This is a genomic window from Arthrobacter sp. SW1 (assembly GCF_001766675.1).
In the GTDB taxonomy this organism is placed as follows: domain Bacteria; phylum Actinomycetota; class Actinomycetes; order Actinomycetales; family Micrococcaceae; genus Arthrobacter.
Genome location: NZ_MJLT01000004.1, coordinates 57,429 through 115,099 on the forward strand (window position 1 = coordinate 57,429; position 57,671 = coordinate 115,099).

General features: G+C 66.3%; 52 protein-coding genes, 1 tRNA gene and 1 riboswitch (2 of these 54 cut by a window edge). Of the genes, 21 read left to right on the plus strand and 32 right to left on the minus strand.

Translation table 11 applies throughout. From position 1 onward, the window contains the following. The 6 genes from BIU82_RS04630 to BIU82_RS04655 form a co-directional block, all read right to left on the minus strand. Positions 1-68 carry the 5' portion of a ribonuclease HI family protein gene (locus tag BIU82_RS04630; RefSeq protein WP_070348301.1) on the minus strand. 931 nt of this gene lie to the left of the window's left edge, so the window shows 68 of its 999 coding nt (coding positions 1-68); the start codon lies at positions 66-68; its stop codon lies off the left edge, out of view. 178 nt (positions 69-246) lie between these two features. Further along, positions 247-1,875: a chaperonin GroEL gene (gene groL / locus BIU82_RS04635; RefSeq protein ID WP_070348302.1), complete on the minus strand. Its 1,629-nt coding sequence runs from the start codon at positions 1,873-1,875 to the stop codon at positions 247-249. A gap of 308 nt (positions 1,876-2,183) precedes the next feature. Further along, positions 2,184-3,497 carry an ABC transporter substrate-binding protein gene (locus BIU82_RS04640; protein WP_070348303.1) on the minus strand — a complete coding sequence of 438 codons (1,314 nt, stop codon included), beginning with the start codon at positions 3,495-3,497 and terminating at the stop codon, positions 2,184-2,186. Positions 3,498-3,505: 8 nt separating this feature from the next. Further along, positions 3,506-3,709 (minus strand): cold-shock protein, encoded by a 204-nt coding sequence (locus tag BIU82_RS04645; RefSeq protein ID WP_070348304.1) that lies wholly within the window; start codon positions 3,707-3,709, stop codon positions 3,506-3,508. A 159-nt stretch (positions 3,710-3,868) separates the two neighbouring features. Further along, a complete protein-coding gene (locus BIU82_RS04650; protein ID WP_070348305.1) occupies positions 3,869-4,483 on the minus strand; it encodes a LytR C-terminal domain-containing protein in 615 nt (204 codons plus the stop codon). A gap of 61 nt (positions 4,484-4,544) precedes the next feature. Beyond that, the gene (locus BIU82_RS04655; RefSeq protein WP_070348306.1) at positions 4,545-4,856 is read right to left on the minus strand and encodes a DUF3263 domain-containing protein; all 312 of its coding nucleotides are present in this window, start codon (positions 4,854-4,856) and stop codon (positions 4,545-4,547) included. Between the two features lie 223 nt (positions 4,857-5,079). Here BIU82_RS04655 and BIU82_RS04660 point away from each other — a divergent pair, with 223 nt between their 5' ends. Together BIU82_RS04660 and BIU82_RS04665 are read left to right on the plus strand one after the other, a co-directional pair. Continuing rightward, positions 5,080-5,775, plus strand: a complete 696-nt coding sequence (locus BIU82_RS04660; RefSeq protein ID WP_253182689.1) for a uracil-DNA glycosylase — start codon at positions 5,080-5,082, stop codon at positions 5,773-5,775. A gap of 44 nt (positions 5,776-5,819) precedes the next feature. Continuing rightward, positions 5,820-6,662, plus strand: coding sequence for a siderophore-interacting protein (locus BIU82_RS04665; RefSeq protein WP_070348308.1), 843 nt, complete (start codon positions 5,820-5,822; stop codon positions 6,660-6,662). A 42-nt stretch (positions 6,663-6,704) separates the two neighbouring features. On the opposite strand, the gene BIU82_RS04670 is transcribed toward BIU82_RS04665, so the two are convergent. The 10 genes from BIU82_RS04670 to BIU82_RS04715 form a co-directional block, all read right to left on the minus strand. Next, complete coding sequence (locus BIU82_RS04670; RefSeq protein WP_070348309.1) at positions 6,705-8,222, minus strand: threonine/serine exporter family protein; 1,518 nt, start codon at positions 8,220-8,222, stop codon at positions 6,705-6,707. Positions 8,223-8,283: 61 nt separating this feature from the next. After that, positions 8,284-9,357 carry a peptidoglycan bridge formation glycyltransferase FemA/FemB family protein gene (locus BIU82_RS04675; protein ID WP_070348310.1) on the minus strand — a complete coding sequence of 358 codons (1,074 nt, stop codon included), beginning with the start codon at positions 9,355-9,357 and terminating at the stop codon, positions 8,284-8,286. A gap of 59 nt (positions 9,358-9,416) precedes the next feature. After that, complete coding sequence (locus BIU82_RS04680) at positions 9,417-10,238, minus strand: DNA/RNA non-specific endonuclease (RefSeq protein ID WP_070348356.1); 822 nt, start codon at positions 10,236-10,238, stop codon at positions 9,417-9,419. A gap of 71 nt (positions 10,239-10,309) precedes the next feature. Continuing rightward, positions 10,310-11,725, minus strand: coding sequence for an L-serine ammonia-lyase (locus BIU82_RS04685; RefSeq protein ID WP_070348311.1), 1,416 nt, complete (start codon positions 11,723-11,725; stop codon positions 10,310-10,312). Between the two features lie 210 nt (positions 11,726-11,935). After that, positions 11,936-13,255, minus strand: a complete 1,320-nt coding sequence (glyA, locus tag BIU82_RS04690) for a serine hydroxymethyltransferase (RefSeq protein WP_070348312.1) — start codon at positions 13,253-13,255, stop codon at positions 11,936-11,938. Then, positions 13,252-13,635 (minus strand): glycine cleavage system protein GcvH, encoded by a 384-nt coding sequence (gene gcvH, locus BIU82_RS04695; RefSeq protein WP_070348313.1) that lies wholly within the window; start codon positions 13,633-13,635, stop codon positions 13,252-13,254. The genes glyA and gcvH overlap by 4 nt, the downstream gene beginning before the upstream one ends. A 197-nt stretch (positions 13,636-13,832) precedes the next feature. Then, positions 13,833-14,969: a glycine cleavage system aminomethyltransferase GcvT gene (gene gcvT, locus BIU82_RS04700; RefSeq protein ID WP_070348314.1), complete on the minus strand. Its 1,137-nt coding sequence runs from the start codon at positions 14,967-14,969 to the stop codon at positions 13,833-13,835. A gap of 4 nt (positions 14,970-14,973) precedes the next feature. Next, a complete protein-coding gene (gene gcvP, locus BIU82_RS04705) occupies positions 14,974-17,880 on the minus strand; it encodes an aminomethyl-transferring glycine dehydrogenase (protein WP_070348315.1) in 2,907 nt (968 codons plus the stop codon). Between the two features lie 158 nt (positions 17,881-18,038). Continuing rightward, positions 18,039-18,136, minus strand: a riboswitch (glycine riboswitch). A 163-nt stretch (positions 18,137-18,299) separates the two neighbouring features. After that, on the minus strand, positions 18,300-18,842 hold the full coding sequence (locus BIU82_RS04710; RefSeq protein ID WP_070348357.1) for a TetR/AcrR family transcriptional regulator: 543 nt from the start codon (positions 18,840-18,842) through the stop codon (positions 18,300-18,302). Between the two features lie 66 nt (positions 18,843-18,908). Beyond that, positions 18,909-19,658 carry an MIP/aquaporin family protein gene (locus BIU82_RS04715; RefSeq protein WP_070348316.1) on the minus strand — a complete coding sequence of 250 codons (750 nt, stop codon included), beginning with the start codon at positions 19,656-19,658 and terminating at the stop codon, positions 18,909-18,911. A 60-nt stretch (positions 19,659-19,718) separates the two neighbouring features. Here BIU82_RS04715 and BIU82_RS04720 point away from each other — a divergent pair, with 60 nt between their 5' ends. The 8 genes from BIU82_RS04720 to BIU82_RS04755 all read left to right on the plus strand — a co-directional run bounded on the left by BIU82_RS04720 (position 19,719) and on the right by BIU82_RS04755 (position 27,980). After that, the gene (locus BIU82_RS04720; protein WP_253182684.1) at positions 19,719-20,378 is read left to right on the plus strand and encodes a helix-turn-helix domain-containing protein; all 660 of its coding nucleotides are present in this window, start codon (positions 19,719-19,721) and stop codon (positions 20,376-20,378) included. A 36-nt stretch (positions 20,379-20,414) separates the two neighbouring features. After that, the gene (locus BIU82_RS04725; RefSeq protein WP_070348318.1) at positions 20,415-20,837 is read left to right on the plus strand and encodes an arsenate reductase ArsC; all 423 of its coding nucleotides are present in this window, start codon (positions 20,415-20,417) and stop codon (positions 20,835-20,837) included. 36 nt (positions 20,838-20,873) lie between these two features. After that, positions 20,874-21,851, plus strand: coding sequence for a thioredoxin-disulfide reductase (gene trxB, locus BIU82_RS04730; protein WP_070348319.1), 978 nt, complete (start codon positions 20,874-20,876; stop codon positions 21,849-21,851). Positions 21,852-21,872: 21 nt separating this feature from the next. Further along, positions 21,873-22,292, plus strand: coding sequence for a low molecular weight phosphatase family protein (locus BIU82_RS04735; RefSeq protein ID WP_070348320.1), 420 nt, complete (start codon positions 21,873-21,875; stop codon positions 22,290-22,292). Positions 22,293-22,463: 171 nt separating this feature from the next. After that, on the plus strand, positions 22,464-23,504 hold the full coding sequence (locus BIU82_RS04740; RefSeq protein ID WP_070348321.1) for an iron ABC transporter substrate-binding protein: 1,041 nt from the start codon (positions 22,464-22,466) through the stop codon (positions 23,502-23,504). A 109-nt stretch (positions 23,505-23,613) separates the two neighbouring features. Then, positions 23,614-25,113, plus strand: a complete 1,500-nt coding sequence (locus tag BIU82_RS04745) for an iron ABC transporter permease (protein ID WP_070348358.1) — start codon at positions 23,614-23,616, stop codon at positions 25,111-25,113. Next, complete coding sequence (locus tag BIU82_RS04750) at positions 25,110-26,282, plus strand: ABC transporter ATP-binding protein (protein WP_171906496.1); 1,173 nt, start codon at positions 25,110-25,112, stop codon at positions 26,280-26,282. Before BIU82_RS04745 ends, BIU82_RS04750 begins: the two co-directional genes overlap by 4 nt. 159 nt (positions 26,283-26,441) lie before the next feature. Beyond that, entirely contained in the window at positions 26,442-27,980 is a 1,539-nt protein-coding gene (locus tag BIU82_RS04755; protein WP_070348322.1) for an APC family permease, read from the plus strand. A gap of 148 nt (positions 27,981-28,128) precedes the next feature. Here the strand turns inward: BIU82_RS04755 and BIU82_RS04760 are convergent, their stop codons facing one another. From BIU82_RS04760 to BIU82_RS04795, 8 genes are all read right to left on the minus strand, one after another. Then, positions 28,129-28,674: a hypothetical protein gene (locus BIU82_RS04760; RefSeq protein WP_070348323.1), complete on the minus strand. Its 546-nt coding sequence runs from the start codon at positions 28,672-28,674 to the stop codon at positions 28,129-28,131. A gap of 352 nt (positions 28,675-29,026) precedes the next feature. Continuing rightward, positions 29,027-29,329 carry a DUF4193 domain-containing protein gene (locus BIU82_RS04765; protein ID WP_070348324.1) on the minus strand — a complete coding sequence of 101 codons (303 nt, stop codon included), beginning with the start codon at positions 29,327-29,329 and terminating at the stop codon, positions 29,027-29,029. Positions 29,330-29,560: 231 nt separating this feature from the next. Then, on the minus strand, positions 29,561-29,896 hold the full coding sequence (locus BIU82_RS04770) for a hypothetical protein (protein ID WP_070348325.1): 336 nt from the start codon (positions 29,894-29,896) through the stop codon (positions 29,561-29,563). A gap of 340 nt (positions 29,897-30,236) precedes the next feature. Next, a complete protein-coding gene (locus BIU82_RS04775; RefSeq protein WP_070348326.1) occupies positions 30,237-31,433 on the minus strand; it encodes an amidohydrolase family protein in 1,197 nt (398 codons plus the stop codon). A gap of 3 nt (positions 31,434-31,436) precedes the next feature. Beyond that, a complete protein-coding gene (locus tag BIU82_RS04780) occupies positions 31,437-32,843 on the minus strand; it encodes an MFS transporter (RefSeq protein ID WP_253182685.1) in 1,407 nt (468 codons plus the stop codon). Positions 32,844-33,171: 328 nt separating this feature from the next. Then, the gene (locus tag BIU82_RS20125; protein ID WP_253182686.1) at positions 33,172-33,552 is read right to left on the minus strand and encodes an aldehyde dehydrogenase family protein; all 381 of its coding nucleotides are present in this window, start codon (positions 33,550-33,552) and stop codon (positions 33,172-33,174) included. Between the two features lie 198 nt (positions 33,553-33,750). Continuing rightward, positions 33,751-34,248 carry a hypothetical protein gene (locus tag BIU82_RS04790; RefSeq protein ID WP_070348329.1) on the minus strand — a complete coding sequence of 166 codons (498 nt, stop codon included), beginning with the start codon at positions 34,246-34,248 and terminating at the stop codon, positions 33,751-33,753. A gap of 749 nt (positions 34,249-34,997) precedes the next feature. After that, positions 34,998-35,663: a TetR family transcriptional regulator gene (locus BIU82_RS04795; protein ID WP_070348330.1), complete on the minus strand. Its 666-nt coding sequence runs from the start codon at positions 35,661-35,663 to the stop codon at positions 34,998-35,000. 113 nt (positions 35,664-35,776) lie between these two features. Here BIU82_RS04795 and BIU82_RS04800 point away from each other — a divergent pair, with 113 nt between their 5' ends. Next, positions 35,777-36,634, plus strand: coding sequence for an oxidoreductase (locus BIU82_RS04800; RefSeq protein WP_070348360.1), 858 nt, complete (start codon positions 35,777-35,779; stop codon positions 36,632-36,634). A gap of 85 nt (positions 36,635-36,719) precedes the next feature. Here BIU82_RS04800 and BIU82_RS04805 read toward each other — a convergent pair. Together BIU82_RS04805 and BIU82_RS04810 are read right to left on the minus strand one after the other, a co-directional pair. After that, positions 36,720-36,796: transfer RNA gene (locus BIU82_RS04805), tRNA-Thr, on the minus strand. A 164-nt stretch (positions 36,797-36,960) separates the two neighbouring features. Then, positions 36,961-37,845, minus strand: a complete 885-nt coding sequence (locus BIU82_RS04810; RefSeq protein WP_070348331.1) for a DsbA family protein — start codon at positions 37,843-37,845, stop codon at positions 36,961-36,963. A 174-nt stretch (positions 37,846-38,019) separates the two neighbouring features. Here BIU82_RS04810 and BIU82_RS04815 point away from each other — a divergent pair, with 174 nt between their 5' ends. The 4 genes from BIU82_RS04815 (at position 38,020) to BIU82_RS04830 (ending at position 43,125) form a co-directional block, all read left to right on the plus strand. Continuing rightward, entirely contained in the window at positions 38,020-39,510 is a 1,491-nt protein-coding gene (locus BIU82_RS04815) for a trehalose-6-phosphate synthase (protein WP_070348332.1), read from the plus strand. After that, positions 39,500-40,306, plus strand: coding sequence for a trehalose-phosphatase (gene otsB / locus BIU82_RS04820; protein WP_070348333.1), 807 nt, complete (start codon positions 39,500-39,502; stop codon positions 40,304-40,306). The genes BIU82_RS04815 and otsB overlap by 11 nt, the downstream gene beginning before the upstream one ends. 228 nt (positions 40,307-40,534) lie before the next feature. Beyond that, positions 40,535-41,617: a sn-glycerol-3-phosphate ABC transporter ATP-binding protein UgpC gene (gene ugpC, locus BIU82_RS04825; protein WP_070348334.1), complete on the plus strand. Its 1,083-nt coding sequence runs from the start codon at positions 40,535-40,537 to the stop codon at positions 41,615-41,617. Between the two features lie 95 nt (positions 41,618-41,712). After that, entirely contained in the window at positions 41,713-43,125 is a 1,413-nt protein-coding gene (locus tag BIU82_RS04830; RefSeq protein ID WP_070348335.1) for a DUF4032 domain-containing protein, read from the plus strand. 67 nt (positions 43,126-43,192) lie between these two features. On the opposite strand, the gene BIU82_RS04835 is transcribed toward BIU82_RS04830, so the two are convergent. Further along, complete coding sequence (locus BIU82_RS04835) at positions 43,193-43,876, minus strand: GntR family transcriptional regulator (RefSeq protein WP_253182687.1); 684 nt, start codon at positions 43,874-43,876, stop codon at positions 43,193-43,195. 281 nt (positions 43,877-44,157) lie between these two features. On the opposite strand from BIU82_RS04835, the gene BIU82_RS04840 reads away from it, so the two are divergent. From BIU82_RS04840 to BIU82_RS04865, 6 genes are all read left to right on the plus strand, one after another. Next, on the plus strand, positions 44,158-45,174 hold the full coding sequence (locus BIU82_RS04840) for an ABC transporter permease (RefSeq protein ID WP_070348337.1): 1,017 nt from the start codon (positions 44,158-44,160) through the stop codon (positions 45,172-45,174). 78 nt (positions 45,175-45,252) lie between these two features. Beyond that, positions 45,253-46,977 carry an ABC transporter substrate-binding protein gene (locus tag BIU82_RS04845; RefSeq protein WP_070348338.1) on the plus strand — a complete coding sequence of 575 codons (1,725 nt, stop codon included), beginning with the start codon at positions 45,253-45,255 and terminating at the stop codon, positions 46,975-46,977. Positions 46,978-47,041: 64 nt separating this feature from the next. Then, positions 47,042-48,043, plus strand: coding sequence for an ABC transporter permease (locus tag BIU82_RS04850; RefSeq protein ID WP_070348339.1), 1,002 nt, complete (start codon positions 47,042-47,044; stop codon positions 48,041-48,043). Further along, positions 48,040-49,086, plus strand: coding sequence for an ABC transporter ATP-binding protein (locus BIU82_RS04855; RefSeq protein ID WP_070348340.1), 1,047 nt, complete (start codon positions 48,040-48,042; stop codon positions 49,084-49,086). The genes BIU82_RS04850 and BIU82_RS04855 overlap by 4 nt, the downstream gene beginning before the upstream one ends. Before the next feature lie 7 nt (positions 49,087-49,093). After that, entirely contained in the window at positions 49,094-50,116 is a 1,023-nt protein-coding gene (locus BIU82_RS04860) for an oligopeptide/dipeptide ABC transporter ATP-binding protein (protein WP_070348341.1), read from the plus strand. 27 nt (positions 50,117-50,143) lie between these two features. Next, entirely contained in the window at positions 50,144-51,367 is a 1,224-nt protein-coding gene (locus BIU82_RS04865; RefSeq protein WP_070348342.1) for an amidohydrolase family protein, read from the plus strand. 86 nt (positions 51,368-51,453) lie between these two features. Here the strand turns inward: BIU82_RS04865 and BIU82_RS04870 are convergent, their stop codons facing one another. The 5 genes from BIU82_RS04870 to BIU82_RS04890 all read right to left on the minus strand — a co-directional run. After that, positions 51,454-52,698, minus strand: a complete 1,245-nt coding sequence (locus tag BIU82_RS04870; RefSeq protein ID WP_083292196.1) for an MFS transporter — start codon at positions 52,696-52,698, stop codon at positions 51,454-51,456. Between the two features lie 141 nt (positions 52,699-52,839). Then, positions 52,840-54,198 (minus strand): FAD-linked oxidase C-terminal domain-containing protein, encoded by a 1,359-nt coding sequence (locus tag BIU82_RS04875; protein ID WP_070348362.1) that lies wholly within the window; start codon positions 54,196-54,198, stop codon positions 52,840-52,842. 193 nt (positions 54,199-54,391) lie between these two features. Beyond that, a complete protein-coding gene (locus BIU82_RS04880) occupies positions 54,392-56,284 on the minus strand; it encodes a glycoside hydrolase family 13 protein (protein ID WP_070348343.1) in 1,893 nt (630 codons plus the stop codon). A 2-nt stretch (positions 56,285-56,286) separates the two neighbouring features. Beyond that, entirely contained in the window at positions 56,287-57,066 is a 780-nt protein-coding gene (locus BIU82_RS04885) for a hypothetical protein (protein ID WP_070348344.1), read from the minus strand. Next, on the minus strand, positions 57,066-57,671 hold the 3' portion of the coding sequence (locus BIU82_RS04890) for a sugar ABC transporter permease (protein WP_070348345.1). The gene runs 309 nt beyond the window's last position; only the last 606 of its 915 coding nucleotides appear in the window; its start codon lies beyond the right edge, outside the window; its stop codon occupies positions 57,066-57,068. The genes BIU82_RS04885 and BIU82_RS04890 overlap by 1 nt, the downstream gene beginning before the upstream one ends.

Consider the following 57,671-nt stretch of genomic DNA (forward strand, 5'->3'; position numbering starts at 1 on the left):
TACCAGGCCCAGCCCGCGGGGCCGGGATTGCCGAGGGCGGAGCCGTCGGCGGCAGCAATAATCGTCATGCTTTCAATCCTGCCAGAGAGCCCTGACAACGCAGGCCACTGACCGCGGCCCGGGCGGGCGAGCCGAAGAAGCAAAGCCCGGAAAGACTCAGCCGGGGAAACGCCGACGGCGGCCCCCACCAAAGTGGAGACCGCCGTCGTCGTTAGCTATCCGCGGATGAGCCGGGAGGAATGGGGCTTAGAAGCCGCCCATGCCGCCCATCTCGTCGGCGCCGGGGCCGGCCGGGGCAGCCTTCTCAGGCTTGTCGGCAACGACGGCCTCGGTGGTCAGGAACAGACCGGCGATGGAGGCAGCGTTCTGCAGGGCAGAGCGGGTCACCTTGACCGGGTCGTTCACGCCGGCAGCCAGCAGGTCTTCGTAGACCGAGGTGGCGGCGTTCAGGCCGTGGCCGGAAGGCAGGCCGCGGACCTTGTCCACCACAACGCCCGGCTCGAGGCCTGCGTTGAAGGCGATCTGCTTCAGCGGGGCGTCGATGGCAACGCGGACGATGTTCGCACCGGTTGCTTCGTCGCCTTCGAGCTGCAGGTTGGCGAATGCCTTCGCACCGGCCTGGATGAGGGCAACGCCACCACCGGCGACGATGCCTTCTTCAACGGCAGCCTTCGCGTTGCGGACGGCGTCCTCGATGCGGTGCTTGCGTTCCTTGAGCTCAACCTCGGTTGCGGCACCGGCCTTGATGACTGCAACACCGCCGGCCAGCTTGGCCAGGCGCTCCTGCAGCTTCTCGCGGTCGTAGTCGGAATCGGAGTTCTCGATCTCGGCACGGATCTGGGCCACGCGGCCGGCGATCTGCTCGGCGTCGCCTGCACCTTCGACGATGGTGGTCTCGTCCTTGGTGACGACAACCTTGCGGGCCTGGCCCAGCAGTTCGAGGCTGGCGTTCTCCAGGGAGAGGCCGACCTCGGAGGAGATGACCTGGCCACCGGTGAGGATGGCGATGTCGGCGAGCTGGGCCTTGCGGCGGTCACCGAAGCCCGGAGCCTTGACGGCAACGGACTTGAAGGTGCCACGGATCTTGTTGACGATCAGGGTGGCCAGGGCCTCGCCCTCGATGTCTTCGGCGATGATCAGCAGCGGCTTGTTGGACTGCATGACCTTCTCCAGGACCGTGACGAGTTCCTTCACGTTGGAGATCTTGGAGTTGACGATCAGGATGTACGGGTCTTCGAGGACCGTTTCCTGGCGCTCTGCGTCGGTGACGAAGTAAGCGGAGATGTAACCCTTGTCGAAGCGCATGCCCTCGGTGAGCTCAAGCTCCAGGCCGAAGGTGTTGGACTCCTCGACGGTGATGACACCTTCCTTGCCGACCTTGTCCAAGGCTTCGGCGATGAGGCTGCCGATTTCGGAGTCGCCGGCGGAGATCGACGCGGTGGCGGCGATTTCTTCCTTGGTCTCGATCTCCTTGGCGGAGTTCAGCAGTTCGGCGATGACGGCGTCAACGGCCTTCTCGATGCCGCGCTTGAGGGACAGCGGGTCGGCACCGGCGGCAACGTTGCGCAGGCCTTCCTTGACCAGGGCCTGGGCCAGCACGGTAGCCGTGGTGGTGCCGTCGCCTGCGACGTCGTCAGTCTTCTTGGCAACTTCCTTGACGAGCTCGGCGCCGATCTTCTCGTACGGGTCGTCGAGTTCGATCTCCTTGGCGATGGAAACGCCGTCGTTGGTGATCGTAGGGGCGCCCCACTTCTTTTCCAGGACAACGTTGCGGCCACGCGGGCCGAGGGTGACCTTGACGGCGTCGGCGAGGGTGTTCAGACCCCGCTCGAGACCGCGGCGTGCCTCTTCATCAAATGCAATGATCTTGGCCATAACGGCGGTAGTCCTTTCGGGACAGTCGTTAAGAAGGAGCCCTGCTGCGGTGCCCGCGACGGACGGCCGTTTCCTTGCGGCCTCTGTATGCCGCGCAGTCCCGGCCTCACCCCGGCAGGGTTTTCTTGATCTCCTGGCGACCACGCCTCCCCCGATGGCCGGAGCCGTCAGAGGATTAGCAGTCGATGCCAGTGAGTGCTAAGTCAATAATTAGCACTCACCCGTGGAGAGTGCAAGCAGAAGGCCAACGCTGAAGCGCTGCACCGGCCTGTGTTCGCCAGCGGTGAAGCAGCGGGCCGGAGATCGGCTCAGGCGGCCGAGCGCTCGGGCAGCGAACGCGTGGCGGTTTCCTTGCCGTCCACCGTCGCGGTGTTGTCCGGTCCGTAGCTGAACACCATGTAGTTCGCCGAGGTGACATCGCCGTTGGCGTCGAACGCGATCGTCCCCGATTCCCCGTCATAGTCCGGAGCCTTGCCCGCTTTCAGGAGCTCCGTGCATTCCCCGTAGCTGCCGCATGGCGTCCGTTCCTCCACGGAGGAATCCTGGGGCAGCACCCCGCCGGAGACCGTGGTGAGCCATGCCGCGATGGAGGCTCCGGCGTCGTCCTCCGCTGCGGCGGCCGCGACCGCCGCGAGGTTCACGGCGTCGAAAGTTTCGGCGGCGAACGTCATGTCCTTCAGCTCAGGGTCGATGCCCACCAGTTCGCTCTGGAAGTCGGTCCCGGGGAAGACGCCGGGCAGCACGCCGCGCGCGCCGTCAAGTCCACCGGCGCCCAACTCGCTGCCGTACTGGCGGATGGCACCGTCGGCGAGGATCAGTTTCTTGCCGGAGATGCCCGCGTTGAGCAGTTCCGCGAGGGCGCCTTGGGCGCCTTTCCTGGCCAGGACAACGACGGCGTCAGGCGCCGCTTCTTTGAGCTTCGCCACCGCGTCCCCCGCCTTGCCCTCGGCGAAGCCCGCCGCGGGAACGACTTCCATGCCCATCCGCGTGGCGGCATCCGCCACGGCGCCGGACACCTGCGCGCCGTAGTCGCTGTTTTCGTGCAGGACGGCAAGGCGCTTGGCGCCGCCGTCCTGCGCCAGCTTGGCCAGCACGCTGCCTTGTGCGGAGTCGGCTGCCGCGGTGCGGAAGTAGTAGCCGCCGCTCTTGTAGCTGCTCAGGGCCGTAGCCGTGTTGGCCGGCGAGATCACCGGAACCTTCGCGCGGGACAGGACATCGATCGCGGCCGGCGCGTGGCTGGAATCGCTCGGTCCGATCACGACGTCGGCACCCGCCTCGAGCAGCGAACGCGCCTGCGCACCGGTGTCGCGGCCGAACTCCGCCGCATCCGCGGCCGCCCCTTCGGGCAGAAGCTCCACGGTGCGGCCTTTGTGCCCGCCCGCGGCATTGATCTGTTCAACCGCCAGCTTGGCGGCAGCCAGCTGCGATGCATTCAGGAAGGCGGAGTCGCCCGCGTTGTCCAGGATCAGGCCGATCCTGAGCGCTCCGTCCCCGCTGGCTTCCACGGAATCCAGCCGGGCGTTCCCGGACGGAGCGGCGCACGCCTGGACGCCAAGCAGAAGTGCCGGCACGAGGGCCGCGGCCCACACGCCGCGGCGGGCTGCCGGAAGCCGGCGGAACATTGAGCGCACTAGACCAGCCGGACGCTCTCTGCCTGCGGCCCCTTCTGGCCTTCGCCAAGTTCGAATTCCACCCGCTGGCCCTCTTCCAGGGCGCGGAAACCGTCCATCTGGATAGCGGACCAGTGGACGAAGACGTCGTCGCCGGATTCATCGACGGTGATGAAGCCGTATCCCTTTTCGGCGTTGAACCATTTGACGGTTCCCAGAGCCATGTTCCCCACTCTTTTCAGTCTGTGCGTGCCGTCGCCGGGATCTCCGGGCGGCTTCAAACTACTGTAACGAAGGTCACCGTCACCCGGAGGCGCCGGGACGGCGTGGGGAAGCAATGTTATTCAGGCGTAACCGGGGAGCCGGCCGCCCTATGGCTGCGGTCAGTTGTAGCCGGGGCCCAGGACGACGACGAGCGGCACTGTGTAATCGGCGGACTCGCGGATCTCGGTAATTCCGAGGAGCTGACCGAGGGCCTCGGCGTTGCCTTCCTGCGCGGCGCCGTTGTAGAAGATGACGGACGTCTGCTGCGGGGCGCCCTGCCAGTTGCCGACCTCGGACGGCACCCAGCCGTCATTCTGGACCGTGGTGGACACCCGTGCCGCCAGGCCGGCGACGCCGGCACCGTTGTAGACGGCCACCGGGGAAGCTTTGTCCACGGCGGCGGTGCTCGGCGTGGGGGTTGGAGTCGGCGTCGGCGTCGGAGTGGCGCTCGGGGAAGCGCTCGGGCTGGTGCTCGGAGTGGTCTTCGCGGATGGCGAAGGCGCCTGGCTCTCCTGCGTGACGTTCTGCTGGCTGGCGTTCTTGCCGTCCAAGGCGGAGGGCGCGGGCTTGGGCAGGAAGAGGAAGGCCGCCAGGCCCACCACCAGTGCCACGGCGCCCAGGACGAGGACGGGCCACAACACCGGACGGGAGGCTGTGGTCACTACACGGTGGACGCCCTGCCGCGAGGGGTTCTGCGGCACACGGTCGAATTCGTCGCGGGCGAATTTGGTCATGATGAAGCGGTGTCCTTGCTGCTTGCTGCGGGAATCAGCCCTGTACCCAAGCGGCGGTGGCTCAGGCGTCGGATCCGAGGCGGCGGGCCGTGCGGGCCCGCTGACGTGACGTACGTAGTCTACGCAATCTCTTCACGAGCATGGGATCGTGGGCCAGCGCATCCTCGGAGTCGATGAGCGCGTTGAGCAACTGGTAGTAGTGCGTCGCCGAGAGGTCGAAAAGTTCCCGGATGGCTTGTTCCTTGGCGCCGGCGTACTTCCACCATTGGCGTTCCAGGGCGAGCATCTGCTGCTCGCGGGCGCCGAGCGGGGAATCGCTGCGCACTTCCGCAGCCAGTTCCTCCGGGGCCCATCCGCCAGGTCCGGGCGCCATGGGTTCCTGCGCGGGCTCTGCCACGACACACTCTCCTTCACCAGTACCGGCTTTCGCCTGGACAATCCTCCCCTATGGTATCGGGCAAATAACAGCAGTGTCATTTGTCTTGCCGTTTCGCCTGCGGAGCTGTCCCGGGAAGAATGGAGCCGTGGAAAGCGAAGGAACGCTCTTTGACCTCGAGACCGGGGGCGGTGCGGCGGAGTACGAAGAACTCTGCGGCCTGCCTTTGGACAGCCTGCTCGCCCCGGACTGGGCTGCGGCACTGGCGGGCGTGGAGGCGGAACTGCGCTCAGTCCTGGAATTCGTCGCGGCGGAATGCTCCCGCGGCGTCCAGGTACTGCCGGCCGCCGCGGACCTGCTCCGGGCATTCCGGCAGCCACTGGCCGACGTCAAAGTCCTCATCGTGGGCCAGGATCCGTACCCCACGCCTGGACATCCCATCGGCCTCTCCTTCGCCGTCTCGGGACACACCCGCCCCATTCCGCGCAGCCTCGCGAACATCTACCGCGAGTTGGAGTCCGACCTCGGCCTGCCCCCGCGGACCCACGGAGACCTCGGAGCCTGGAGCCGCGAAGGCGTCCTGCTGCTGAACCGCGTGCTGAGCGTCGCCGCCGGGGCTGCGGGGTCCCACCGCGGGAAAGGCTGGGAGGCCATCACGACGGCAGCAGTCACCGCCGTCGTCGGCCGCCGGACAGCGGACGGGAAGCGGAAGCCGCTCGTCGCCATTCTCTGGGGCAAGGACGCCGAGGCGATGCGCCCGCTGCTCGACGGCACGCCGTCGATCTCGTCCGCGCACCCCAGCCCGCTGTCCGCGTCCCGCGGCTTCTTTGGTTCGCGGCCCTTCAGCCGGGCGAACGAGCTGCTCGTGGAACAAGGGGCGTCGCCCGTGAACTGGGAACTGCCGCCGACCGTCTAAGGCCGCCCCAAGCCCGCGGGCCCGGGACAGCTTAGGCTTGCCTTATGAGCATCCTGCCGGCAACCTCCTCCGCCAACCGCACCAGCCGTCCCCAGGTACACCTCGACGTGCTCCGCACGGAACAGCTGTCCCCGCACATGGTCCGCGTGGTCGCCGGCGGCCCCGGCTTTGCCGCGTACTCGAACAACGCATTCGTGGATCGCTACGTGAAGATCGTCTTCCCGCAGCCGGGCGTGGACTACCCCGAGCCCCTGGACCTCTGGGCCATCCGCGAGACCATGCCCCGCGAGCTGTGGCCCTACACCCGCACCTACACGGTGCGCTGGGTGGACGAGGCGGCACAGGAACTCGCCATCGACTTCGTGGTCCACGGCGACGAGGGCCTGGCCGGTCCGTGGGCCCTGCGCGCCCGCCCCGGCGACAGCCTGGTGTTCACCGGGCCCGGCGGCGCCTACAACCCTGATCCCGACGCTGGCTGGCACCTGTTCGCCGGCGACGACGCCGCGCTGCCGGCCATCGCGGCCTCGATCGAATCCCTTCCGGCGGACGCCCGCGGGCTGGCGTTCCTGGAAGTGGACAGCGCCAGGGATGTCCTGGAGATCCAGGCTCCGGCCGGCGTCGAAGTGTCCTGGCTCTTCCGCGACGGCGCTCCTGCCGGCTCCGGCACCCTGCTGGTGGACGCCGTGCGCGATGCCGCCTGGCCGCCGGGCCGGGTGCACGTCTTCGCCCACGGAGAGCGCGGCTACATGAAGGGGCTGCGCGACATATTCTTCCGCGAGCATGGACTGGAACGCAGCCAGGTCTCGCTGTCCGGGTATTGGGCGCAAGGCCGGGTGGAGGACCAGTTCCAGGCCGAGAAGAAACTGCCGATCGGCCAGATCCTCTAGCCGTTCCGGCACGCACGGAGGCGGCGGGCAGCTGCCTTCGGCCTAGCGGCGACGGCGGATGCGGCGGCGTTCGTTGCTGGCGAGGTTCTTGGTCATGGGGCGTGCGAGGTTGTCGCCCAGGACGATGCCGGCCGCCGTCGCGAGGACTATCGCGCCGGCGTTGAGCATGCCGCCGAAACCGGCCAGGATGTCCGCTTCCTCGATCGTCAAAACATACATGGAGCGGAATATGGTGAGGCCCGGCAGCAGGATCAGGGCCGCGGGAACGGCCACCACCAGCTGGGGAGCTCCCAGCCGCAAAGCCACGATCCGTGCCAACAGGCCGATCACCACAGCGGAAAGGGCCGGCGAAAGCCTGCTGCCAAAGCCGAGCGTCGTGGCACCCCACAGGACGAAAAATCCCACCAGGCCGACGGCCGCCGTCGGGAACAGCAGCTTGAGCTGTGTCTGTTCGGTGACGCCGATCGCCAGTACCGCGACGCCGATGAGGATCGCCTGCGCCCACAGCGGATAGGCGTCCGGGAAGGTTTGGGTGACGTTGATGGCTTCGCTGCCGAGGCGGTCTCCCAGCACCAGGGCGATGGCGATGCCGGCCACGATGGCGCCGAAGGTCAGGATGGTGGACAGGAAGCGGCCGGCCGCCGTCACAGGGAAGCCGTTGATGGCGTCCTGCACCGAGGAGACCAGGCGCCCGGTGGGCAGGAGAAGGAGGATGCCACCGGCCACCACGATCGCCGGAGCGATGTCCGCGCCGGCCCAGCGCAGCATCAGCGCGATGAACGTCACCAGGAAGGCGCAGGCCATGGTCACGTAGAAGTCCGGGGTGCGCCAGCGGCCCAGTTGCCGGGCCAGGAGGCTGACCAGGAGGTTCGAAACGAAAGCCAGCGCTGAAGCGCCCGGACCGCCGCCCAGCACGCCGACAAAAGCCGCGGCAAACACCCCGAAGGCCACCGTGACCATCCACCGCGGGAAGGGCTTGCTGCGCCGGATGATCTCGTTGAGGCGGCGGACTGCCTCATCACGGCCCACGCCGCCGGCCACGATGTCGGTGACCAACTGGTGCACCTGGGCCAGGCCGGCGTAGTTGTTCGTCCAGGAGCGGACGACCCGGATGAGGGTGACCGGGGTCTGTTCCTTGGGCGAATAGTTGATGGCCACCGACTGGTTGGTGATGTCCACCTCGATGTGCTTGAGGCCGAGGGAAGCGGTGACGGCAATGATGCTCGTCTCCACCTCAAGGGCTCCTGCTCCGTAACGGAACATGGTTTCGGCCAGGTGCAGGGCGAAGTCGACGGTCTTCCGGGCGGACTCGTCCACCCCGCCCACCTGGATGGTGGGATTCGCATAAGGGCTGCCGGCCAGGCGGTCGACAATGCTGAGTGGAGCCGTGGGCGGGTTCTCGCCCTGGACAAGGCGCCGGAGCATCCGCCGCGCATTGATGTTCTGTTGGACCTGCGAAGGACGGATCGGCTGGGTCTTCGGCAGCCCGTCCGTGTGCGGCCGGCTGCTTCCGTCCGGCTGCTTCCCAGTTTCCGGGTGGTGTCCGGGGCGGTCGGTCACGCGGGTTTTCCTCCAGTCCGTGCGGCCGTCAGGCGGGTTCACAGCAGCTGCTGCTGCGATTCTAGTAGAACTGCTGCCCGGTCCGGCGCGTGTAGAGCTGCCGGGCGATCCGCTCCCCCGCCACGGTCCAGAGCTTGTACTTCAGCGGGCTGAGCACCTGGTCATAGCAGCCCACGAAGTCCGTGACGGTTTTGCTGAAACTGGTCTTGAACAAGCCCAGGCCATGGAAGGGGTGGCTGGTGTCCTTGACCTTGTCCGCGGGCGGGGTGCCGCAGAAATCGTATTCAGTGCAGCCGAGCTCCTTGACTTGGTTGATGGCGGTCCACTGGACCAGGTGCGAGTCGCCGTACTGACCGCGCTTCTGAAGGGATCCGCCGTCCTTGTAAGTGCCCTTGCGGCCGTAGTTGATCACGAAGGCGCCCACGGACGGGACGCCGTTTTCGTAGACGAACAGCAGCCGGCCTTGGCCGCGCTTGATGAAGGCCGTCCAGAACTGGCGGTAGTAGTCGAATTCGCGGACCCGCACCTGGGACTTCGCTTCAACGGTGTTGGTCATCAGCCCGTACATGGCGCGGAAGTTTTCCTCCGTGGGGTCCATGTTCAGGACCTCCACGCCTTCGCGGATGGCCCGGCGCACCGCATTGCGGCCACGGGAATGGAGGGTGCGCAGCAACGGCTGTTCGTCCGGGGAAATGTCCAGGAGCGCGGTGGAGTCGTTCGGCTGCAGGTTGGGAGTCTTCACCAGTCCCGTGGCCTCGATGGCTGCCCGGCTCTCATCGCTGAGCACAATGTCCGGTTCGATCTTGATGGCGAACACGCCCGCCTTGCTGCGCTTCACGAACTCGGCGTTGGCCTTGACGATGCCCGCAATGTCCGAAACCTCTGCGACGTCCGGGCCCTTGATCAGGTACCAGAGCTTGCCCAGCACCGGGAAGGACTTTTCGAGGACCAGGTTGTAGCTGGTGTAGTCCGGTCCTTCGTAGACCAGGTGCAGGGGCTTCCAGCCGTAGTGCTGCTTCACCTCGGCGAAGGCCTCGGACTGCAGGAGGTTTCCGCCGTTCGGATTGGCGGTGACCAGGGCGTCCCAGTTGGCAATTTCCTCGGCGGTGGCGAAGCGGGCGGTAAATTCACGCAAGGGGGCCGTATCCAATCAGTCGCGTACAGGAGAAGCGCAGCCACAAGTCTATCGGCTGGTTAGTACCTGATCTGCGTGGCACTCTCCAGGAACACCGCTGCCGGTTTCTCCCCCAGGGCGCGCTGGCCGCGGACCAGGCGGTCGGCGTCGGCCAGGCCGTCAAGCGACAGGCCCGTCAGCTCCGCGATGTCCTGGATGGGAACCTGGAAGGTCCGGAACGGGCCCAGCGGCGGCGGCTCATCCTCCAGCAACCGCTTCCGGGTGAGCTTCTCCAGCTCCACCTTGTCCAGGAGCGGGGTCTGGTCCACCAGGAAACCCACGGCGCCGAGTTCGGAATCATTGGTCCAGGCGGCGATCTTCCAGAACTTCCGCGGTACCTGCACGCCGCGGTAGGGAGGATCGTCGTCGCGGAACACCGGACCGGTGAAAACGCTCAGCCGGGCATCGAAAGTATCCGCGTGTCCCAGGACATGGTCCTCCAGCCCGACCCAGAGTTCCTTGCCCTGATTGAAGTCATCGATCTGCGGCGCCGCGTTGGTGAAGGCGAAGGTGTCCTGGTTGGCTTTCTTGGCGGTGACGGGATCGCCCCATACCGGATCCAGCCGGCGCACCAGGTGGCCGCGGTCGAAGGCGTTGTTCTTGTACACCTCCGGGCCCGCCTGCTGTTCCTTGGGCACCCGGGGGTCAAAATGCCAGGTGCCTTCCCGCGCCAGCGGGTCCAGTTCCCTGCCGTTGATGTTCACCCCGACAATGGCGGCGAGCTTCCGGTCCGGGCGCAGCCGCACCGAGAAATGTGTGTAGTCCAGAAGAATCGTCTCTACCGACGGACCGGGCAGTTCAAGGCCTGCCCGCAGGAACCCGCTGTCATATCCCCCGCTCATGGGAAAAAGCATGGCACCCGCCCCTGACAATAAACAGGGGGCAGGTACCAAAGCTTAGGCGACGAAGAGAATCAGCATTCCACCACGTTGACGGCCAGGCCGCCCATGGCGGTTTCCTTGTACTTGTGGGACATGTCCTTGCCGGTTTCGCGCATGGTCACGATCACCTCGTCCAGGGAGACCCGGTGCGAGCCGTCACCCCACAGTGCCATCTTGGCGGCGTTGATGGCCTTGGCCGCGGCGATCGCGTTGCGCTCGATGCACGGGATCTGCACCAGGCCGCCGATGGGATCGCACGTCAGGCCGAGGTTGTGTTCCATGGCGATTTCCGCGGCATTTTCCACCTGTGCCGGGGTGCCGCCCATGACCTCCGCCAAACCGGCCGCGGCCATGGACGACGCCGAGCCGACCTCGCCCTGGCAGCCCACCTCGGCGCCGGAAATGGATGCCTGTTCCTTGTAGAGAACACCGACGGCACCGGCCGCGAGCAGGAACTTCACGACGACGTCGTCGCGGTCCTCCTGGGTGGCCTTGTCCATGCCCGGGGCGAAATGCAGCGCGTAATAGAGCACGGCGGGGATGATGCCGGCCGCTCCGTTGGTGGGTGCCGTGACCACGCGGCCGCCGGAGGCGTTCTCCTCGTTCACGGCCAGGGCGATCAGGTTCACCCATTCCTGCCAGTACTTGGGATCGTTGTCCTTGTCCTCCTTGAGGAGGCGTTCGTGCCAGTCGGGAGCCCGACGGCGGACCTTCAGTCCGCCGGGAAGCACGCCTTCGCGCTTGATCGACTTTTCGACGCAGCCTTCCATAACGGACCAGATGTGCAGCAAGCCCTCACGGATCTCCTCCTCGGAGCGGGAGGCGAGCTCATTGATGAGCATGATTTCGGAAATGCTCAGGCCCTTGGAAGCGCAGCGGCCCAGCAGCTCGGCGGCGGTGCGGAACGGCAGCGGGAGTTCCTTCTTGGACTCATCCAGTTCCTTCTGGGCGTTCTCCTCTTCGCCCTCGCGCACGATGAAGCCGCCGCCCACGGAGAAGAAGGTAGCGGTGCTCAGCACCTCGCCGTCGGCGTCACTGACCGTGAACGTCATGCCGTTCGTGTGGCGCGGCAGCACAGTCAAGGGGCGCAGCACCATATCGGACACGCCGTACGGCAGGGCGACGCCGCCGTCGGGATCCAGGGAACCGGCCAGGTGCAGCGTGCCGGTGTCCGCAATGGCGGCCAAGCGCTCTTCCACTTCCTCCGGCAGGATCACCTCCGGGTAATACCCCTCAAGGCCCAGCAGGATGGCCGTCATGGTGCCGTGCCCATGGCCGGTGGCGGCAAGCGAGCCGTACAGGTCCACGCGCAGGGACGCGACGCGCGGAAGCACACCGCTCTCCTTCAGCTCGCCCGCGAACACCGCGGCGGCACGCATCGGCCCCACGGTGTGGGAGCTCGAGGGTCCAAGGCCAACGGTAAAGAGGTCAAAGACGCCAACAGCCATGTCGGTTCCTAACTAGGTGTGTTACATCTGGGGTGCCGTTGAAACCGGCATCCTCTGCGGGCGAAATGGGCCCACACCGTCCGGGTTCCCTGGCTGAGCTTGCGAAGCCAGGGGGACGGTGGGGACGCCCGCTGCCGGATGCCGGCCCCAACGGTTTGCCAGCAAGCACGTCGTTTGGAACGGCATGCTGTTGGCTTTGAAGGGGTGGTGTCAGCCGAGGTTGCTGACAGCCGGGTACAACGGGTGTGCTTCGGCGAGGACCTCGACGCGGTGACGCAGGCCCGAAAGGTCCGCGTCGGCGTCGGCGATCAATGCCTCAGCGATGATATCGGCAACTTCGCGGAAAGCCGCCTCGCCGAAACCACGGGTGGCCAGCGCCGGGGTGCCGATACGCAGGCCGGAGGTGACCATCGGCGGGCGCGGGTCGAAAGGTACCGCGTTGCGGTTGACGGTGATGTCAATCGCGGCGAGGCGGTCTTCGGCCTGCTGGCCGTCCAGCTCGCAGTTGCGCAGGTCAACAAGGACCAGGTGCACATCGGTGCCGCCGGACACCACGGAGATGCCCTTGGCTGCGACGTCCGGCTGGACCAGGCGTTCGGCCAGGATCCGGGAACCGGCCAGAACACGTTCCTGGCGCTCCTTGAACTCCTCCGAGGCGGCGATCTTGAAGGCCACGGCCTTGCCGGCGATCACGTGCTCCAGCGGCCCACCCTGCTGGCCCGGGAAAACGGCGCTGTTGATCTTCTTGGCGATCTCGGCGTCGTTCGTCAGGATGATGCCGCCACGCGGACCGGCGAGGGTCTTGTGCGTGGTGGAGCTGACAACGTGCGCGTGCGGCACCGGGCTCGGGTGCAGCCCGGCTGCCACCAGGCCGGCGAAATGCGCCATGTCCACCATCAGGTACGCGCCAACGAGGTCCGCGATGCGGCGGAACTCGGCGAAGTCCAGCTGGCGGGCGTACGCCGACCAGCCCGCGACGATCAAGGCCGGCTTGTGTTCCAAGGCCAGGGCCTCGACCTCGGCCATGTCCACGGTGTGGGTGTCTTCGCGAACGCCGTAGGGCACCACGTTGTACAGCTTGCCGGAGAAGTTGATCCGCATGCCGTGGGTCAGGTGGCCGCCGTGGGCCAGGTTCAGGCCCATGATGGTGTCACCCGGCTTGATCAGCGCGTGCATCACCGAAGCGTTGGCCTGCGCACCGGAGTGCGGCTGCACGTTCGCGTACTCGGCCCCGAAGAGCGCCTTGACGCGGTCGATGGCCAGTTGCTCGATGACGTCCACGTGCTCACAGCCACCGTAGTAGCGCTTGCCCGGGTAGCCCTCGGCGTACTTGTTGGTCAGCACCGAACCCTGTGCCTGCATGACGGCCACGGCGGTGTGGTTCTCCGAGGCGATCATTTCCAGGCCGCCGCGCTGGCGGCCCAGTTCGTCGTCGATCTTCGCCGCGATTTCCGGGTCCAGTTCGGCCAGCACTGTGTCGAGCGCCGGAGACACTACCTGTTCGAAGGTGGTTCCTGCTGCGGTGCTCACAGTTCGCCACCGTTCTTGGCGGCGTATTCCTCGGCGGACAGCAGGGGGCCGTCAGACACGGCAGCGACCTTGAAGAGCCAGCCGGCGCCGTACGGGTCGGCGTTGATGACGGCCGGGTCATCGATGGCGGCGGAGTTCAGTTCCGTGACCTCGCCGGTCACCGGGGAGTACAGATCGGAGACGGACTTGGTGGATTCGACTTCGCCGCAGGTCTCGCCTGCGGTGACGGTGGAGCCGACCTCGGGCAGGTCAACGTAGACGATGTCGCCGAGGGCGTCGGTGGCCACGGCGGAGATGCCTACGGAGACCAGGTTGCCGTCTTCGCGGGCCACCCACTCGTGTTCTTCGGAGTACTGGAGTCCTGCTTCGACCTTTGCCATGTTTCTTGTTCCTTCTGTTATCGATGATCGAGCTGTATCGGTGATCGAGCTGTGTCGGTGATCGAGCCTGTCGAGATCCAAAGGTTTCGACGGGCTCAACCACCAGGGTCTGTTACCGGTGATCGGGCCTGTCGAGATCCAAGGGTTTCGACAGGCTCAACCACCGGATCGACAGGCTCAACCACCAGGGTCGGTTATTACTTGGCGCGCTTATAGAACGGCAACGCGACAACCTCGAACGGTTCCGCCTTGCCACGCAGGTCCGCTTCCAGCGCGGTGCCGGTTTCGGAGTGCTCGACGTCGACATACGCCAGGGCCACCGGGTAGCCGAGCGTCGGGGACGGCTGCCCGGAGGTCACCTCACCGATCACGGCGCCGTCCTTCAGCACCGGGTAGTGGCTGCGGGCGGCACGGCGGCCGAGGCCCTTCAGGCCCACCAGGCGGCGGCCGGAGGTGGTGCCTGCACCGGCTGCCTTGAGTGCCGCGAGGGCCTCCTTGCCGACGAAGTCGCCTTCCTTGGACAGCGCCACGACGGCCCCGAAACCGGCCTCGAAAGGGTTGCCTTCGAGGGAGAGCTCGTTGCCGTAAAGGGGCATGCCCGCTTCCAGGCGCAGCGAGTCGCGGCAGGCCAGGCCGCACGGGATGAGGCCCAGGCCCGCTCCGGCTTCGCTGATCGCGGCCCACAGGGCGGCTGCGTCCTCGTTCGGCAGGAACAGTTCGAAGCCGTCCTCACCGGTGTAGCCGGTACGGGCCAGGATGACGTCGTGGCCGGCCACCGTGACCTCGGTGAAGGCGTAGTACTTCAGGGCGGTGACCAGTTCGTGCTGGGAGTCGTCCGTGAGCTTCAGCAGGATGGATTCGGCGTTCGGACCCTGGACGGCGATCAGGGAGGTGGCGTCGGAGGCGTTCTCCACCACGACGTCGAAACCTTCCGCGCCGGAACCCTTGACGCGGGCGGCGAGTTCCGCTGCGACGGTAGGCGTGTTGCCCGCGTTGGGGACCACAAGGTACTTTTCCGCAGCGAAACGGTAAATGATGAGGTCGTCGATGATGCCGCCGTCGGCGTTGCAGATCAGCGAGTACTTCGCCTTGCCGTCCACGACGGCGGAGAGCTTGCCGACCAGTGCGTAGTCGAGGAACGCGCCGGCATCCGGGCCGGTGACCCAGACCTCGCCCATGTGGGAGAGGTCGAAGAGGCCCGCGGCCTGGCGGACGGCGTGGTGCTCGGCCAGTTCGGAGGAGTACTTCAGGGGCATCTGCCAGCCGCCGAAGTCCGTGAAGGAGGCGCCAAGCTTCTTGTGTTCTTCGTAGAGGGCCGTGTAATTCGTAGTCATGGTCCTAGCCTTCCGATCCGGTGGTTGAGCCTGTCGATCCGGTGGTTGAGCCTGTCGAAACCTCGAACTCTTCGATGGGCGGGCAGGAGCAGACCAGGTTACGGTCACCTGCCGCGCCGTCGATGCGTCCGACCGGAGGGAAGTACTTGTCCTGCTTGAGCGACTTGACCGGAAAGACGGCCTGCTCGCGCGGGTATTCGCGCTTCCAGTCGGAAGACACGACGGCGGCCGCGGTGTGCGGTGCGTTGCGCAGCGGGGAGTCCTCCACCGTGAAGTCGCCGTTGGCGACCTGTTCGATCTCGGCACGGATGGTGATCATGGCCTCGATGAAGCGGTCGATCTCGCCCAGGTCCTCGGACTCGGTGGGTTCGACCATCAGGGTGCCGGCCACGGGGAACGCCAGGGTGGGTGCGTGGAAGCCGAAGTCGATGAGGCGCTTGGCCACGTCTTCGGCGGTGACGCCGGTGCGGGCGGTGAGCTCGCGCAGGTCCAGGATGCACTCGTGCGCCACGAGTCCGCCTTCGCCGCTGTAGAGCACCGGGAAGTACTCGTTGAGGCGGGCAGCCACGTAGTTGGCAGCCAGCAGCGCGGACTTGGTGGCTTCGGTGAGGCCCTCGCCGCCCATGAGCTTCACGTAGGCCCAGGAAATCGGCAGCACGCCGGCGGAGCCGTAGCGCGAGGCGGAGATCGCCACGCCGTGGCCTTCCTCGTGCGCGGCCTTGGTGGCGTCACCGGGCATGAACGGCGCCAGGTGGGCCTTGGCTGCCACCGGGCCGACGCCCGGACCGCCGCCGCCGTGCGGGATGCAGAAGGTCTTGTGCAGGTTCAGGTGCGAAACGTCGCCACCGAACTTGCCGGGCTGGGCCAGGCCCACCAGGGCGTTCAGGTTGGCGCCGTCAACGTACACCTGGCCGCCGGCTGCGTGCACGGCGTCGCAGACTTCGCGGACGTCGCCGTCGTACACGCCGTGGGTGGACGGGTAGGTGATCATGATGCAGGACAGCACGTCCTTGTTGGCATCGATCTTGGCCTGCAGGTCATCGTGGTCGATCAGGCCTTCGGCCGTGGTGGCGACGACGACGACCTTCATGCCGGCCAGGACGGCGGAGGCGGCGTTGGTGCCGTGGGCCGAGGCCGGGATGAGGCAGACGTTGCGCTGCTCATCGCCGCGGGACAGGTGGTAGCCGCGGATGGCCAGCAGGCCTGCGAGCTCGCCCTGGGAGCCGGCGTTCGGCTGGATGGAGACCTGGTCGTAGCCGGTGATGGTGGACAGGTCAGCTTCCAGGCCTTCGATCAGTTCGCGCCAGCCGGCGGTCTGGGACTCCGGGGCGAAGGGGTGGATCGAGGCGAATTCCGGCCAGGAGATGGCTTCCATCTCGGCGGTGGCGTTCAGCTTCATGGTGCAGGAGCCCAGCGGGATCATGGTGCGGTCCAGCGCCAGGTCGCGGTCCGAGAGTTTGCGGATGTAGCGCAGCAGCTGGGTTTCGGAGCGGTGGGTGTTGAAGACCGGGTGCTGCAGGAAGTCGGAGCTGCGCACGACGGCGGCGGGCAGCTCGAAGCCTTCGGCTTCGGCGACGAGCGGGCCGGCACCGAAGGCGACGGCGACCGCGGAGAGGACCTCCGGCGTCGTGGTTTCATCCACGGAGACACCGACGGTGTCGGCGTCGATGCGGCGCAGGTTGATGCCGCGGGCTTCTGCCGCGGCGATGACCTGTTCGGCCTTGCCCGGGACCTTGACGGTGAGGGTGTCGAAGAACTCACCGGCCACCAGTTCGCGGCCGGCGGCCTGCAGCGTGGCGGCGAGGATGCGTGCGTTGGCGTTCACGGTTTCGGCGATGGCCTTCAGGCCGTCCGGGCCGTGGTAGACGGCGTACATGGAGGCGGTGATGGCCAGCAGCGCCTGCGCGGTGCAGATGTTGGAGGTGGCCTTCTCGCGGCGGATGTGCTGCTCGCGGGTCTGCAGGGCCAGGCGGTAAGCCGGGGTGCCCGCGTTGTCCTTGGACACACCCACGATGCGGCCCGGAAGCTGGCGCTCCAGGCCCTTGCCCACGGCCATGTAGGCGGCGTGCGGGCCACCGAAGAAGAGCGGAACGCCGAAGCGCTGGGCGGTGCCGACGGCGATGTCCGCGCCCTGCTCGCCGGGAGGGGTGATGAGGGTCAGGGCCAGCAGGTCGGCGGCCACGGTGACGAGCGCACCACGTTCCTTGGCGGCGGCGATCACGCCGGAGTGGTCCCACACCCGGCCGGAAACGCCGGGCTGCTGCAGCACGATGCCGTTGATGTCGCCGTCGGGCAGGCCCTGCGACAGGTCGGCGACCTCGACCTCGAAGCCGAGAGCCTCGGCGCGGCCCTGGACGATCGCGATGGTCTGCGGAAGGGCGTCGGCGTCGATGACGGTCTTGCCGTCCGCGGCGGCCTTGTTCTTGTTGGCGCGGCGCATGAGCAGCACGGCTTCGGCCACGGCGGTGGCTTCATCCAGCAGCGAAGCGTTGGCGATGGGCAGGCCGGTGAGGTCTTCCACCATGGTCTGGAAGTTCAGCAGGGCTTCGAGGCGGCCCTGGGAAATTTCGGGCTGGTACGGGGTGTAGGCGGTGTACCAGGCCGGGGATTCGAGGATGTTGCGGCGGATCACCGGCGGGGTCACGGTGTCGTAGTAGCCCTGGCCGATCATCTGGACGGCGGTCTTGTTCTTGGCGGCGAGCTTGCGCAGCTCGGCCAGGACCTCGACCTCGCTCAGGGCCTTGCCGAGGGTCAGGGGCGATTCCTGGCGGATGTCGTTGGGAACCGCGGTGTCCACGAGGGAATCGACGCTGTCATAGCCGACAGTCTTGAGCATGTGGTCGATATCGGCCTGGCGGCGGGCGCCGATATGACGGTCCACGAAGGCGGCTGATGCTGAACTAACAGTCACGAAGGAACTCCATTGACGAAAGAGGGCGCTGGGTACGCCACAGTGGGTGGGTTCCTCCCCGCTCTGTCTTGGACCTGAGAGATTCCGCAGATGAGTCTGCTTGCACCGTCGGTGAGCACCTTGTCCTGAGGGGACAGCATGCTGCTTTCCAGAGTTGCCTTGCCGCGGCGGTACATGGGCCTGAGAGATTCCTGGGGAGGATTTGCTCCTACGGCGCCTGCATCACGTGTCTGCAGGACTCTCCCGCCGCAGATCAGAGGCTTATTCATTTGTGGATGTTGCTGCTGGTGGCAAGCCGTGATGGTTGCCACAAGGCTCAATTGTCCTACGGAGCGGACGTGTCCGCAAATGTAGCCGGCGCCCTGTTTTCAGCGCCGCTCTTTCGATGCCGGCCGGTTGCCGCGGAGGAGCGCGGGCCTTCAGCCCTTGCGGAGGAGCTCGACGGCGGCGAGCAGCGCCTCGACGTCGGCCTGGCGCGCGGCGGCGGCTTCGCCGTGGCCGCTTTCGAACATGGCGTTGAAGTAGAGGCCATCGCCCATGTAGCGGACGGCCTTGGCGTGGTCCGGGCCGATTTCTTCGGCGAGGACATCGAGCCATTGCTGCTGGATCCCCGCGAAGCGCCGGCGGGTCTCCTCATGGGCCACCTCGGCAAGGCGGGTGGCGGCGACAAAGACGCGGTCCATGGGCGTGTCAGCCCAGAGGGAAGACTTGATGAAGAACGCGGAAGCGCCTTCCGGTGCGGCCTTCATGGCGCCGATTTCCACCTCGGCCAGCCGGTCCAGCCGTTCGAGCAAGGCGGCGATCATCGCTTCCTTGTTCGGGAAGTGGTAGAGCAGCCCGCCCTTGGAGACACCGGCCCGCTTGGCCACGGCGTCAAGGGTGGCAGCCCGCTCCCCCACTTCGATCAGGAGGGCTTCGAAGGCATCCAGGACGGCATCCCGGGCAACAGGTTTACGCGGCATGGTGTCCATCATCCCCCACAAGCGCCGCGCCTTCCGGTCCGGTTCCCGGCGGGCGCGCCGCAGGGGCTAACGCGCGGCGGCTTCCTCATGCGCTTCCCCGCGTCCGGCGCCGGACTCCTCGCCTCCCCGGCCCGTGGACGGAAACAGCAGCATCAGGGCGCCGAGACCTACGGCGGCTCCGGCAAGTTGCGCCGCGATGAACGGCAGGACGGACCCGGGCGCAATACCGGCAAAGGTATCGCTGAAGATCCGGCCGACGGTCACGGCCGGGTTGGCGAACGACGTGGATGAGGTGAACCAGTACGCGGCACCGATGTACGCAGCGACCGCCGGGGCGGCCAAGGCTCCACGATTGGTGGACGCGAGCGAAAACACCAGCAGGACCAGCCCCGCAGTGGCCACCACCTCGCCGATCAGGTGCCCGCCGCTGAGCCGGTCCTTGCCGGAGATGGAGGTGCCGACGTCGAACATTGCGTTGGCGAGCGCGCTGCCCGCGATGCCGCCAAGCGTCTGCGCGGCAATGTACGCCCCCAGGTCCCGGACGCCGAGGCCGGAACGGTTGCGCCTGCCCAGGAAACAGTCGACGGCCGAAACCACCGGGTTGAAGTGCGCGCCGCTGACAGGACCGAACACCAGGATCAGCACCCCCAGGCCGAACACCGTTGCCGTGCTGTTCTGGAGGAGCTGCAGCCCGGTGTCCCCGGGAGAAAGCTGCTGCGCGGCGATCCCGGAACCGACCACGACGGCGACAAGAAGGCAGGTGCCCAGGAACTCGGCAGCGGCGCGCCGCCACAACGGCGGTGGGGATGAAGTCATGGAAAAAGCTTGACCCGGAAATTTAGTTCAGTCAACATTGAAGCAATGAACGCTGAAGTAATGAGCCCGTTTGAAGCACGCCTGGCGAAGCACGCCGCGCTTGCCGATCCCACGCGGCTGCGGATCGTGGACCTGCTGACCTTGGGTGATCTCTCTCCGGGCGAGTTGCAGCTTGAACTCGGGCTGCCCTTGAACCTGCTGTCCCATCACGTGCGCACCCTCGAGGACGCGGGGCTCCTGGTGCGGCGCCGCTCGGAGGCGGACAAACGCCGCAGTTACCTCAGGCTGACAGGTGGCGCCCTGGACGGCCTGGTCCCGGGGCGCGAACACCAGGCCGGCCGCATCCTGTTCGTGTGCACCCGGAACAGCGCCCGTTCCCAGCTCGCGGCCGCGCTGTGGAGCAAGGCAAGCAGCATTCCCTCGGGCTCGGCGGGCACGCATCCCGCGGAAGAAGTAGCCCGGGGCGCCGTCGATGTCGCCCGCAGGCACGGCCTGGACCTCTCCGGCTGCGTCCCCCGCTCCTTGGACGAGGCAGGCAGCGCCGCAGATTTCGTCGTCACTGTCTGCGACAACGCACATGAGGAACTCGGCGGCACCGGCGGAGCGCACTGGTCCGTCCCGGATCCTCTCCGGCTCGGAACCCCGGAGGCCTTCGAAGCCGCCTTCACTGAAATCGAGCACCGCGTCAACGAGCTCGCGCCCCGCCTGCATGCCGCCTGAACTCCAGCACGAAGCCGCCACCGAAAGGAACCTCCCATGAGCACAGAAACCACCAGGAAGCCCTCCGTACTCTTCGTCTGCATCCACAACGCGGGCCGTTCCCAGATGGCCGCTGCATTCCTCACCACGCTTTCCCGAGGCGCCATCGAAGTCCGCTCCGCGGGCTCCAAGCCGGCGGACAAGGTGAACCCCGCCGCGGTGGAGGCCATGGCGGAACTGGGCATCGATATGTCAGCCGAAATCCCCAAAATCCTCACCACTGAGGCCGTCAAGGAATCCGACGTCGTCATTACGATGGGCTGTGGGGATGAATGCCCGTACTTCCCCGGCAAGCGCTACGAAGACTGGGTACTGGAAGACCCCGCAGGCAAGGGCGTGGAATCGGTACGGCCCATCCGGGACCAGATCAGGGCCCGGGTCGAAGACCTCATCGCATCCCTGCTGCCCGCCGCCAAGTAGACGCAAAAGATAGCCGCCACACCAAAGGAGCACACCGTGAGCACCGAACAGCTGATCATCATCGGATCCGGTCCCGCCGGCTACACCGCGGCCATCTACGCGGCCCGGGCCGGGCTGGAACCCTTGGTGCTCGCCGGCTCCGTAACCGCCGGCGGCGCCCTGATGAACACCACGGAAGTGGAGAACTTCCCGGGCTTCCCCGGCGGAATCCAGGGCCCCGAGCTGATGGACGGGCTCCAGGAACAGGCGGAGAAGTTCGGCGCGAAGATCGTGTTCGACGACGTCACCTCGGTTGAGCTGAAAGGTCACCTCAAGCGCGTGGTCACCGGGGCAGGTGAGACCCACGAAGCACCCGCGGTCATCCTCGCCACGGGCTCCGCCTACAAGGAACTCGGCCTGCCGGAAGAAAAGAAGCTCAGCGGTCACGGCGTCTCCTGGTGCGCCACGTGCGACGGTTTCTTCTTCCGCGAACAGGACATCATCGTGGTCGGCGGCGGCGACTCCGCCATGGAAGAGGCCACCTTCCTGACCCGCTTCGGCAAGTCGGTCACGGTGGTGGTGCGCAGGGACGAGCTCCGGGCCTCGCGGATCATGGCCCAGCGTGCCAAGGACAACCCGAAGATCAGCTTTGCCTGGAACTCGGCGGTGACGGCAATCCACGGGGACACGAAGGTCACCGGAGTAACGCTCACCGACACGCGTACGGGCCAGACCCGGGAACAGGCTGCCACGGGCATCTTCGTGGCGATCGGCCACGTGCCAAGGACTGAGCTGCTCACCGGCCAGGTGGACCTGGACGACGAGGGCTACATCAAGGTGGACTCCCCCACCACCGTCACGAACATTGCCGGCGTCTTCGCCTGCGGCGACGCCGTCGACCACCGCTACCGCCAGGCGATCACCGCGGCCGGCAGCGGATGCGCCGCGGCCCTGGACGCCGAACGCTACCTTGCCGCCCTCGACGACGCCGACAGCATCGCCACCGCCATGGTGGAAGAACCCACGCATTCCTGACCCCTAACAGCAAGGACCCCCATGACCGAAATCCCCGGGAAGCCCAGCGTCCTCTTCGTCTGCAGCCGCAACGGCGGCAAATCCCAGATCGCCGCAGGCCTCATGCGGGAACTCGCGGGCGATGCCGTCGAGGTCCGCTCCGGCGGCACCAATCCCGGGAACTGCCTGAACGAAGAATCGGTGGAATCTCTGGCCGAACTCGGCATCGACATCTCCGGCGAGCAGCCGCGCGGCGTGACGGACGAAGACCTGGCCGCCGCCGACGTCGTGGTGGTGCTGGGAACGGAAGCGAAGCTCGAACCGAAGGGACCGGCTCGCTTCGAAACGTGGGTGACGGATGAGCCGTCGGCCCGTGGAATCGAGGGCATGGAACGCATGCGCCTGCTGCGCGACGACATCCGCGGGCGGGTGCAGAAACTGCTTGACGGACTCGAACGCTGACCTCACCTCGGCGCGGACAGCACACGGCTGCATTATTACGTCACGCGCGCTTTGCGTAATAGGGCACCAATCCGCCATCCTAGGAAGGTTCAAAGGTTTGGCTACCCTAATCTCCGGCGGCCTCCCTTGGATTCTCAGCCACTTGGCTCCTGTTCGCAGAAAGTAGCACCCATGATCCGCAAGAACGCGCTGGCAGGGATTGCCCTCGCCGCAGCCGCTGCCCTCGGCCTGACCGCCTGCGGCGGTTCCACCCCCTCCGCGGAGAACAGCAGCCCGGCCGGGCCCACCGACATCACGGTGTACAACGCCCAGCACGAGAGCATGACCAAGGAGTGGATCGACGAGTTCACCAAGGAAACGGGCATTACCGTCACCCTGCGCCAGGGCTCCGATTCGGAAATGTCCAACCAGATCATCCAGGAAGGTGCCGCCTCCCCGGCCGATGTCTTCCTGACGGAGAACTCCCCCGCCATGGCCCAGGTGGAAAACGCCGGGCTGTTCGCCGACGTGGACAAGGCCACCCTGGCCCAGGTGCCGGCGGCGTTCCGCCCCTCCACCGGCAAGTGGACCGGCATCGCAGCCCGTTCCACCCTGTTCGTCTACGACAAGAACAAGATCAGCGAAGACAAGCTGCCCAAGTCCATGCTTGACCTCGCCAAGCCGGAGTGGAAGGGCAAGTGGTCCGCATCGACCTCCGGCGCCGATTTCCAGGCCATCGTCTCGGCCCTCCTTGAACTCAAGGGCGAAGCTGTCACGAAGGAATGGCTCAAGGGCATGAAGGAAAACGCCAAGGAGTACAAGGGCAACCGCACCGCCATGAAGGCCGTGAACACCGGCGAGATCGATTCCGCGCTGATCTACCACTATTACTACTACGGCGACCAGGCCAAGACCGGCGAGAACTCCAACAACGTCACGCCGTACTACTTCAAGAACCAGGATCCGGGTGCGTTCATCTCCGTTTCCGGCGGCGGCGTGCTGAAGTCCTCCAAGAACGCGGCCAAGGCCCAGGCCTTCCTGAAGTTCATCACCAGCAAGAAGGGCCAGGAGATCCTGCGCGACGGCACCTCCTTCGAGTACTCCATCGCGTCCAAGGTGGACGCCAACAGCAAGCTGGTTCCGATCAAGGAACTGCAGGCTCCCACGGTGGACCCGGCCAAGCTGAACTCCAAGAAGGTCACCGACATGATGACCGAGGCCGGCCTCCTCTAACCCGGCGACCGGCAGTTCAGTGACATCTTCCGCATTCCCGGAACCACCGGGGAGCACGACGACGGCGGGCAAGGGCAAGCGCCCTCGCCCGCCTTTCGGCGTTCCGGCGCTGTCCGTCACGGCGGTGCTGATCGCCCTGTTTTCGCTCCTGCCGCTGGGCTACGTGGCCTACATGACCGCGGCAACCGGTTGGGACACCGCCGTCGGGCTGATCTTCCGGCCGCGCGTCGCCGAACTGCTGGGCAACACTGTCCTGTTGATTGTCCTCACGGTGCCACTGTGCCTGCTGCTCGGTGTCGGCGGCGCGTGGTTGGTGGAGCGGACGTCGCTGCGCGGGCACCGGATATGGGCAGTGCTCCTGGCCGCGCCACTGGCGATTCCGGCGTTCGTGAACAGCTACGCCTGGGTCTCCGTGGTGCCGTCGCTGGAAGGCATCTGGTCCGGCGTCCTGATTGCCACTTTGTCCTATTTCCCGCTGGTCTATATTCCCGCGGCCGCGATGCTGGGACGCCTGGATCCGGCGATCGAACAATCCGCGGCATCGCTGGGCCTGGGCCCGTGGGCCGTCTTCTTCCGGGTGGTGCTGCCGCAGTTGCGGATCGCCATGACGGGCGGGGCACTCCTGGTGGCCCTGCATCTGCTGGCTGAATACGGTGCGTTCGCGATGATCCGCTTCGACACCTTCACCACCGCGATCATGACCCAGTTCCAGTCGACGTTCAACGGCACGGCGGGGAACATGCTGGCCAGCGTGCTGGTGTTGTTCTGCCTCGGCCTGCTGCTGCTGGAGGTCCGCAGCCGCGGCACCGCGCGGTATGCCCGGATCGGTTCCGGGGCCCAGGCCAAGCCGACGCGCCTGCCCCTCGGCGCCTTCCAGCTTCCCGCCCAGGCAGCCCTGCTGGCGCTCACGGCCCTGGCCTTCGGGCTGCCCTGCTGGCTGGTGCTGCGCTGGGTGCTGCTGGGCGGCGTCGAGGTCTGGGATGCCGCCGAATTCATCCCGGCGCTGTTCCAGACGCTCGGCTACGGACTGGCCGGGGCCCTGGTGACCACCGTGGTCGCATTCCCCCTGGCCTACCTCGCCGTCCGGCACCCCAGCTGGTTCAGCAAGGCGTTGGAGCTCTCCAACTACATCACCAGCTCCCTGCCGGGCATCGTGGTGGGCCTGGCCTTCGTCACCATCAGCATCCGGCTGGCCCCGGGAATCTACCAGACCTCCGGCCTCCTCATTGCCGCCTATGTGCTGCTGTTCCTGCCGCGGTCCCTGGTGAACCTGCGCTCCGGCCTGGCGCAGGCGCCCAAGCAGTTGGACGAAGCCGCGCGATCCCTGGGCAAGTCTCCGCTGGCGGCGTTCCTGAGAGTCACCCTGCGGCTGAGCGCGCCGGCGGCGGCGGGCGGCGCTGCCCTGGCATTCCTCGCCATCGTCAACGAACTGACGGCCACCCTGCTGCTCTCCCCCAACGGAACCAGCACGCTGGCCACCGAGTTCTGGAGCAAGACCAGCGAGATCGACTACCCCGGCGCCGCACCGTACGCCCTGCTGATGATCGTGCTGTCCGCTCCGATGACCTACTTCCTTTTCCAACAGTCCAAGAAAGCGGCCGGGCAGTGACCGAACCATCTTCTTCCACCGTTTCCGCCCCTCGCATCGCCCCGGCCATCGCGTCCACCACGGATCCGCACCTGGACATCACGGACGTCACCAAGCATTTCGGCACCCAAGCGGTACTCCAGGGCATCAATCTCTCCGTAGCCAAAGGCGGCAGCACGGCGATCGTGGGCCCCTCGGGTTCCGGCAAGACCACCCTGCTGCGGCTGATCGCGGGCTTCGAGTACCCGGACTCCGGCTCGATCGGCCTGAACGGCAGGACCGTGGCCGGCAGCGGCGTCTGGCAGCCGGCCCATAAGCGGCAGGTCGGCTACGTGGCCCAGGACGGTGCGCTGTTCCCGCACCTGACAGTGGGGCAGAACATCGCCTTCGGCCTGGACCGGGCGGACCTCCGGGCATCAGGGCCCGACGGCGGCCGGGGTACCGTGCGCGGGCGGGTCGCCGAGCTGCTCGAGATGGTGTCGCTGGACCCCGCGATGGCCAAGCGCCGCCCGCATGAACTGTCCGGCGGCCAGCAGCAGCGGATCGCCCTTGCCCGGGCGCTGGCCCGCAAGCCTGAACTGATGCTGCTTGACGAGCCCTTCTCGGCACTGGATGCCGGGCTCCGGGTGGCGACCCGCCGGGCCGTCGCCAAGGTGCTGAACGAGGCCGGCGTCACCACCATCCTGGTCACCCACGACCAAGCCGAGGCGTTGTCCTTCGCGGACCAGGTGGCGATCATGCGCGGCGGAAGGCTAGCCCAGATCGGCAACCCCTTCGTCGTCTACACGCGGCCGGCCGACCGGGCCACCGCGGAATTCCTGGGCGATGCCGTCATCCTGGACGCCTGGCTGGAGGGCTCCTTGGCCACCTGCTCGCTGGGCGGCATTCCGGTCCGGCGCTCACCGGCGCAGGGCGCCGTGCAGCTGATGCTGCGTCCGGAGCAGATCCGGATCGCCCCCGACGGCCCGATCCGCGGCGTGGTGGTGGATACCGACTACTTCGGCCCGGAAACCACAGTCCGGATCCGCCTGGCACCCTTGCCGGGTGCGGGCTCGGACCACCGCTTCCCGGGTGGCGGCGAAGTCATCACCATCCGCCATTGGAACGCTTCCATCACCAAACCCGGCACGGAACTGTGCTTGCGCGTGGTGGGTGAAGGCGTGGCCTTCCCCGCGGAAAACCGCTCCTGAGCACCAAGCCAAGCAAACAAAAAAGTGATCCAGCTTGCATTGGGGCCGCTCTGCGCCCATACTAAATGAACGCTATTCATTTAGTGATTCTTGTCTCAATGGCCGCCTGGCGACAGCATTTCCTCCCCCACCGCGCCCGGCCAGCTAGAAAGGGCCCACATGAGCCAGACAATCAACCGGGACGGCAGCGCCGCCGGATCCGCACATAAGATCAGTGGCAAGGGACTGAAGACAGGGCAGCTGGGCCTGCTCGCCGTCGTCGTCCTTGGTATTTCCACCATCGCCCCCGCGTACACCCTGACCGGCGCCCTCGGCCCCACCATCGCCACGGTCGGGCTGCAACTCCCCGCCATCTTCCTCATCGGCTTCATCCCGATGATCCTTGTCTCCCTCGCCTACCGCGAGCTCAACGCCGACTCCCCGGACAGCGGCACCACCTTCACCTGGGTCACCAAGGCCTTCGGCCCCTGGGTGGGCTGGATGGGCGGCTGGGGCCTGCTGGCAGCCAACATCATCGTGCTGTCCAACCTGGCCGGCGTGGCCGTGGACTTCTTCTACCTGTTCCTCTCGCAGCTGCTGAACAACCCGGGCATCGCGGACCTCGCCGCCGACAAGTTCCTCAACGTCATCACCTGCCTGGTGTTCGTTGGCCTGTCCGTCTGGGTCAGCTACCGCGGCCTGCACACCACCAAGATCGTCCAGTACGGACTGGTGGGCTTCCAGGTCCTCGCCCTGGGCCTCTTCGCCGTCATGGCCTTCGCCAACTGGTCCGCCTCGGAAACCGCCATCGCCTTCAGCTGGGACTGGTTCGACGTCAGCAAGGTTGAAAGCTTCGGCCAGATCGCCGCCGGCATCTCGCTGTCCATCTTCGTGTACTGGGGCTGGGACGTCTGCCTCACCGTCAACGAAGAAACCGCCAACGGCAAGAAGACCGCAGGCCTCGCAGGCACCCTGACCGCCCTCGCAGTCCTGGGCATCTACCTTGTTGTCACCATCGCCACCATGATGTTCGCCGGCGTCGGCGACACCGGCGTCGGCCTGAACAACGAAGAGAACCACGCGAACATCTTCACCGCCCTGGCCTCCCCCGTCATGGGCCCGCTGGCCATCCTGATGTCCCTCGCCGTGCTCTCCAGCTCCGCCGCGTCGCTGCAGTCCACCATGACCGCACCGTCCCGCAGCCTGCTGGCCATGGCGCACTACGGCGCCCTGCCCAAGCCGTTCGCCCACATGAGCGAAAAGTTCTCGACGCCGGGCTTCGCCACCATTGCCGCCGGCGTCCTGTCCGCGGGCTTCTACGCGATCATGCACATCGTCAGCGAGAACGTCCTCAACGACACCATCCTGGCCCTGGGCTTGATGATCTGCTTCTACTACGGCCTCACCGCGATCGCCTGCGCCTGGTATTTCCGCAACAGCATCTTCAGCAGCGCACGCAACTTCGTGCTCCGCGGCCTGTGCCCGGTGCTGGGCGGCGTCGGCCTGTTCGTGGTGTTCTTCCAGACCGCCGTGGACAGCTGGGCTCCGGAGTTCGGGAGCGGATCGGAAATCGGCGGCGTGGGCCTTGTGTTCATCCTCGGCGTCGGAATCCTGGCACTGGGCGTGGTCTGCATGCTGATCCAGGCCCGGCTGCGCCCCGGCTTCTTCAAGGGAGAAACCATCCGGAAGGACACCCCCGCGCTGGTGGTTCCCGAATGACTTTCGACGTCTGAGCGGAGCGTCGGAAAGAGCGGCGCCGCCTGAAGCGTTTGCTCGCAGCGAAGCCCTGGTCCGGAGTCCGGACCAGGGCTTCACTGTGCCCCCTGATTACTGCACGCCCTGCCTGCTCAGCTGATCACGCAGCGGCTCACCAGTAGTGCGCCACATCCACCACCAGCCGGGACCCCGTTCCCGGTCCGGCGAGGGTGAAGACCCGGAACGGAAGCCGTGCACGGACGCCCAGTCCAAGCGTGGTGTAGCCTTCGAAGCTGCCTGCCCAGGCCACCTGCCGGAACGTCTGGTAACCGGACACGTTGCTCAGTTCCTTCTTGTTGGCCGGGTTGTACGTGGCCTGGCCGCTGCTGTTGTACGCAGGGGCGTTGACCGTGACCTGGATGAAGGCACCGCCGCGCAGCGGAACAGGGAGGCCGGAGCCGTCCTGGACCACCTGCGACACGTACTTCACCGTGTAACCGGCAACTTTGCCGTTGAGGTCGATCACCAGGCGGTCGAAGCATGGCTGCTGGCCCGTCCTGACGTTCGTGACTTGTGCACCGGACATCGCGGCGTTGGTCTTGGCCAACGACCCCCAGGTGATGCCACAGTATGAGGCCGCCGAAGCGGGCCCCGGGACGATGAGACCAAGACCGGCAGCCATAGCCAGGGCCACCAACCAGGTGTAGAACTTTTTCATTGCGGGCCACCTCCTTGAGTGATTGATACGTCAAGGGTAGGAGCGTTTCGGGCCGAAAGAACCGGCTGTATCCGCTTCGGCGCACAACCGTTAGTCCGCCCTTCCGCGGGTCACGGAGCGTCATCGCAACGGCGCCCAAAAGCCGTTTTCCGGGGGTTTGCGGCCCCTTCCGCAACCCCGTTCGTTATGCGGCATAACGACGGCGGCGGGCGCCGCCGGGGCGCTCAGCCCGGTGCCGCCGTCGGACACTCCCGCGAACGCCGGCGCCGGCGCCGGCGCCGGGAAAAATGCCAGGGAAAAACAAAACCCCGCCGCGCTGGAATCCAGCGGGCGGGGCATGATGCCGCGAAGCTTAGCCTTCGCAGTCGTAGCAGTACTTGAGGCCGTTCTTCTCCAGCGCGATCTGCGAGCGGTGGCGGACCAGGAAGCAGGACGAACAGGTGAATTCATCGGACTGCTCCGGAACAACCACAACGGTCAATTCTTCGCCGGACAGGTCGGCGCCCGGAAGGTCGATGCCTTCAGCCGTGTCGTTTTCGTCAACATCGATGACAGCGGTCTGGGCAGCGGCGCCGCGGGACGCCTGAAGTGCCTCAAGCGATTCGGCGGGAGACTCTTCTTCGGTCTTGCGTGGGGCGTCGTAATCGGTAGCCATTAGTGTGGTTCGCTTTCGTTGCTGCACAGTGCCATTCCGGCACCTCAGTGAAGGAGTTTAGGGCATAGTACACGGCTTCAACGAATAGTGTGTCCAAGAAAACATTTTCACGACTTGGGCAGGGCTTCGGAGCTTGATTCACAGGGTAATCCGGCTGATTGCCCACCCGGGTTAAATGCGGGAGCTTCCGCGGATTGCTCCGCGGAAGCTCCCGTGCCTAACCGCTTCCGGTCAGCTGGTGGGGTATCCCGGTCCGTACATGACCGAGTAGTGCGACAGGTTCTTGCCGGAGGTGTGCCAGATGGTCACGCTGGTGACTCCGGGATCGTAGTAGGTGATCTCGGCGCCGAGGCCCTGGTTGGCCGAACCTGCCTTGACGCAGGTTGCCGTGATGACCATGCCCTCAGGTGCTTCCAGGGTGATCGATCCAACGCCGTCAGCGACGTTCACGCGTCCGGTGTCCCAGTCAGGACAAAGTTGTCCCGCAGGAACGGCAGCGCCGGCGGGCATGGCCCCGCCGAGGATAGCCAGGCCCGCAACGGCAACCGCGGCCAGTGTTCGCTTCATTTCTTACTCCTCAATGAGCATTGAAAACTCCCGGCCCCGGGACCTTGTGGTTCCCGCGGCCTCTGCGTTCTGGCCGGCCATTTCAAGTGATGAAATCCGCGCACTCGGATCGTTGGCACATGACGCGCCCCAACTGTGCACCATCTCCACCGTCCAGCTCGTGACAGATGGCATCCCGGTGAATGCCCACACGCCATATGCGTGCTGCTAGAAACGATAGGCAGGCGCGGGAACGGGCGCCCGAGTAGTTTGTACTCGTTTTTCGGCACCCGTTTCCGCGCCTTTTCCCCGCGATTACTCAGTTCCTGCGCAGCTGTCCGCCGCCGCTACCCGAAGAGCCTTACGGAAGTTGCACGGGGTCGCCGTCGCTGAGCACGAACCGTAGCGCCCGGCCATCCGCAAGGACTCCGATATCCGCCAGCGGATCACCCTCCACTGCGATCAGGTCCGCGTAGCAGCCCTCAGCGATGACACCGGCCCGGCCACCTTCTCCGATGATCTCCGCGCCCACCAGGGTGGCGGAGCGGAGGATCTCCAGGGGCTCCTGGACACGGGCCCGCAGGCGGAACTCCTCAAGTTGGAACTCGAGGCCGGCGCCATGCAGGTCCGTGCCGTAGCCGATCCGGACACCGGCAGCGGAAGCCTTGGCCAAAGATTCGAGGCCGCGCTCGAAGATGTCCTCCACTGCAGCTTTCTTGGCCGGGTCCAGACCGTGGCCCGTGGCGCCGGACAGGATCGCCCAGTACGTGGCCAGGGTAGGCACGTAGAAGGCTCCCTTGGACAGGAAGAGATCGATGCATTCGCCGTCCAGGAGGTTGCCGTGCTCGATCGTCCTGACGCCCAGCCGCAGCGCCCGGGAAACGGCTTCCGCGGTATAGACGTGCGCGGCGATGTAGCGGTGCGCCAGCCGGGCTTCGTCGACGGCGGCGCTCACCTCCGCGTCCGAGAACGCCAGGGCTTCGAGCCGCATCTTGGAAATGACGCCGCCGGAGAGGGTCATCTTGATGTGGTCGGCGCCGTCCCGGAAGCGGGCCCGCAGCGCCCTGCGGATCTCCACCTCGCCGTCGACCACTTCCGTCAACGCATGGCCCCCTGTGGGCGCGAAGATCGGCCCGCCTGCCTTGAGCCGCGGCGCGGTGAGCAGCCTTTCATCGATCGCCTGGGCCAGGCCGTTGTCCGCGCCACCCATGTCCCGGACCGTGGTGAAGCCGCGCAGCAGCATCTCGTGCAGCACCCGTGCCGTGCGGGCGGCGTGGTAATCCGGGGACCAGGACAGGATCTCGTTGAAGTCGCCCGAAGCCTGGGTGACGTGGGCGTGCGCGTCGATCAGGCCGGGCAGCACGGTAAGGCCGCGGAGGTCGATCTCCGTGGCGCCCTCCACGCTGCGGGTGGACTCCGAAATCTCGGCGATCCTGCCGTCGCGGGCGACGATGCTCCGCTCCGGTCCGAGTTGTCCGGTCTCGACGTCGAGAATCCTCGCGTTGCGAAGGACCACGGGTTTCCGTGGCGGGTGGTGCGGTTCGAGGCGTACTGCCATCGGCTAGTTCCTTTCTGCCTGGAGCGGCTGTTCGTCCTTTAGCGGTTCTGCGCGGTCTTCTTCGTGATCGTCCGCGCCCCGTGAGCGGATGCCGGACACCGGGCTCGCGTCGATCTCCTCCAGCGAGCGGCCGCTGGTGGACAGACCGAAGAGGAGCACGACGACGGCGGCGGCGCCAAGGACGGACATCACCATTACGAAGACCCCGCCGAAGCCGAGCGAGGGATATGCCGCGCCGATAAGGATGGGAGCAGTGATGCCGCCGATACGGCCGAAGGCCGAAGCGCTTCCCATGCCCGTGGCCCTCAGCTTGGTGCCGTAGACCTCCGGTGTGTAGGCGTACAGGCCGGCGTAGCAGCCGTTCATGAAGAAGGACAGCAGCGAACCGCAGGCCAGGACCATGCCTTCCGAGGACGCCTGCGACAGGAAGAAGGCGGATGCCGTGCCGCCGATCAGGTACAGGGCGATGGTCACGCGGCGGCTCAGCCGTTCGTTGAGGTACGCAGCGCTGTAATAGCCGGGAACCTGGGCGAGCGTGATGATGAGCGAATAGGTGAAGCTGGTTGTGATGTTCATGCCCTTCGCCACCAGCAGGGACGGAATCCAAGTGAAGAAGCCGTAGAAGGAGAACGTCACGGAAAGCCAGAGAAGCCAGATCACAGCGGTCCGGCGCGCGTTGCCGTTCCGCCAGAGGTCAAGGTGCTGGAACAGCGGCGGAGTCTTGGTCCCGGGCGCCACCCGGACCGGTGTTGCCTTCGAAGGGGTGGGGACCAATCGCCCTTCTTCCAGGCCGCGCACGATCTCCTCGGCCTGGGCTTCGCGTCCGCGGGTCAGCAGCCAGCGCGGGGACTCAGGCAGGACCCGCCGCCACCAGATCAGCATGAAGACCGGGAGCGCCGTGATGAGCTGGGCGATGCGCCAGCCTTCGGGCAGGTTGGCCACCACCGTGGTGCCGATGAACGCGGCGGCAACGTAGCCGAGCGCGAAGAATCCGGCCACCGCGCCTACGAAGAAGCCGCGGCGCTTCTTCGGGATGAATTCCGCGATGAAAGTGGGCACGATCGCGCCTTCCGCGCCGAGGCCGATGCCGGCGATCACGCGCATGACGAAGAAGAATTCCCAGTTCTGGGCGAAGGCCGCCACCACGGTGGCCGCGGTGTAGACGAACAGGGCGTACATCATGACCTTGCGCCGGCCGATCCGGTCGCCGAGCACTCCGGCGGCGAGCGCACCGAACAGGATGCCGATGAGCAAGGCGCTGCCGATCAGGCCCGTCTGGGCGCCGCTGAGCTGCCACATCGGTTTGATGATCGGCATGAGGTAGGAAATGAGGGAGCCGTCCATGGCGTCAAAGAGGAGGCCGAGCCCGCCGATCACCGCTAATTGGATATGCGGCTTCTTGATGGGCATGTTATCCATCCGGTCAAGGAGTGACCGCGTCGTTGCCATCACACTGCCTTTCTGTCGGAGCAAACGTTTGGGTGGAAAGGGGGCGCCCCCACACCCTTGGCATACAGAGTTTCACTAAATGTGTGCAATGTCACTAGTAATAGGTGACATTGCACAGTTTTGGTATGCCAAACGTTCCCGACGGTGGCCCCAATGAAAGGCGTGTTAAACCACGCAGGCACCCGGGAGTCCCGGGTGCCTGCTCCTGGCCGCGGTGCGCTTAGCCGTGGTTGTAGTTGTACACGACGTGCTTGGCGCGGGAGAAGTCCTCCAGGGCGTAGGCCGAAGGTCACTGCCGTAGCCGGAGCCCGTGAAACCACCCCAGAGTATCTCGGTGGCGATCACCAAGTGGGAGTTGCCCCGTGCCGAAGTCGAGCTTGCGCGGCACGGACAGCGAGCGCGCGGCGTTCGTGGTCCACACCGGGGCCGCCAGTCCGTATACAGTCTCATTGACGCGCGCAACGGCTTCTTCCTCGGTGCTGAAGGTTTCCACGTACACCACCAGGCCGAAGATCTCCGTGCTGGCGATCGGAGCACCCACCGGGACGCCGGTCACCGCGGTGGGCTCGATGAAGTAGCCCGGGCCTTCCAGGCATTGCCGCCGACGGCGATGGTCAATCCGTCCTTGCGGGCGTCTTCCAGTGCGGCGAAACACGCTCCTAATGGGCATTGGAAATCATCGAACCAATTTCCGCGTCCTCCTCGGAACCTGGAGGGCCCACGGCGATCTCGTGTACCAGCAATTCGGCGACCTTCTCCGCCACCGATTCCGCCAAGAGACGTGGCAAGAGCTACCCGCCCTAAAAGGGGAACTTAGGCCGTACCCTCAGGCACGTTCTCGGCGGCAACTACCGTTTGCTCTACACGACTACCAAGCCAGACCGACCGACTTGATTTCTGGATGCAGCCTATAGATGCTTTCCGTAATACAGATCTCTGCGTGCTTTTGACGCGCGCTGCCCTCGTCAAGCGGAGTACCTACCATCGCAAGGTAGCTGCGTGCCGAATCTGGAACAACATGGCCCAACTTCTCCATGCATTCCTGAGCCGCTAGGCGGACCTTTTCCTCCATGATTTGCTCATTGGTGTTGGTGAAAACCGAAGACACTGTCGCCCAGTGCCGCTTCTCGCAATCAAAACTGTGTCGGTCCATTTTTGCCAGGTCGCCGCCACGCGAATCATAGGTAAAGAGAAAAGATATCCCATCACCGGGGTTCAAAATTGGTTCAGAAACTCCATACCCGCCCTCAGCCATGCATTTTCTTAGATTCGCAAATGCGCTCGCATACCTGGATTTATCAATAAAGCCCTCAGACAGGAGTTCCGACGACTCAAGATTGCCCAGCTCGCGCTCCTTCTGCGCCATCGTCTTTATCTCATCCGAGCTAAGAATCTTCGGCTCCTGCGGGACCGGGCCTTGCGCGCATCCAATCACCGAAATCGAGCTAGCGAGGGCTAAGCTAAACGCCGACGTATAGCGAGCAAGACCCGGGCCCTTGGGCATTAGGAGTTACCCCAAGCATTCCCAAAGGAGTGAGACCCCCCGTAGTGTGCCCAGTTCTTAGGATCAGACGCGCCATACGAAGCCAATGTGTAGTTATAGCCATATGTCCGCGAACCGACAACGTAACCATTGCCAATCCAATTGTTTGTTACGGCAGCACTTACCGTCTGGCTAAGGCAAGGGTTGTTTCGCTCCGCCGTACTCGCATATGAAACACTTCCCGAGTAGTAGGACGATCCGGCCCACTGAACTGCCCCCCAGCAGTTGGAGGGAGCGTTGTTAAATACTCTGGACTGATAAGCCTGAGCAGGAGCTCCGGTTAAGACCATACCAGCGAGCGCAGTCAGCGCTACTCCAGTCGAAAGCACACGTCTAATCATTTCCCCCTCATTTCTGAAAATGTCGGGACGCTAATGTTGCCCCAACAGAGGCGAGACTAAATGCGCCAATACGCGGTGTCAACTTTGTGAACAACTGTCCTGTTTTGACGCTTCGAACATTCAAAACGGACTTTGCCCCCAGCAGGCAATGCTCATCACGTCCGCAGCGATTCCACGGAGTCGAAGGAATAGATTCCGGAAGCTCGGAAAATACGCCCGCGCCAGCGCCGGTCAGACCACCAGGAGCCCGGAAAACAGGACGGTCAATGAGCGCTCGAGCGAGGCGCGCAGACCTTCGGGCAGGAAGTTAAGGCCGGGATCGGTGGCGTACGCGTCCCGCACCGCCTGGGGCGGATGGGCATGGGACCAGTAAGCCCCCACCAACAGCATGATGGTGCGCGCCGCCTCCCGGGCGCGCGGCATATCCAGCTCGGGGATGGCTTCGTGGATCGCGCCGGCAAAATCGCCGAGGATCGCATGGCCTTCGCGCTTGTAGCGCACCACGGTTTCAGCGGACACATTGCGTTCCAGGACTCCAGCCTGGGAGCTGAGCAGCTCGCAGAACATATCCTGCGCGGCGAACGCCGAAGCCAATGCGGCGGACACCGAAATGACGCGCTCCTGCACAGGCTGGCGGACGTCGACGGCGCGCAGCTGCCCAACCGCGCCGGACAGGAAGTCGCGGGCCAGCTGCGCGAAAAGGTCGAGCAGCACCCCTTCACGGGATTCGAAGTACCGCAGCACATTCGACTTGGCCAGGCCGACGCGGCGGCTGAGTTCATTGAGGCTGAGCTCTGCCACCGGCATTTCGGACATCATGGACGCCGCTGTTTCAAGGATGGCCTGCCGCCTTGCCTCGCGCTGCTCATCGCTTCTGGCGCGCTGGAATGTCGTCACCACGCCATTTTACAGACTGGCGGTCTATTGACAACGAACCGTCGGTCTTTTAAATTAGAGACCATCGGTCCGATAAAGCGGACCAAGCAGCCACGGCGAGGAAAGAAGACATGATGGACAGCAAGGTCGCACTGGTCACCGGCGGTTCCTCCGGCATCGGCGAGGCCGCCGCGAGGGACCTTAATAAGGCCGGTTTCACGGTCTACGCCGCCGCCCGCCGGACGGAACGGATGGCCTCGCTCGAACAAGACGGAATCCGGACGCTCGCGCTGGACGTCACGGACGACGCATCGGCGCGTGCCGCCGTCGAGCGGGTCATTGCGGCGGAAGGCCGGATCGATGTCCTCGTGAACAACGCCGGATACGGTTCCTACGGAGCGCTTGAAGAAGTGCCCCTGGACGAAGCCCAGGCGCAGTTGGACGTCAACGTGCTCGGCCTGGCGCGTATGACCCAACTTGTCCTGCCGCATATGCGCGCCCGCCGCTCCGGCACCATCATCAATATCAGCTCCATGGGCGGCCGCTTCGCCACGCCTTTCGGCTCCTGGTACCACGCCAGCAAATACGCCGTCGAAGGCATGAGTGACGCCATGCGCCTGGAACTGGCGCCGTTCGGCATTGACGTGGTCCTCATCGAGCCCGGCGGGATCCGCAGCGAATGGGGCGCTATCGCCGCCGATCGGCTGCGCTCCGTTTCCGGGCGGGGCCCCTACCGCGCCCAGGCTGAGGCGACGACGGCCACGCTCGCGGCGAGCTCGGAGCCGGGATATCGCCTCGCCTCGCCTCCCGGGGTCGTCGCCCGGGCCATTACGACGGCGGCCACCGCCCGCAAGCCGCGGACCCGCTACAGCGTGGGAATCGGCGCTGCCCCGATGATCGCCCTTAGCCGGATCCTCCCTGACCGGGTCTTCGACAAGTTCATCACGCGGCTTACCGGCGCCGCTACCACCCGGTTAGCCAGCAGCGCCTAGATGCCGTGCTCCGAGCAGGTGCCGTGCTCCGAGCAAAGGAAAACCCCGTCCGGGCCACGTTTCCGCGGGCCCGGACGGGGTCCGGTGGAGCCCCCTGCCGGATTCGAACCGGCGACCCCCTGTTTACAAGACAGGTGCTCTGGCCAACTGAGCTAAGGAGGCGTGCCCCGGCCAAGCGGGGCGTTACGCACAAAGAGCGCTCAACTGCGTCGCTAAAAGCAGCGCTCAACAAGGGTAGCCCATTCCTGGCGTTCCCCACCAAAACGCAAAATGCGGGCCGCGCGCTGGTTCACCAGCACACGGCCCGCATCCGTAGCGCGGAAGGACTACTTCTTCGCGGTCTTCGCGGCGATCGCCTTGTTCAGCTCGCCGGGGAGGTCCTGACCCGCCCATTGCTTGCCGTCGATGAAGACGGTGGGCGTACCGGTAACGCCGATGACTCCCGCTTCCTGGGTAGCAACCTTCACGTACGGGCGGAAGGTCTTCTCCTCCACACAGGAATCGATGCTGGCTGCACCGACCTCGGTGGCCATCTTCTTGAGGTCGTTGTCCGAAATGCCGGCGCCGCCTTCGGCAGGCTGGCGTTCGAACAGCAGGTCAACGAAGGCGGAGTACTTGTCCGGCGAGGTGTTCACTACGCAGGCCGCGGCGTTGGCGGCGCGGGACGAATAGTTAGTGGTGGAACGGGTGTCCAGGAAGCCCAAGGCACGGTATTCGAGGGAGATCTTCCCTTCGTCGCGCAGCTTGGTAAGCATTTCTCCGTAGTTGGCCTCGAAGTCCTTGCAGATGGGGCAGATGAAGTCGATGTAAGCAACCACCTTGACGGGCTTGCCGGCTTCCGCTTCCGCGCCGGGCGCGACGACGGTGGCAGGCTTCGTCGGCGGGGCGGAGGGCAGTGCCGCGAGGTCCACAGTGGCCGCCTCGGACTTGGCAACTTCGGTCCCCTTCAGCAGCGTGACACCGCCGTGCACGTTGCCGTTGGCCGGCGTCGGGCCCTTGTCCGCAATCGGGGCGTTGTTCTGGATGCCCTGCATAACAGTCAAAGCGATGATGCCGATGATCAAAACAACGGCAACCACGATGCCCCAGCCGATGAGCAGCTTGTTCCTCTTGTCCTTCTTAAGCTGCGCTTCGCGGATCTCTCGGGCCTTCTCGCGGGCCTGGGCGGTGCGCTCTGCCTTGGACAGGCGCGGTTCGTTTGCGGGGCTCATCAGTTCCTCGTTGATCGGTGGCTTGGTACAGGGTGTGGCACTTGGGCCAGTTTACGGGTGAAGACCACCCTGACGGCCGAGGCACCAACCTCCGTTCAATGAACGAGCGGATGTAGGCGATGATTCCCGCCGGTAGGGTGGGATGTGAGTCACAAGCAATCCCAGGGAGCAGCAATGCACAAACCGGCAAGCGAAAAACTCACAACAAAGGAAAAACGGAAACCCTCGCCATCAGCGGCCAAGTACGACTTCATGGTGGTTTCCAACAGGTTGCCCGTGGACCGTTGTTCCGCTGAAGACGTGGCGAACGGGAGCGCTGGCTGGCGCCGCTCACCCGGTGGCCTGGTAACGGCACTCGCACCCATGATGGCCAAGAGCGACGGCGCGTGGGTGGGCTGGCACGGCGCCCCGGACGAGGCACTGGAACCGTTCAGCCATGACGACATGGACCTGGTCCCGGTAGAGCTCAGCGCGGACGATGTTGAGCTGTATTACGAAGGATTTTCGAACGCCACTTTGTGGCCGCTCTACCACGACGTCATCGCCCCGCCGGAGTTCCACCGCACCTGGTGGGACGCCTACCGCAGGGTGAACCAAAGGTTCGCCGACGCCGTCGTGCAGTTCGCGGACAAGGGCGCCACCGTCTGGGTGCAGGACTACCAGCTGCAGCTGGTTCCGCAGATGCTGCGCAAGGCGCGGCCGGACCTGCGCATCGGCTTCTTCAACCACATTCCCTTCCCGCCGCCGGAGATCTTCGCCCAACTGCCGTGGCGGCAGGCGATCATCGAGGGCCTGCTCGGTTCGGACCTGGTGGGTTTCCAGCGCCCCAGCGACGCCGCGAACTTCATGCGTTCAGCCCGCCGTTTCCTGGGCGCCAGCGTCAAACAGCAGCAGGTGCACGTCCGGGACGCTGAAGGCCGGATCACGCATATCGCCCGCGCCCAGGCGTTCCCGATCTCCATAGCGGTGGAACAGATCAGCGAACTGGCCACCCGCCCGGACATCGTGGAACGCGCCCAGCAGATCCGCCAGGACCTCGGCAACCCGCGGACCATCCTGCTGGGCGTGGACCGGCTGGACTACACCAAGGGCATCCGCCACCGGCTCAAGGCCTTCGAAGAACTCCTGCAGGACGGCCGGCTGACCGTCCAGGACGCCACCTTGATCCAGGTGGCGAGCCCCAGCCGGGAGCGGGTGGAGCAGTACCGGATCCTCCGCGAAGAGGTCGAAGGCACCGTGGGCCACATCAACGGCAGCTACGACACCATGCAGAACACGGCGGTCCGGTACCTCCACCACAGCTATCCGATCGAGGAGATGGTGGCGCTGTACCTCGCCGCGGACGTCATGCTGGTCACCGCCCTCCGGGACGGCATGAACCTGGTGGCCAAGGAGTACGTCACCGCGCGCACCAACAACACCGGCGCCCTGGTCCTGAGCGAGTTCACCGGCGCGGCCGATCAGCTCAAGCAGGCGCTGCTCGTCAACCCGCACGACATCGACGGGCTCAAGAACACCATCATGCGTGCCGTCGACCTTCCCGCAGTCGAGGCCCGCCGCCGCATGCGCGCCATGCGCAAGCAGATCCTGGACCACGACGTCGACCATTGGTCCTCGGAGTTCCTGGCCGCCCTGGCAGAAAAGGCGGTGCGCGATGACAGCTGAGAACAAGCCGCCCCTGAGCCTCTCCCCCGGACTTCTCGAGGCCGTGCGCGCCATCGCGGAAACCGAGCAGCTACTGGTGGCCATGGACTTCGACGGCACCATCTCGCCGATCGTCGACCACGCCGAGGACGCGCGCCCGCTCCCGCGCTCGGCGGCGGCGTTCGCCGAACTCGCCTCCCTTCCGCGGACGACGACGGCGCTCATCTCCGGGCGCGCACTGTCCAGCCTGCGGGCGGTTGCCGCACCCCCTGCCGCCACGCTGCTGATCGGCAGCCATGGCGCCGAAGCCTGGCTGGGCCCCGGCTCTGCCGGGCTCCATCTGGACCCGGAACAGGAAGCGCTGCTGGCGGAAGTCCGCAGGACGCTGGCCGAGATCGTGGCCATCGCTCCCGGAACGCTCCTCGAAGACAAGCCCGCCGGCGTCGTCCTCCACACCCGGCTGGCCGATGACGATGTTGCCGAAGACGCTGTCGAAGCAGCCCGGACCGCGCTCCAGGGCAAGCACGGCGTTTACCTGAAGGACGGCAAGCGGGTGCTGGAAACCTCGGTGGTCCACGCCTCCAAAGGCGAAGCCGTGGAGTTCCTGCGGCAGGCCACCGGCGCCACGGCGGTCCTCTTCGCGGGGGACGACGTCACGGACGAAGACGCGTTGGGCAGGCTCCTTCCCGGCGACGTCGGCGTCAAGGTGGGGCTGGATTTCACGCAGGCGGAGTTCCGCGTGGAGGCCCCGGTCCATGTGGCTGAACTACTTGAGGCCGTGCTGCGCGAGCGGCGGGACAACGTTGCGTCAGGCTAAGGCCGGAATGTGACGGCCGTAACATTCGCTTCGTTAAAAATGATTTCTGGCATACTCTCTATGTGACGCGGCGCACAGACACCGTGCGGCGTCGCATGAGCTCCCCGCCAAGCGCTCCGGCGCGACTCGCGCTTCCAGGCGTGAATGGCGGGGAGTCCAACTGAATAAAAAGAACCATTCACAACGGATCGTCCGGCACGTACCTGCCGGTGAAGGGAAATGAGAACTGTGGCAACAGTTACTTTCGACAACGCTACGCGTCTGTACCCGGGCACTGATAAGCCCGCCGTCGATAAGCTCAACATCGACATCGCCGATGGCGAATTCCTGGTCCTCGTCGGACCCTCCGGTTGCGGTAAGTCCACCTCCCTGCGCATGCTCGCAGGCCTCGAGGACGTCAACTCCGGCCGCATCCTCATTGGCGACCGCGACGTCACCGACGTTCCGCCGAAGGACCGCGACATCGCAATGGTCTTCCAGAACTACGCCCTGTACCCGCACATGACCGTGGCGGACAACATGGGCTTCGCCCTCAAGATCGCCGGTGTTTCCAAGGAAGAGCGCGCCGAGCGCGTCCGCGAAGCCGCCAAGCTCCTCGACCTCGAGCAGTACCTCGACCGCAAGCCGAAGGCCCTCTCCGGCGGCCAGCGCCAGCGTGTTGCCATGGGCCGCGCAATCGTGCGTAACCCGCAGGTCTTCCTCATGGACGAGCCGCTGTCCAACCTCGATGCCAAGCTCCGCGTCCAGACCCGCACCCAGATCGCGTCCCTGACCCGCCGCCTCGGCGTCACCACCGTGTACGTGACTCACGACCAGGTCGAGGCCATGACCATGGGTGACCGCGTGGCAGTTCTGAAGGACGGCCTCCTGCAGCAGGTGGACACCCCGCGCAACCTCTACGACAAGCCGCAGAACGTGTTCGTTGCCGGCTTCATCGGCTCCCCGGCCATGAACCTGCTGGAACTGCCGGTCGTCGGCGACGGCGTGCAGTTCGGCGGTGCCGTCTACCCGGTCAAGCACGACGTCCTCGAGGACGCCACCGGCAAGACCGTCACCCTCGGTGTCCGTCCGGAAGACCTCGAAACGGTCGGCCAGGGCGAAGGCCTGCAGGTTGAGGTCGACGTCGTCGAAGAACTCGGCGCCGACGCCTACGTTTACGGCCACACCACGCTGGACGGCAAGGACCACGACATCGTGGCCCGCGTCGACGGCCGCCGCCCCCCGATGAAGGGTGAGGCCATCTTCGTCCGTCCGCAGCAGGGCCACGTGCACCTGTTCGACACCAAGACCGGCCTGCGCCTGGGCGACTGACCCAACTGCGTCACCGCATCACCGACGGCGGCTCCTCCACACGGAAGGGCCGCCGTCGGCGTTAACCGCACCCCGACATACGGAAGAATGACACCATGACCGAGCAAAGCGGAGCCCAGTGGCATGACGAACCGACCGACTACGGGCAGATCGGCAAGCTGCCCCGCACCGAGGCCGCCAGCGCCAAGGACACCGCTCCTCCGGCGAGCGTCATCGGCTCGCTCAACATCACCGCAGCCGCCGCGGACCCGGAACTCCTCGATCTCCCCTGGCACATCGCCCTGGAGGACTGGCCGGCCGAGAACCTCGCAGCCCTGCCCCGTGGTATTTCCCGGCACATCGTGCGTTTCGCGCATCTGGGCGGATCGGTCATCGCCATCAAGGAAACCTCGGAGCACGTGGCCCGCCACGAGTACCACATGCTCCGCAAGCTGGCCCGGCTGGACGTCCCCTGCGTCGAGCCGGTAGCCGTCATCACCGGGCGCACCACCGCGGACGGCAAGCCCCTGAACCCGGTGCTGGTCACCCGGCACCTGAAGTTCTCCATGCCGTACCGCGCGCTGTTCTCGCAGATGCTGCGCAAGGACACGCTGACCCGCCTCATCGACGCCCAGGCCCTGCTCCTGGTGCGGCTGCACCTGATCGGCTTCTACTGGGGCGATGTCTCGCTCTCCAACACCCTCTTCCGACGCGACGCCGGCGCCTTCGCCGCGTACCTGGTGGACGCCGAAACCGGCGAGCTCTACCCGGACCTGTCCACGGGGCAGCGCGAGTACGACCTCGAAATCGCACGCGTGAACATCGCCGGCGAACTCATGGACCTCCTGGACGGCGGGCTGATCGAGGACAAGGTGGACCCTGTGGCCACTTCGGAGCTCATCATGGATTCCTACCGGCGTCTGTGGGCCGAACTCACGGAGAAGGAGTCCTTCGAGCTTGGCGAACGGTGGCGCGTGGGCGCCCGCATCCGGCGGCTCAACGAACTCGGCTTCGACGTCGAGGAATACGCCATCAAGACCACCGCGGACGGCTCCACCATCCAGCTCCAGCCCAAGGTGGTGGACGCCGGCCACCACCAGCGGCGCCTGCTCCGCCTGACCGGGCTGGACGCCCAGGAGAACCAGGCCCGCCGGCTCCTCAACGACATGGACCAGTTCCGGGCGGACAACAACCCCGGCATGGACGAGGAATACAGCGCGCACCTGTGGGTGAGCCAGATCTTCGAACCGATCGTGCGCTCCATCCCCCGGGAACTGTCCGGCAAGCTGGAACCGGCCGAAGTGGTGCACGAGGTCCTGGAGCACCGCTGGTACATGAGCCAGAAACAGGACCGCCACATCCCGCTCGCCGAAACGGTGCAGTCCTACCTGGACACCGTGCTGCGGCACCGCCGCGACGAAGCCGCGATCATGCTCAATCCGGACACCGAACTGTTGAAGATCCTCGAGGTGGAAACCGAGGAGTCGCGGTACGACGAACTGGAAGAGTACCCGGACTCGGACGACTGACGACGACGGCGCCCGGCCCCCAAAGGCGGCCGGGCGCCGTCGTCCGTTCTGCCGGGCTGTTGCGGCCTTACGGCTCCAGCTTGCCGGCGAGGCCTGCGAGCACGGGCACGCGGCCAAGCTCGATGTGGGAGTACGCCAGGGAATAGGCCAGTTCCGCGTGGCCGCCCAGGATCGCCTTGCACAGTTCCACGTGCTCGTCGCGCTGGAGTTCGTTGCTGCGGTTGTGCGCCAGGCCGAAGATCCAGCGCATGCGGCCGAAAAGCGGTTTGACGGAATCAATCAGGAGGCGGTTGCCGGAGAGCCGCACGATCTCCGCGTGGAACGCGGCACTCAGCCGTACGACGTCGTCGCCCCGCCCTTCGTCGATGGCGGTCCGGCCGTCTTCCAGCAACTGGCGCAGGGTCTCGCCCGAGGCGCCCTGCCCCACCTGGACGGCAGCCAGCCGCGCGGCGAAGGTTTCCAGGCAGAGCCGCATGTCGAAGAAGTCATTGACGTCGCTGAGCGTCAGCCGCCGAACCACCGCGCCGCGGCGCGGGAAGGTTTCCACGAAACCGTCCTGCTCCAGGCGCTGGATGGCCTCGCGCACGGGGATCCGGGAAACGTTGTAGATCTCGGAAAGCGCACGCTCGCGGAGCCGCTCACCCTGGGCGTAGTCGCCGGCAACGATGCCTTCGAGGACCAGCTGGTAGACCTGTTCGGCCCGGGCTTCGTCATCCCGGCCATTCAGCGTTCCAGTCACCGGCGTCGACATGGGCTTGGCCCCTTTCCCGTTCACTGCCCCGGCAAGGACTCCGGGAGCTTGGCGGGTCAAACCGCCCATCACTTCAACCGAGCATACACGGGCGGCAACGCCTCATCCGCAGTTGGTATTGCGCCGTATTTCCGCATCTTTCCCGCCCGTCCTTCGACTCAGGTCTGGTATCCCAGAAGTAGCCGTTTTGTGATTTACATCGCATTTGCTCTAGCCTAACTTAGGTTTGGTATACAAGATGTTCCGGAGCGCGCTCCTCGAACCACGAAACGAGCTTTCCGTTGACCCAGCTTCAATCCCCGGCCGAACCTGGCACCGCGAGCGCGGCCACAGCCGAAGCCCGCCCTGCCGAGGCCCGTTCCCTGCTGGCTACCGCCTGGCTGAGGATCCGCCGCAGCAAGATCGCCCTGCTGAGCCTCTTCGTCGTAGTGGCCATCATGCTCTTCGCGATCCTCGCACCGGTCCTCAGTGCCATGTCCGGCAATGACCCCTTCACCTCGAACACCAGCCCGGAAGTCCTGGACGACTTCGAAACCCCGGGACTCCCCCTTCCCGGCTACATGTATCCTTCGGCCAGCCACTGGCTCGGCGTGGAGCCCGGCCTCGGCCGCGACCTCTTCGCACGCCTCGCCTACGGCGGCCAGGTGTCCTTGACCATCGCCCTGCTGTCGACGCTTGTCTCGGTGGTCCTCGGCACCGTGCTCGGCGCAGCGGCCGGCTACTTCGGCGGCAAGACCGATGCCATCATCAGCCGCCTGATGGACCTGTTCCTGGCGTTCCCGCACCTGCTCCTGGTCCTGTCCCTGACGCCCATCCTGCAGTCCCGCCTCCGGGACACCCCCCTGGGACAAGGCAGCTTCCTGCCCATGGCGTCCCTGGTGATCATCCTGGGCTTCTTCGGCTGGGCCTACCTTGCGCGCATCGTCCGCGGCCAGGTGCTGAGCCTGCGTGAACGGGAGTTCGTCGAGGCCGCCCGCTCCTTCGGCTCCTCCCACCTGAGCATCCTGTTCCGGCAGATCATCCCGAACGTCATGGGCGTCGTGCTGGTCTACGCCACCATGCTGATCCCCACCAACATCTCCGCGGAAGCCGCGTTGTCCTTCCTCGGCGTCGGCGTCAAGGACCCCACACCGTCGTGGGGCCAGATGCTCAACGCAGCACAGGCCGGCAACTGGTACCTCAGTGATCCGTGGTTCCTTGCCGTTCCCGGCGTCATGCTCGTCATCACGGTCCTGGCCTTCAACCTGCTGGGCGACGCCGTGCGCGATGCACTGGATCCCAAGGCCTCGCGCCACTGATCCCCTTCCCCCATCTGTTCCACCCGACGTTCCGTCACCTCCACTCAACTCCGTCACACCCACTCAAAGAGGAGAACCATGAAGAACAGCAGCAGGGCACTTGCCCTTGCCGTGCTGATCGCCACCGCAGCCACCGGTTGCGCGGCAGGTCAGAGCCAGCCCGGCAACACGTCGTCGGCGAAATCGGTCACCGATTCCGCGCCGCAGATCGTGAAGTCCGGCTTCAGCACCAAGGGCGGCAACGTCAACGTCCTGATGTCCTCTGACTTCCAGACCCTGGACCCCGGAAACAGCAACTACGTCCAGACGGCCAACGTCGGCCAGCTGTACTACCGCACGCTGACCATGGCAAAGGAAACCGCGGGCCAGCCGCCCAAGATCGTTCCGGACCTCGCCACCGATACCGGCAAGGTGTCCAAGGACGGCCTGAGCTGGACCTACACCCTCAAGGAGGGCATCAAGTTCGAGGACGGCACGCCGATCACCTCGGCGGACATCAAGTACGGCATTGAGCGCACCTTCGCGCAGGACGTGTACACCCAGGCCCCGCAGGAGCTCAACGCCGCGCTCGACGACGGCGGCTACAAGGGTCCGTACAAGAACCCTTCCGCCGTGCTCAAGGCAGTGGAAACCCCGGATGCCCGGACGGTGGTCTTCCACCTGAAGAAGCCGTTCGCCGAGTTCCCGGCACTGGCTTCCCGTTCCAACACCGCCCCGGTGCCGAAGGCCAAGGACACCAAGCTCGACTACACCAACCACCCGGTGTCCTCCGGTCCGTACATGGTGCAGTCCTACAGCCGCGGCAAGTCCCTCAAGCTGGTCCGCAACCCGCACTGGGATCCGGCCACCGACCCCAACCGCACCGCTCTCCCGGACACCTTCACCTTCACCTTGTCCACGTCCCAGAGCACCATCAGCCAGCAGCTGATCGCCAACTCGGACCCCAACGCCATCACGCTTGACTCCAACGGCGCGCTGCAGACCTCCGATTCGGCCAAGCTTGCCGACCCGCAGGTCAAGGACCGCGTGGCCTCAGGCCTGCTCGGCTGCAACGACGTGCTCAGCCTGAACACAGAGAAGCTCAAGGATCCGGACGTCCGCAAGGCGATCGCCCTTGCCTTGGACCGCCAGTCCATCCTGGTCCAGTACGGTGGACGCCGTTTCGGTGAGCTCACCCAGAGCCCGCTGAACAGCAAGATGGTGGGCTATGCCGATCCCGGCCTGGAGATCGACCCCGCGGGCAAGCCCAAGCTGGAAGAAGCCAAGAAGCTCCTCGAAGGCAAGGACTACCCGAAGACCCTCACGTACGGCTACGCCACCAACCGCGATGCCTACAAGAACACCGGCACCGTGGTCCAGCAGAACCTGAAGGCCCTCGGCATCGACGTCCAGCTGGTGCCGATCCCGGCGCCGAACTACTACTCCGTGCTGGCCAGCGACCAGCTGCCGGACATGGGCCGCTCCGGCTGGTGCGGCGGCGCCGACCCGTCCTCGGTCCGCACCTCGGCAGACCCGATCCTTGGCCCGAACAACGACGGCACCAGCTACGGCTTCTCCAACACCGCCCGCTACTTCGACCCGCAGGTGTCCAAGGCCATGTACGAACTGCGCAACACGGCCGGCACCTCCGAGGAGCTCGGCAAGAAGTGGGCTGAAGAGTTCAACAAGGCACTGAAGACCTACCCGATCATCCCGCTCATCCGCAGCCACACCAACAGCGTGGTGGGCTCCAACATCCGCAACGCCCAGGTGGGTTACTTCTTCGGCGGCATCGACCTCTCGATCGTCGGCGTCGAACACTAACCGGCCTCATCGCAAAGGAGACGCGGGCCGCCCGGAAGACCCCGGGCGGCCCGCAACCAGCACCATGATCCGTTTCATCCTCCGCCGGACAGGTTCACTGTTCCTGCTTCTCGTCGCAGTCAGCTTCATCACCTTCACCCTTTTCCAGCTTGGCCCCGCTGATCCGGCTTCCGCCGCCTGCGGCCAGGAATGCACCCCCGAGCGCGTGCAGGAGGCCCGCGTCGCCCTCGGCATGGACCAGCCCTTCTTCGTGCAGTACGCCGAGTACATGCGCGGCCTGGTCGCCGACCGCATGATCGGTGCCCCCGGCGCCGAATCGCTCTGCCAGTGGCCCTGCCTCGGCAAGTCGTTCCAGACCAATGAGAACGTCTCCGACATCATCGCCCGCTCGCTCCCCTACACCTTCTCCATGGCCATCGGTGCCCTGGTCCTCTGGACCCTCTCCGGCGTCGGGCTCGGCCTGCTGGCCGCCCTGCGCAAGGGCTCTCCCACGGACAAGTTCATTGTCGGCGCCGCCTCGGTGGGCGTTTCGCTGCCGATCCCGGTGACCGGCCTGTTCCTGCTGCTGGTCTTCGTCAACCAGCTGCACCTGCTGCCCTTCACCACCAACGAGATCAACAGCCCCTTCGGCCCGCAGGGGCCCTGGGCGTGGGTCCTGAACTACCTGCTGCCGTGGATCGCCCTGGCCGTGCTTTTCAGCGCCTCCTACATCCGGGTGACCCGCACCAACATGATCGAAACCTTCGGCGAAGACTTCATCCGGACCGCCCGGGCCAAGGGCCTGGCGCCCCGGACCGTCACATTCAAGCACGGCGTCCGCGCCGGCATCACTCCTGTGGTCACCATGCTGGGCATGGACATCGGCCTGCTCCTGGGCGGCGCCGTCCTGACGGAACAGATCTTCTCGGTGCCCGGCCTCGGCTTTACCGCCGTCCGCGCGGCTGTTTCCGGCGACCTTCCCGTCACCATGGCGATCACCATGCTGGCCGCCTTCTTCGTCATCGTCGCGAACGTCGTCGTCGACCTCGCCTACGCAGCCATCGATCCCCGAGTGAGGCTCCAGTGACCCAGTCCCAAACAAGCCCGACGGCGGTCGCCGCACCGGAGCCGGCCGCCTTCCTGGACGTCCGGAACCTTTCCGTGAAGTTCCCCACCGACGACGGCGTGGTCTCTGCCGTGAACGGCATGGACTTCACCCTGGACCGCGGCCAGACCCTCGGCATCGTGGGCGAATCCGGGTCCGGAAAGTCCGTCACCAGCCAGGCCCTCATGGGACTCCTCAAGGGAACTTCCGCGCAGGTCACCGGCCAGGCACTCTTCCAGGGCAAGGACCTGGTGACCTTGTCCGAAGCCGGCATGCGGCAGCTGCGCGGCCGGAACATCGGCATGATCTTCCAGGATCCGCTCTCGGCCCTGCACCCCTTCTATACAGTGGGCCACCAGATCGCCGAGGCGTACCTGGTCCACAACAAGGCGACGAAGAAGCAGGCCCGGGCGGCCGCCGTCGACATGCTGGGCAGGGTGGGCATTCCCAGCCCGGACATGCGCTTCGACGAATACCCGCACCACTTCTCCGGCGGCATGCGACAGCGCGCCATGATCGCCATGGCGCTGATCTGCGAGCCCGAACTGCTGATCGCGGACGAGCCCACCACGGCACTCGACGTCACCGTGCAGGCCCAGATCCTGGACCTCATGGCCGAACTCCAGCAGGAGACGAACTCTGCGCTCATCCTCATCACCCACGACCTCGGGGTTGTGGCAGAGGTGTGCGATGACGTCCTGGTCATGTACGGCGGGCAGTGCGTGGAATCGGGGCCGGTGGACGAGATCTTCTACGACACCCGGCACCCGTACACGCTTGGCCTGCTCAAGTCCATGCCGACCCTGACCACAGCATCCGGCAAGCTGAACCCGATTCCCGGCTCGCCGCCGTCGCTCCTTGCCCTGCCGCAGGGCTGCATCTTCAGCGCCCGCTGTGAGTACGCGTCCATGGTGGCCGACGGCCTGTGCCACAAGCAGCGTCCGGAGTTCACCGCCGAAGCCGGGCACGGCACCCGCTGCCACCTGGGCGGCGAACAGCTCCTCACCATCCGGACTTCCCGATAGGACCACCATGGAACAGCAGCCGATTCTCCAGGTGGAGAACCTCCAGAAACACTTCCCCGTCAAGGGCGGCCTTTTCGCCCCGGGCGGCAAACGCACCGTGAAAGCGGTCGACGGCGTCTCGTTCAGCCTCGGCCGCGGCCAGACTTTGGGGCTCGTGGGTGAGTCCGGGTGCGGCAAGTCGACCACCGGTCGGATGGTCGCCCGGCTGATGGACCCGACCGCCGGGCGGATCCTGGTGGACGGTGTGGACATCAGCCACCTGCGCGGCAAGGACCTCTACCATTTCCGCCGCAAGGTGCAGATGATCTTCCAGGACCCCTTCGCATCCCTGAACCCGCGGCAAAGCATCGGCACGGCCATCGCGGCGCCGATGGTGGCCCAGAAGATCACTCCGCCGGGCGGCCTGAAGAACCGCGTCAAGGAACTCCTGGAGCAGGTGGGCCTCAAGGCCGAGCACTACAACCGTTTCCCGCATGAGTTCTCCGGCGGCCAGCGGCAGCGCGTGGGCATCGCCCGGGCCATTTCGCTGAACCCGTCCGTGATCGCCTGCGATGAGCCGGTGTCCGCCCTGGATGTCTCGGTGCAGGCCCAGGTGGTCAACCTGCTGCAGGAAATCCAGAAGGACACCGGGGTTTCGTACATCTTCATCGCGCACGACCTCTCCGTGGTGCGGCACATTTCGGACCAGGTCGCCGTGATGTACCTCGGCAAGATGGTGGAGCAGGGCTCCCGGGACGAACTGTTCGCCGCACCCCGCCACCCCTACACCCAGGCGCTGCTGTCCGCCGTGCCGCTGCCGGACCCCAAGGCGGCCCGCGCCCAGCAGAAAATCCGGCTCCGCGGCGACCTGCCGTCGCCCGCCAACCCGCCCAGCGGCTGCGTGTTCCGCACCCGCTGCCCGCTGTTCGGCACGCTCAGCGAGGAACAGAAGCAGCTCTGCGTCGGCGAAGTCCCGACGCCCGCCGTCGCCGGTTCCCCTGCCTGCCACCACACCGCGCTGGCGAGCCCGCTCGCCGCGGGTGTGCAATAGACCCATCACTAGCAAAGGAGCATCCCTGTGAAAACCCTGATCCGTGCCGCCCGCCCCTGGGGACAGTCGCTGAGCGACGTCACCATTGCGGACGGCAAGATCACCGCCGTCGAACCCCATGACCCGGCCCGCCCGGCCGGCGACGCCACCGTCGTCGAGGGCCGCGGCCGCCTGCTGGTCCCGTCTTTCTCCGATGTGCACGTGCACCTGGATTCCACCCGGATCGGGCTGCCCTTCCGCGAGCACAGCGGCGCGCCTGGCGTCTGGGCCATGATGATGAACGACCGCCTGAACTGGCGCAAGGCCGAAGTCCCCCTGAACGACCGCGTCCGGGACACCCTGGGCCGCATGATTGCCCGCGGCACCACCCGGGTACGCTCCTACGCGCAGGTTGACGTGGACTGCAAGCTGGAACGCTTCGACGCCGTCATGGCCGCCAAGGAACACTTCAAGGACCAGGCGGACGTGGACATCATCGCGTTCCCGCAGGCCGGCCTGCTCCGGGAAGAAGGCACCCCGGAACTGCTCGAGGAAGCCCTGAAGGCCGGCGCCAACGTCATGGGCGGCATCGATCCCTGCACCCTGGACCGCGATCCCGTGAAGCACCTGGACATCGTGTTCGGCCTGGCAGAGAAATACCAGGTGCCCATCGACATCCACCTCCACGAGCCCGGCCACCTGGCTGTCTTCAGCACCGACCTCATCCTGGAGCGCACCCGCGCCCTCGGCATGCAGGGCAAGGTCACCATGTCCCACGCCTACTCGCTGGGCAGCGTCAACGAGGCCACCACCCGCCGGCTCATCGACGAATTCGCCGAGCTGGACGTGTCCATGGCCTCCGTCGCCCCGGGTTCCACCGGTGTGGCGGACCAGCTTCCCATCCCGCTGCTCTCCGAAGCCGGCGTCCGCCAGGGCCTGGGCCAGGACGGCCAGCGCGATTACTGGTCCCCCTACGGCAACACCGACATGCTGGACCGCACCTGGCAGCTGGCCTTCACCCACGGCTTCCGCAAGGACGAGCTGATCGAGCACTGCCTCGCGATCGCAAGCATCGGCGGCGCCAGCATCCTTGACCCCAACGCCACCCGGCTGAAGGGCACGGCCCACCGCCCCGGCGTCGACGTCGGAGACCCGGCCGAGCTGCTGCTGGTCGACGGCGAGACGGTCGCCTCCGCCGTGATGGACCGCGGCACGGACCGCACGGTCCTGCACCGCGGCCAGGTGGTGGCGGACCAGCTCGAGCTGGTCTAAGCCTCCCCCGCCTCAAGCGCGAACGTACACTTGGGGCCCCGAATCCGCGGATTCTGGGGCCCCATCTGTACGTTCGCGCTGTGACTTTAACGCCCGACGGCGGCCGGTTCCGTTGCGCGCCCGGCCGTCTCTCCGCCGTCGACCTCCGGACCGTTGACGGCGAGGAAGCCGGCCACCGCCACCAGCAGCGCAACGCCGGCGAGAAACACGAAGCTCGGTGCCCAGGTGCCGCTCCATTCGTGCAGGAGGCCGGCGGCGAGCGGGCCCAGGGAGGCGACGGCGAAGCCGAAGCCCTGGCTCATGGCGGACAGTCTTCCCGCCGTCCGGGGCCCCGAGGAGCGAAGAACGATGAGGGCCATGCCGAGTCCGAACGGGGCACTCTGGGCGAAGCCAAGGATGCCGATCAAGGGCAACTGCATCTCCGCCGGGGCCAGCAGGACGCCCAGCAGGGAGGCGGCGATCAGGAGCCCGAGTCCCGGAGCCATGATCCGCAGCACGGCAGGGCGGCCCGCGAAGACCGGCACCAGGAGGCCGGCGGGCAGCCCCGCGAAGCTGAACCAGGCCAGCATCGCGGCAGCGTCAGCGGGGCTGAGGCCCTTGGATTCGAGGAACACCGCCAGCCAGGATGTCACGGCGAAATAGAGCAGTGCCTGCAGCCCGAAGAAGGCCGCCACTGCCCACGCAGTGCGTTGCGTGCGCAGGCGCCGTCGGACCGGCCTTTCGGAAGTGTCCGCGTACAACGCCGCGCGACGTGGGCCGGTCTTCACGGCCGCCCCCACCACCACGCCGCCGAGCACTGCGGGCACGGCCCAGATCGCCAGTGCGCCACCGAGGCTGCCGCCAAGCGCCGCTTGCAGGGGCTGGACGAGTCCGGCGCCGAGTGCGGCGCCCAGCCCGAAGCCCATGGTGCACAGTCCGGTCCACCAGCCGGTGCCGTGGTACTCCTTGACGATCTGGGGCAGGAGCACGCTGGCCGTCATGATCGCAGCTCCGGCAAGGAAGGTCCCGGGGAGGAGGAGACCGGGAACGAGGGCGCGGGCTGCGAGCGCTGCAGCGAGGACGAACAGGGCAAGCGCCACCGCGCGGCCGGTACCGAGGCGTTTCGCCAGCCATGGACCGAGCGGGGCCGAGACGCCGAAGGCGAGCACCGGCAAGGCACCGAGGACCGGCAGCAGGTGCCCGTCCACGCCATAGCCGTGTTCGAGCCGGCCCATGACGACTGCCACGGTGGTGATGGCAGGCCGGAGGTTGACCGAGACGAGGAGGAGCGACACCATGACCGCAGCCGTGGACCATGCCACCATTGCCTTGGACGGCCGCCGTGCGCTCATGTATCCCCCTCGATCCTTTTTGGTATACCAAGAAAGATAGATCTCAGGGTGGCTAAAAGTAAATGAGCGTCCGAAGCGTGATCAATATGTCTTCATGTTGCAGCTTGGGATACCAGCGAGGGTGAACCAGCCAGACTTGCGCTAAATCGCCTTGCCCGGATTCATGATCCCCAGCGGATCGAACACGTCCTTGAGCTGCCGCTGCAGCGCGCGCACGGGTTCGGGGAGTTCCAAGCCCAGCCAGCGCAGCTTGTACTGGCCCACGCCGTGCTCCCCGGTAATGGTGCCGCCGAGCTGCAGGCCCACCTCGATGGATTCGTCCAACGCGGCGTTGAGCCTGCGGATGGTGGCGGCGTCAGTCAGTTCATCCACGCGGTCCGCCCAGAAGGTGGGATGCAGGTTGCCGTCCCCGGCATGCGCCACCACTTTGAGGCGGACGTCGTGCCGGGCTGCCATGTCTTCCAGCGCCGCGACGAAGTCCACCAGCTTGGACCGCGGCACGGCAATGTCTTCGCCCACGCGGAATTCGTCGTCCACCTCGGTGCCGCGGGCGTTGCGCCGCATGTCCACCAGCCGTTCGGCTTCCTCGCTGGCCTCGGTGGTCACCGTTGCTCCCCCGGCGGCCAGCACCTCGCGGACCACATCAGCTTCGGCCTCGGCGCCGAAACCGTCGGTCTGGACCAGCAGCAGGGAGTGGCCGCGCGCCAGCAGGCCGCTGCCGTTGATCTCGTCCAGCTGCTCCAGGCTCCCGCGGTCCAGGAGTTCCATGATGGCCGGCTGCACGCGCGCCTTGCCCACCGCAAGCACCCCCGCGGCCGCGCTGCGGAAGTCCGGGTAGAACGCCGCGATGGTGCGGACGTCCCGGGGCAGGTAGCGCAGGCGCACGGTCACGCCCACCACGATTGCCAGGGTGCCTTCCGAACCCACCAGCAGGGCGGTGAGGTCGTACCCGGCCACGCCCTTGAAGGTCTGGTGGCCGGTGTGCATCAGGGAGCCATCTGCCAGCACCACGTCCAACGCAAGCACGGAATCCCGAGTCACGCCGTACTTGGCGCAGCGCAGCCCGCCGGCGTTGGTGGCCACGTTGCCGCCGATCGAAGAGATCCTGAAACTCGCCGGATCAGGGGCGTACATCAGCCCGTGTTCGGCGGCAGCGGCGTTCAGATCGGCGTTGATGACGCCGGGTTCGACGACGGCGGTCTCGTCTTCCGGGTTCAGCTCCAGGATGCGGTTCATCCGTTCCATGCTGAGGACGATGCATCCCCGGATGGCGTGCGCGCCGCCCGAAATCCCCGTACCGGCACCGCGGGGCACGATCGGCACCCGGTACTTCGAGCAGGTACGCACAATGTGCTGCACGTCTTCCACCGACTCGGCCCAAACGACGGCGAGCGGCAGCTGCCAGTCGGTCACCGGGCCCTGGTCGATGGAATACGTGGCCAGGAGCCCGTCTTCGGCACTCACCTGCCCGGTGCGGAGGCCTTCGGCGAGTTCTTCCATGAATCCGGCCGGTGCTCCGGCGTCGAGCCCGTTCTCCCGGGCGTTTCCGGATGCTGTCTGCTGTGACACGGTGTTTCCTCACATGCGCACCGCGGACTTGCCAGGCCGGCAGTCTTCGCAGTGGTTCAGTGCCATCCAGCTTAGCCCGCCCCGGCCTGGGTCAAGCGGCGGCGCCGGCCGCGCCTCCGGAGCCTCAGCCCAGCAGCCACACCGCCGCCGCGGGGCCTGCCGCGCGGAAGCGTATCCCGCCGTCGTCGGAGGTACCCAAGGCAAGGCGCCCGACGGCGAGCGCGGCTTTCGCTCCCACCCCAAGTCCCGCGGGCAGCAGCTCCGCCGGAAGGACGGCGTCGGCCTCGTCCCGGGCGGCGACCACCAGCACGGTACTCCCGTCCAGTTCACGGACGAAGGCGAGGGTGTCGGCGTCGGCGTGGAGCCAGCGCAGGGACCCGGTGCGGAGGACCTGCTCGCGGCGGAGTGCGCCGAGCCCGGAGTACAACGCCCGGAGGTCCCGGACCACGCGCTGCGGCGAATCCCACGGCATCGGCGTGCGGGAGTGTTCGCCGTTCATGCCCTCCAGGCCGAACTCATCGCCGGCGAAGACGGTGGGCATGCCGGGAAGGGTGAAGGACAGCACGGCGGCAACGGCCTGCCCGCCGGGGATCATGGCGGTGGCGGCCCGGGCGGTGTCGTGGGTGTCGATCGCCACCAGGCTGTGCAGCCGTGCTGTCCAAGGGTAGGCCGCGGCAAAGGTGCGGTATTCGGCCACGAACTGCGCGGCCGTGATCCTGGGCGGGTGCGGCAGGGGCAGTCCGAAGTAGTTCACGGCGGTGCCATCGCTCAGCCAGGCCCACAGCGGCCGGGTGAAGGAGGCGTAGCTCATGGAGCCGTGGTAGGTGTCGCCCTGGAAATCGGGAGCGGCGTCGCTGGTGGATTCGGCCACGAGCAGCGCATCGGGGCATGCTTCCAGCGCGGTGTTCCGTACCAGGGACGCCACCTCGTGGTTCCAGTCCGCGGCGCCCAGCCGGCCGGTCATATTGCCGACGTCCACGCGCCAGCCGTCCAGCCTGAAAGGTTCGTTCAGCCAGTGCGCCACCACGGATTTGGGGCCTTCCACGAATTCGCGGCGCAAGCCGTCCGAGGCCCAGTCCAGCTTGGGCAGGCTCGGCACGCCCCACCAACTCTCATAGCTGCCATCCGGGCGGAAGTAGTAGAAGGACCGCTCCGCCGTACCGGGGTCGGCGAGCGCCGTGCGGAACCATTCGTGGGTGTCGCCGGTGTGGTTGGTGGTGAGGTCGCCGATCACCCGGATGCCGCGCTCGTGGCAGGCCTCCACCAAGCGGATGAGGGCCTCGTCCCCGCCCAGCAAGGGGTCCACGCGGCGGAAGCTTTCGGCGTCGTAGCGATGGTTGGAACCCGAGGGGAAGAAGGGCGTGAGGTACAGGACCTCGACACCGAGCACCGTCAAGTGGTCCAGGCGTTCCCGGACGCCGTCCAGGTCGCCGCCGAAGAACTGCAGCGGGGTGTACGGTCCCTGGTAGACGACGTCGGCGTCCCAGTCCGCGGGAACCGCCCAGTCCGGCGCGGTGCGGGTGTCTGCCTCGGCCGAACGGCCGAAGCGGTCCGGGAAGACCTGGTACATCACCGCGCCGGCGGCCCAGTCAGGTCCGGGCGCGGCGGTGGCCAGGCGGAAGTCCTGGGCGTCGGGAACGTCCTGGGCGTGCACGCCGGCAGCGTTCAGCCAGGTGATGCGCCCCTCGGGGTCGCGCAGCAGGAAGCGGTAGCGGACCAGCGGGTTGACCGCGTGGAGCTCCGCTTCCCACCAGTCCCAGCCGTCCGTGCTCGCCAGCCGGCGTGCCTCGGCGTACCGCGGCTCGCCGTCCTCGACCGTCCGCAGCCAGACGCGTCCGACGGCGGCCGGCCGCCCGCCGTCGGGCGTTCCGCTACCGGAAGGGCCGCCGTCGGGAGCCCCGGCAGCAGCCGCACCCGCCCAGCTGCGCATCCGCACCCGGGTGGTATCCCCGAGCGGTACCGGGCCGTCCGGCAGGTAGAGCGGGGAACCGTCGTGGTGCGCTTCAAAACCGAGCATGCTCATCCTTCCAAGAATCCATTCGCAACTGCGGGCCCGCGTTCCAGGAGGGCCCGGATGGCTTCGCCGATCACCGGGTCCACGGGGTACCGGGATTCCAGCCAGCCAAGCGTGGCGGATGCGGCCGCCCGGCACTTTCCGTAGCCCGGAACCATCTCCGCGAACGGCACGCCCGGCACGGACTCCGCCCGGCGGCTGGCGTCGAAGACGTCCCGCTGCCAGTGGACGGCCGGGTCCAACCGCAGCAGCGCAAGCACACGGTCCATGGCATGGACCTGGATGAAGCGGAACGCGGCCAGGTGTTCGCCACGCAGTTCACGGTGCAGCCCCACGTACAGATTGGTGAGGGCCTCGTTGAGGTGGAACTCCTCGGTATCCAGCACGGCCGGTGCCGGCACGGGCAGGTCCCCGAAGTTGAGGGCGTCGGGCTCGCGGCTCCAGGCAACCCGCACTCCCACCACCGGAAGCGTGTGGAACTCCTCGGAGGTGAAGACGGCGTATTCGGTGAACAGCCCGTCGTCGAACAAGGCCTTGCGCCCGTTGGCGTCGTTGACGAAGCTGTAGGACACTGTCCCGCCCAGCCCTTCGAGCCAGGAAGGATCCTCAAGCAACGCCGCCTTCTCCGAAGCGGAACCCGTAATCACGAAGAAGTCGATGTCCGAATGCTCATCGAAACGTTCGAACTCCGCGCCGGCCGAGCCCAAGCCCAGCACGGCAACTGTTCCGGGCCGTTCGGCGAGGCTGGCGGCCAGCCGGTCGAGCCGCCGGAGCGTGGGGTGCATCAGCCCTTGACCGAGCCTGCCGACAGTCCGGACACGATGTAGCGCTGCAGGAACAGGAACAGCGCCATGACCGGGATGGCTGCCAGCACGGCACCGGCGGCGAACACGCCCCAGTCCTCGGTGCGCTGGTTGGCTACGAAGGAGTACAGGCCCACCGCGAGGGTCTGGCTGTTGGGGTCGGTGAGCACCACGCTGGCGATCACGAATTCGCTGCTGATGCCGATGAAGGTCAGCAGGCCCACCACGGCCAGGATCGGGGTGACCAGGCGCAGGATGATGCCAAAGAAGATCTGCACGTGGCTGGCACCGTCCAGCTTGGCCGCCTCGTCCAGGGACTGCGGCACGGTGTTGAAGAAGCCGTACATGAGGTAGGTGTTCACGCCGAGCGCGCCGCCCAGGTACACCATGATCAGGCCCAGCTGGCTGCCGAGTCCCAGGGCCGGGATGATCTCGCCGATGCCGCTGAGCAGCAGGAAGATCGCGACGACGGCCAGCAGCTGCGGGAACATCTGCAGCAGGAGCAGGCTGAGCAGGCCCACGCGGCGGCCGGTGAAACGCATCCGGGAGAAGGCGTACGCGGCGAGCGCGCCCAGCAGGACGGAAGC

Coding starts and splice junctions, on each gene's coding strand:
- BIU82_RS04735 (WP_070348320.1), top strand. CDS start 21,873: ATGACCGAAATCCCCGGGAAGCCCAGCGTCCTCTTCGTCTGCAGCCGC.
- BIU82_RS04775 (WP_070348326.1), bottom strand. CDS start 31,433: ATGGCAGTACGCCTCGAACCGCACCACCCGCCACGGAAACCCGTGGTC.
- BIU82_RS04720 (WP_253182684.1), top strand. CDS start 19,719: ATGAGCCCGTTTGAAGCACGCCTGGCGAAGCACGCCGCGCTTGCCGAT.
- BIU82_RS04790 (WP_070348329.1), bottom strand. CDS start 34,248: ATGGCGCAGAAGGAGCGCGAGCTGGGCAATCTTGAGTCGTCGGAACTC.
- BIU82_RS04810 (WP_070348331.1), bottom strand. CDS start 37,845: ATGAGCCCCGCAAACGAACCGCGCCTGTCCAAGGCAGAGCGCACCGCC.
- BIU82_RS04885 (WP_070348344.1), bottom strand. CDS start 57,066: ATGCACCCCACGCTCCGGCGGCTCGACCGGCTGGCCGCCAGCCTCGCC.
- BIU82_RS04710 (WP_070348357.1), bottom strand. CDS start 18,842: ATGCCGCGTAAACCTGTTGCCCGGGATGCCGTCCTGGATGCCTTCGAA.
- BIU82_RS04765 (WP_070348324.1), bottom strand. CDS start 29,329: ATGGCTACCGATTACGACGCCCCACGCAAGACCGAAGAAGAGTCTCCC.
- BIU82_RS04850 (WP_070348339.1), top strand. CDS start 47,042: ATGATCCGTTTCATCCTCCGCCGGACAGGTTCACTGTTCCTGCTTCTC.
- BIU82_RS04755 (WP_070348322.1), top strand. CDS start 26,442: ATGAGCCAGACAATCAACCGGGACGGCAGCGCCGCCGGATCCGCACAT.
- BIU82_RS04655 (WP_070348306.1), bottom strand. CDS start 4,856: ATGGCGCCCGGACCTGGCGGATGGGCCCCGGAGGAACTGGCTGCGGAA.
- BIU82_RS20125 (WP_253182686.1), bottom strand. CDS start 33,552: ATGCCCATTAGGAGCGTGTTTCGCCGCACTGGAAGACGCCCGCAAGGA.
- BIU82_RS04780 (WP_253182685.1), bottom strand. CDS start 32,843: ATGCCCATCAAGAAGCCGCATATCCAATTAGCGGTGATCGGCGGGCTC.
- BIU82_RS04860 (WP_070348341.1), top strand. CDS start 49,094: ATGGAACAGCAGCCGATTCTCCAGGTGGAGAACCTCCAGAAACACTTC.
- BIU82_RS04650 (WP_070348305.1), bottom strand. CDS start 4,483: ATGACCAAATTCGCCCGCGACGAATTCGACCGTGTGCCGCAGAACCCC.
- BIU82_RS04640 (WP_070348303.1), bottom strand. CDS start 3,497: ATGTTCCGCCGGCTTCCGGCAGCCCGCCGCGGCGTGTGGGCCGCGGCC.
- BIU82_RS04740 (WP_070348321.1), top strand. CDS start 22,464: ATGATCCGCAAGAACGCGCTGGCAGGGATTGCCCTCGCCGCAGCCGCT.
- BIU82_RS04665 (WP_070348308.1), top strand. CDS start 5,820: ATGAGCATCCTGCCGGCAACCTCCTCCGCCAACCGCACCAGCCGTCCC.
- BIU82_RS04815 (WP_070348332.1), top strand. CDS start 38,020: ATGCACAAACCGGCAAGCGAAAAACTCACAACAAAGGAAAAACGGAAA.
- otsB (WP_070348333.1), top strand. CDS start 39,500: ATGACAGCTGAGAACAAGCCGCCCCTGAGCCTCTCCCCCGGACTTCTC.
- BIU82_RS04845 (WP_070348338.1), top strand. CDS start 45,253: ATGAAGAACAGCAGCAGGGCACTTGCCCTTGCCGTGCTGATCGCCACC.
- BIU82_RS04875 (WP_070348362.1), bottom strand. CDS start 54,198: ATGGAAGAACTCGCCGAAGGCCTCCGCACCGGGCAGGTGAGTGCCGAA.
- BIU82_RS04760 (WP_070348323.1), bottom strand. CDS start 28,674: ATGAAAAAGTTCTACACCTGGTTGGTGGCCCTGGCTATGGCTGCCGGT.
- gcvH (WP_070348313.1), bottom strand. CDS start 13,635: ATGGCAAAGGTCGAAGCAGGACTCCAGTACTCCGAAGAACACGAGTGG.
- BIU82_RS04725 (WP_070348318.1), top strand. CDS start 20,415: ATGAGCACAGAAACCACCAGGAAGCCCTCCGTACTCTTCGTCTGCATC.
- BIU82_RS04770 (WP_070348325.1), bottom strand. CDS start 29,896: ATGAAGCGAACACTGGCCGCGGTTGCCGTTGCGGGCCTGGCTATCCTC.
- BIU82_RS04830 (WP_070348335.1), top strand. CDS start 41,713: ATGACCGAGCAAAGCGGAGCCCAGTGGCATGACGAACCGACCGACTAC.
- BIU82_RS04800 (WP_070348360.1), top strand. CDS start 35,777: ATGGACAGCAAGGTCGCACTGGTCACCGGCGGTTCCTCCGGCATCGGC.
- BIU82_RS04680 (WP_070348356.1), bottom strand. CDS start 10,238: ATGAGCGGGGGATATGACAGCGGGTTCCTGCGGGCAGGCCTTGAACTG.
- gcvT (WP_070348314.1), bottom strand. CDS start 14,969: ATGACTACGAATTACACGGCCCTCTACGAAGAACACAAGAAGCTTGGC.
- BIU82_RS04870 (WP_083292196.1), bottom strand. CDS start 52,698: ATGAGCGCACGGCGGCCGTCCAAGGCAATGGTGGCATGGTCCACGGCT.
- BIU82_RS04685 (WP_070348311.1), bottom strand. CDS start 11,725: ATGGCTGTTGGCGTCTTTGACCTCTTTACCGTTGGCCTTGGACCCTCG.
- BIU82_RS04835 (WP_253182687.1), bottom strand. CDS start 43,876: ATGTCGACGCCGGTGACTGGAACGCTGAATGGCCGGGATGACGAAGCC.
- BIU82_RS04880 (WP_070348343.1), bottom strand. CDS start 56,284: ATGCTCGGTTTTGAAGCGCACCACGACGGTTCCCCGCTCTACCTGCCG.
- BIU82_RS04645 (WP_070348304.1), bottom strand. CDS start 3,709: ATGGCTCTGGGAACCGTCAAATGGTTCAACGCCGAAAAGGGATACGGC.
- BIU82_RS04715 (WP_070348316.1), bottom strand. CDS start 19,658: ATGACTTCATCCCCACCGCCGTTGTGGCGGCGCGCCGCTGCCGAGTTC.
- groL (WP_070348302.1), bottom strand. CDS start 1,875: ATGGCCAAGATCATTGCATTTGATGAAGAGGCACGCCGCGGTCTCGAG.